Source organism: Thalassoroseus sp., assembly GCF_984380535.1.
The window spans coordinates 461,371-519,041 of record NZ_CFHRBF010000002.1 but is presented as its reverse complement, the minus strand read 5'-3'; the positions used below and the strand labels follow the sequence as shown (position 1 = coordinate 519,041).

The window sequence follows — 57,671 nt, the reverse complement described above, 5'->3', positions numbered from 1 at the left end:
CCAGTTGGTAACTGAATTCCAATCCGCGTTTGATGCCGCCGATCCGAGCGTCGAGATGGTCCGGATCCAGCAGATACGATCGCAACGGAAACGTGGTGGCAGCGACGGTCAATCCATGCTCGCTAAGGAAGTGCAAGAGGTGGCGACGTCCGGTTTCCGACAATTCCGACTCGACTGCCTCATTGCGGATATCGAGTTCCACACCGGTTGCGCCAGACTCCGCGGCGGTCTGCATCGCACGTTTCAATGGTTGGCGAAAACATCGGGTCGCCACAGCAAAGCGTAACGGTCGCATCAACAAGGTCCAGGTTTGAATTCGCGGTCATCACGGCCGCATTGTAACGACCAACCCACAACCGCGCGAAGCGAGGTCCTTGTTCAATTTGACACATCTGACTCGTCCGGCTTCGCGATCGCTTCACCTTCTTCAAGTTCCTCGACGTCTACCTTCAACTGACCATCTGATCCCGACGTAACGATGATTTTGGTCTGCGTTTTGAGTTTGATCTTCGAAACCGGCTGGGCGGCTTCGTTCGATTCCGATGCCGACAGAAATTCGATTTGACCAGGCAGACATTGCTGGTGAGACCGCGTGAATCGCGAAGGCAGGCTGAATTCACGCTCATTGCTCCGATACCGAATGTCCTGTTCTGTTCGGTTTGTCACTTGGAAAACGATCGCTTCGGACTTGGGGCGTCCGAACAATTGAACCGCGAAGTACACGCCCGTCGTCTCACTTTGGACGACCGCGACCCCGGTTTCGGTGACCGAATCTCGCAGCATATTTTTGCGATGGCCAGGTGATTCTTTCCAACCGGTCACAAAGCGTTTCGCCAACGGCTCCGTTTTGAAGCCTGTTGTTCGAAACTGATAGGCAATGTTCTCTGCGATCAGACACAACTCATAATCTTCCGCTTTAGCACGTTCGGCAGGAGTTTGTTCATCGGCGTTATGCCCGTATCGCCCCGTCCGAGCCATGTAGCTCGCAAACTCCTTGGCGGTTTGAGTCAGTGTCTTGTCGATGGAGAGGGCGGCCAATTCCTTTGATTCCCGAAATGCATTCGTTTGCTCAATGATTTGACTCGCCACTTGTGACAGGTCCGCCTTCGACTTCGGCTCGTACGGTCCCACCTTTTCCACCGTGATCTGCTGCACAGCCGAAGAATTATCGTCTTCCGCGAACGCAACTGATACCTGACTGGTGAGCAATCCGACTAACAAAGCCAAGGTGCTGGTGGGCAATTTCTTCATCGTTTATCCCCAATCAGAGGTTCTCGATTCTTGTTGGTACTCTTAACTATAGACCTGAAGATTTACGACGGACAAGGATTTTCGCATGACGGATTTGCAACCACCTTGGGGGTTTCGACACCAGCCTGCGTACAGATCGCTCCATCGCTGAAAGAATTTCTTCTTGGAACAGGTTTTGCACGGCAAGGGGTCATGCAAGTGTTGCACGCTTGAAGAAAGTCACGCACTTGAGTCGTTATGGAGTATTGAAGACTAGCAAGCAAGAAAGGAATGCAATGAAGTGGAATTGCAAAGTCGCAATATGGACTGGCCTACTATGTTTGGCCACGATGCCAAATGTTAGCCAAGCCCAAGTCGGCGTTGGAACGGGTGGATTTGGTTACAACTATTACGGAGCCGGCGGCCCGCGTTACGGGTTGAACTACGGCCGTTATGGGTTCGGATATGGGTTAAATCCCGGGTACGACAATACCCGGTTACCTTCCGAGTATAATTACAATTACAGCGGTGCGTATCGTCGCGGATTCAATACCGACATCAATCCCTATGCCGGTTATGGTTACAACCCATACGGCTATGGACGCTACAACGATCTCGATCGAAACGATGACTGGTACTATGATTTCTATGATCGAGACTACGGAGTCAGTTACGGTGAAGATCTGCTAGGAAATTATCCGTACGACTATAGCAGTCCGTATGACTACAGTAACTACTTCGATGTCGATGCAGACGACTTGCTCGACTAATGGTTCAGCGCGGTTCGCGTAGTCATCGGTTACATAGAATACTTGAAAGATCCTAGAAGGAACTCCAGTATGAAAATAACATGGAAAACAGCGATCCCAACACTCGGTTTGTTGGTTGCAGCGTCTGGTCAGTTATATAGTCAAGATGGAACAGTTCAACCAAACGGCCAACGACGAGCAATTGATAAGACCGAGAAAGATAGCAACTCAGATCGACAGACCAGACGGTCTCAAACGAGTGCTCGCAATGAACGGAGTGAGTCGGACCGACAAGAGGCTCTGCAACATTTCTTAGCCGGTTACTATGCTGGCTATAACGAGGGCTACTATGATGGGTACGATGATTCGTCGCTCATCATTGTCGAGACAATTGAAAAGCGATCTCAGGAACGCCGGGAACGCGACGCGCAAGCCAATCGGCCGGAGCAAATGCAACAGCAGCGCGAACGGATGCGACAACAACTTCGCAACCAACATCAGTTCCCGGATCGCGCTGGTTTGCAGGAAGTGAGCGGTGAGGTGACCGACCATAAAACGGTACCGATTCACGGGACCGACACCGAACACTTGGTCGTACGACTGAAAACCGATTTTGGCGATCGCAAGATTGTCGATTTGGGACCAAAACAAAATCTCGAATCCTGGGATATCAAAGAAGGTCTGCGATTGTCTGTTCAAGGGCAGAGTGTTCAAACTCAGGACATGCGAGTCATTGCGGCTCGGCGTATCCATGCGGATGGCGAGACGGTCGATGTCAAATACATGCGACCAAAATTTGTCAAAGACGCTGCACAGAAAGCTGATGAAGACCTTGAAGACTCTAAGGACCAAAGTCGGCGACGCAATCGCTAGACGAGTTGTACTGAGACTTCTATAGAAAAACAAAAACGACTTGGCGATTTCTTTGCCAAGTCGTTTTTTACGTAAATGCCGTTATGGAGGCACTTGTAAAATCATAATTGTCACGGCACTGGGGTGCTGTCAATCAATCCTGGAAACGTTGTTCCAGCCACGGGTCGCCGTAGTTACGATGGGGTAGCCATTGGTGCCTTGTCGCTACTCCTGCAAAAAAGCTACTTGGTCGGCCCGTCTGCGGCAAGCTGAATGCGGAAGCGTGTGGCGAAAGCCACCGTGAAAACGCATGTGCGACGCTCTCAGGCTTCCTGTTGAAATTCCTGACTAAAGCCCCCGGCCAGCAAACGCGAAGCCCTGACCGGAAATACGGGTCTCCGTCGCACTCGTGTTGACTAAGCCATTGCCCGGAGTGCAAATTCCCATCCATGGGGGTAGCTATCCCATTTCTCGCCTCGGTCGACCGTGATGCCGTTCCATCACCTCAGTATCACGGATCGGCCGAGCAATTTTTTTAGGTGATGATATGCCGAAAAAACGATCCGCAAGAGCAGAACAACTCGCCGCCACCACTCGAGCCAAAGTGAAATACTTTGTTCACCATGCTTTGTCTCCACCGAATTGGATGATTGTACCGGACCAACCCACACCTGATTGCAACCGGTTATTTCTCATCGGCCGCGTATCCAGAAATGATCAATACGAAAACGGAAACGCTCAGGATCAAGTTGACGACATGAGGGACATTCTACAGACGCGAGGATTCGTGATTGCTGGAGAGTATACGACCCAGGCGTTGGGACATGACCCAGATTGGGTAGAAAAAGTTGTCGATGAAGCGGAGAGGCTTGATGCTTATCCGGTTTTCGAAACACCCGACCGATTGATTCGTCCGCACAGATTCCACCCAGAATTGCGACCTTTTGCCCCACAAACGCAATATGACATCAACACGGCGGAACGATTTGTGAAAGGTAGGAACGTGTATTTCATGGTTCATCCGGATACGACGCCGGAAAACCAAGCGGGCTATCAGAAAAAACGTGGTCAACGAAGAAAAGGCAACAAGGGAGGAAGGCCGTGTAAGTTGACCAAAGACGAAAAAATGGCAATTGTCGTAGGACTGTTCAGAAAAGGTTACTCGGTGGCAGAGATACTTGAACATTTTGCTGCTGAGTACAGGATCAAGCTTTCCAAAAGCACGCTCTACCGATGGCTATCGACGTGAGAAATGATTGAGTTGACGCATCGACAATGTTGGCTTTCCCATTTTTGTTCGAGCATGGAGCCTAAACCATGAATACTAAAGAAGTTCGCTTAATTTCGAACAGGAGGAAACCTCTAATACGGGGGAGGATCCTAAATTCAAGCCATTTTCAACCCTCATCACCAGCGGAATTTACAGCAGATTTGAACCGCCTCTCTCGATGGCTTGAACTTCCAGCATCCAAATCGATTGCCGCTGATTAGTACTCCGAAGGCTTTGAACTACCGCGTGATCGAGAGAAAAAGCAGATACAGGAGCGAATACAACGCAAGCGTTGCGATGTATGGATCGAGCAGCGGTAGAGTGGGATACAGACGGTAACAACCAAAGCACAGTAACCTTCTAGGTCGCCGTGCTTCTTTTCTTCCCATTTTCCAACTCAATCATTTGATGCAACGACACCAGTTCAAACAAACACGGATGCATTCTCTGGTTTAATTCCGTCTCGGGATGCATCGGGTTAAATCCACCGAGAAACCACGTTTTCAGCCTCGAATCCCATCAGTTGCCAACCGGCGACTTACCTCACTCAGCGAAAAATCACTGCAAAATCAACTAATTTGACCAATTCGCGGACGGCAACGGCGATCGGTCATCATGATGCCAGGAATCAACTTGTTGCATCGGCATCAATCGCGACTGGCACCCTAACGATATCACATTTCTAGAAGACCACCACCGACCATCTCGGGCTATCCTAACGCAATCCGACTAATTTTCCCGGTGGAAAACGTTTGACCGCGAGACTTCACTTCAGGGTGCCGAATCGCGATGTTCGTCCACGTCTTGCCGACACAAACCGAATGAGGCTTCTAGTCTCAAACAAAAATCGTGTGACCCAAAAACTAAGTCCGACACTTGAAGGTGTTTTTGCTCTAAGACAGGATGGAGTCGATTCGCACACAACCAGCTATGAATCACTTTCGTTCGTGGTCCGAAAGGGCCACGCCGAGTCGTTATGTCACATATGTGACTTTAAAAATACCACTGCTCAATTTGTTGTGCAGTCCGCAAGCCGGATAGTTCACAAAGCGGGAAAGAATGCGATGGATATTGGGACAAAAAAGCTGATCGGAATTTCCATCGCAGCTGCGATCGGAGCAATATTGCCGACAGCGATGTATCTGCTCGACGCGCCACCAGTCGCAACTGTTCTCGTGACAGTGGGAATTGTAGTCTTCGCGATTGTTGCTTGTTTGATCGTATGGTTTCGCGGAATTGAGGATAGGTTCCGGCGAACTTTATCATGGGCTCTGTTTTCACTTACGTGGCTGATTGTCGCAAAACTGACCTTTGGCTGGAGTGGTCGTGCAGGAGTGGCGGCAGAAACCGAATGGAAACAATCGCGATTTGTCGGATTTCTGGAACTGATGACCCAGCAAAGTCAAATTACGGACGTTGTCTTGGGAATCATTGCGGTTTCTTGCGTGATTTATGCGTGCAAATTAGCGTTGTCACCACATGCTGGGAAACATTCGGAACGGTCCCAGGCGGATGACGTGATGTCGGGAACCCAGGATACATTGCGATCCTGGGTGCGGCACGTACTTTCTGTCAAGTATCCGAAGGCGGAAGTCACGCACTGTACGCTCGGGAAACCGGGGCTCTCGTATTACCGAATTGCAACCACAATGCACGGATTCCCTCATGTTTTTCCAGTCGGCGTATGTGAGTTGGAAATAACTGAAGACACTCTCTCGAATTTCGTGGCGTCGGTAAAGAAGTACCAGATGGGAAATGCAGCGTTCCCGCTGGAAGTCGTCTATTCTGGTGAGCGACCTGACAACAACACGCAGACGCTCGCAGAACGCCACCGAATATCCCTTCGAAGCTTCCCTCAGTTCCAAGGTTTGATCGACTTTTCGGATTACCTTACTGACCAAACCAATAGATTGAATCAAGATCAAATTTATCCACCTTCGCTGTACATTGATCAGCGCATGGCGTTCGATGAACGCGGCCAACGAACACAGACGGAAGACGCGTTGGACGTACTCCAGTCGTGGCTGCAATTGCCGACGGGACGATTCGTAGTAATTCTCGGAAGCTTTGGGACTGGTAAGACGTTTTTGCTTCACGAACTCGCAAGGCGTATGCACGAGAAAGGAGACGGAATAATACCTATCCTCATCGAAATGAGGAATCTGGAAAAAGGACGTACACTTGATCAGCTTGTTGCTCAGCATTTTGCAACGTTCGGTGAAGATGCGTACAACCGAAAGGCTTTCCGCTACATGCTTGAGCATGGTCGCATTGTATTGCTATTCGACGGTTTTGATGAATTAGCACTCCGAGTTTCCTACGAACGCGTTGTCGAGCACTTCGACACTCTATTGGAAGCGGCTATCGGCGACGCAAAAGTTATTGTTACAAGTCGTACGCAACACTTTGTCTCTGATCAGCAGGTTCGCACAGCGATCGGAAAACGAGCCGAAGAACTTCCTTCCAATCGCATTGCTTACTTGCAACCGTTTGACGAAATTCAAATCAGTCACTTTCTTCTTAAGCGGTATGAAGGAGATCGCTCCAAAGCCGATCGACGACTTAAATTGATCCAAAATATTCAGGATCTTATGGGCTTATCGGCTACGCCAAGAATGCTTGTCTTTATTGCGGACCTTCCGGAAGAACGGCTTATGGCTGTTCAAGATGCGTCGGGTGAAATCTCCGCTGCCGACCTATATCAAGAGATTCTTTCGACTTGGATGGAAAACGAGTGGAGCAGGCGGCACCCGAAAGCTGCAATACATGGATTACCGCTTGAGCAAATGTGGTTTGCAGTAACCGATTTGGCGATAAGGCTCTGGGCGAAGACCGACCACGCCGTTCCTCTCGAAGAATTGGAGGAGAGTGTTCAATCCACGTTGGATCAGAATTTGACTGGCAACATTCCCACTGACTTGCAAGTTTCAGTGCACCAGGTTGGATCAGGGACTCTCTTATGCCGCGATGTCGACGGAGATTTCCATTTTGTACATCAATCCGTAATGGAGTGGTTGGTAGCGCGCAGTATAGCCCAAGAAGTTATCCATCAGAGCAGTGAGACTCTGCTTTTGTCGCGTAGGATTTCACCACTGATGGCAAGTTTCTTGCGTGATTTGATTGGTCACGACAAATTACAAGAATGGTTCGATTCTTTGTTGGAAAAGCAAGATGTTCCTGATGTGTTAATAGAGAATATGCGACTAATTTCTTCGCACTTGGCAAATGCTGATCGACCACTGAATCAGGCAAGGCTCGAAGGACGAATTCTGCAAGGTCAAGACTTCTCTAACGAGAAGCTTGCTGGACGAGAATTATCCTGTGGCGACTTCTTCAGCTCGCTTTTCGTGGGAACAGATCTTTCCAACGCCGTTATGGTAAATGCTCGACTAGTCCAATGTAACTTTCGTAGCGCTAATATGAGTGGGGCAGACTTGAGGGAGGCGGTATTCGATCGCGCGAATCTCGATGGCGCAGATATGCGTGGAGCAGATGTTGAGGGCGCTAGCTTTCGGTTAGCCAACTTGCTTCACATAAAAGATCGCAATATTGAATGGAGTAAAGCTGACCTCTTCGGAGCAGCTCTACGACCGCAAAATACGACATTCCAACTACATGCTAGGTCGTCGGCTGTCCATTGTGTGGCGTTCATGCCAGTATCTGCAAGGAGGCCAATACCAGCCGATCGCGAACCTTGGGACGAAGAACTTTGGCCTCCAACAATATTTGCTGTTGGAACGACCTCGGGAGCATCTGTATGTGACGCATTCAACGGTCACGAGTTGTTTCACCTAATCGGCCATAGGGGAGCTGTCTACAGAGTTGCGTTTTCTGCCGATGGGAAAAGCCTCGCGTCCGCCGGTCAGGATGGCACGGCACGACTATGGAACGTTGAAACAGGACAGGAAATTAGCTCATTTGAAGGCCACGAGAGTGCAGTGTCGGGAGTGGCATTTTCGCCAGATGGTCGCCTTCTCGCTACCTCTAGCGAAGATGAGACGGTCCGGCTTTGGGAGATCGAAACTGGAGTTGAGTTACGGCAAATTCATTGTCGGCAGGGTAAAACAATGGATGTAGCGTTCTCTTGTAAAGAAGATATGTTCGCAACTGCCGGTCAGGACGGTTCTATTTGCATGTGGAAAACTGAGACTGGCGAAGAATTGGGACGCTTGAAACGCCACAATAGTGTTGTCAGTCGTATCGCATTCGCACCAGGTACCGGTAACCTTGCAAGTGTAAGTCACGATGGTACGGCACAAATCTGGGATATTCACCGAAGCATTTCTCATCGTAGTTTGGAGGGCCAAATGGGCATCCTTCATGACGTAGCGTTTTCGCCTGATGGAAGTAGCTTTGCGACCGTCGGTCAGAGTGAAGGTGTTAATGTTTGGAAAACAGACAACCTCTCGATCGTTTGCCAATTAGAAGGGCATCGTGGCGCTGTCTTTGGCGTAGCGTTCTCGCCGGACGGCGTTTTGCTGGCGACTGCCGGGATAGACAAAACAACACGGCTGTGGAAGTTGGCCAGCCGGCGTGAGGTCGATCGTCTCGAAGGGCATTCTAGCGTTCAATTGAGTGTTAAGTTTTCACCGGACGGCAGTAGGCTTGTCTCTAGCGGAAATAGTGGTCGGGTAGATATGTGGGATGTTGGCAGCGGACGCCAAGTTCTTAGCTCTTCGGTAAATCAGAACATCGTTATTTGTTCAACATTCTCCCCGGATGGAAAGCTAACTGTTTCAACGGGCGACGATGGGCTTGTTGAGTTGCGAGACGCCGACACCGGCGTTGTTTTGCGTGGAATGCAGTTCGGCAAGTCTAGAATCTATGGCGCAGCGATATCACCTGACGGCAAGTTGCTTGCGGTTGCAGGGGAAAACGGCTTGGTGCAGTTGTTTGTGTTAGAAACTCTACACACCATTCGACATTTTAAGGGCCATAAGGCGACTGTTTTACGAGTCACTTTCTCTCCCGATGGTGCCGTACTTGCTACAACCAGTCAGAATGGAACGGTTCGCTTATGGGATGTTAACAATGGTCAAGAGATACACGGTTGGAAAGGTCACGAAGGGGCGGTCTATGGAGTTGATTTCTCGGCAGACGGTCACACTTTGGCAACTGGTGGTGACGATGGCATTGTAAGGCTTTGGCGCACCGATGATGTTTGCGAGCTCAGTAGTTTCACAGGTCACATTGGTACGGTTTCGGGCGTCGCTTTTTCGCCAATCGATGGTACCATTGCAACATCTGGGCATGACGGCACGATAAGATTCTGGGACTTAGACAAAGGACGAGAAGTTCACCAGCACATTGGGCATCATGACGCGATTCTTAGTCTCGACTATTCACCAGATGGAGAATTGCTTGCAACCGCTAGCGTTGATGGAACCATTCGATTGTGGGAAACCAGCGCCAGTTACGAACCCCAACAGATTGCAGCACATGATTCAGCAGTTAACCAAGTGGAGTTTTCAAGGGAATGGAGAACACTAATCTCTATCAGTGGAGATGGGTCAGCAAAAGTATGGGCGCTTAATGGCGGCAATTTAGTGCACCAATTCAATGGGCATGATGGTGCGATCAACGAAATGGCGTTGTCGCCTGACGGCAAAACACTTGCGACCGTAGGTGTCGACGCGACGACACGACTTTGGGAGATTGCAAGTGGCCATCAGATTCATGTGTGGAATGGTCGAAGTGGTGCTGTCCATAGCGTTGCGTTCTCGTCGGACGGTCGTTTGCTTGCAACTGGAGCTGATGACGGCACGGTCAGCGTCTATGAAGTTGAGGTAGATCAGATTTCGCGAATTCCAACCGTTGATGGACGAATACGAAGTATCGCATTTACTCCGTCCGGAGGGTCGCTCGTTGTTGCGGGTGCCGATGGAACAATAAGAGTATGCGACCTCGCAAGAGGGAGTGTAGTACGGCGATTCGCGGGACATAGTGCCAACAGTCTTTGGAAGGTTTCCATCTCTCCCGACGGACGTTCAATAGCAACGTGCGGGACAGACGGCACAGCGCGAATTTGGGATATTGAGACTGGCCGTCTACTAAATCTCTTGGAGGGACATCAGAAAGCTGTTCTATCCGTAGCATTCTCGCCAGATGGCCGAACGTTGGCGACTGCCGGCGAGGACGAAGTGGTCAAGTTGTGGGACATTGAGAGTGGAAGCGATTTCCGCGAGTTCCATGGTCACGAGGGGCCAGTATTGAGCGTATCCTTCTCACCGGATGGTCGTTCATTGGTTACGGGGGGACGCGATGGCACGGTGAGATTGTGGAGTGTTTCCGCACTTCACTGGATTTTGATCCCAACCGAAGATTCATGGGCGTCCATCCGGAGTGACGGAGCTCACTTCTGGCAGGGCGGACCAGGTGCTCCATTTTGGTATGTCAATGGATTGGTGCGATTCGAGGCTGATGAAATGCCGAGCCTGCGGCTACATAACGAAAATGATAATAATCTGTTGCCGTCCAATCGTCGCAAGCAGCTTGCCAGTCGGTCATGATGATCTCCGAGATCAGAGCCTTTCATCGAAGCGATATTTCCGAACTGAACGCAATCGATGAAGCCTGTCAAAAATGAATCCGGCCCAATTCCGCCGCGATCATGACTGGATTTCTTCGTCTCCACCACTTCCGAAAAATGTTACTCATCAACTTTAATTCATAATTGACACCCAGCTCGCCAGGATGCTATTGTCCAGTTGTTCGATAAAACTACGGAAACGAGAAGGCGAGCGAGCGATGGGAACAACGGCGATCTATGTTCGGGTATCCACGAAAGCCCAGGATACGCGGTCTCAGGAACCGGACTTGAAGAAATGGGCAGAGGCTTTCGGCGGTGGGGAGGTCGAGTGGTATCGCGACAAAGCCAGCGGAAAGACGATGGACCGGCCCGAGTGGAACCGGCTTGAGCAGGATATCCGTACCGGCAAGGTCAGCACGATTGCCATTTGGCGTCTCGATCGCCTCGGACGAACCGCAAGCGGACTCACCTCGCTATTTGACGACCTGCAAGTACGGAAGGTGAACCTCGTTAGTATCCGCGACGGTTTGGACCTCTCTACGTCTGCAGGTCGCCTCATGGCTAACGTGCTGGCTTCCGTCGCACAGTACGAAAACGAAGTCCGCGGGGAGCGGGTTCGGGCTGGACAAGCAAAAGCCAAAGCTCAGGGCAAACGCTGGGGCGGCTCGAAAGCTGGTGTCCGCAAGAAAGTCGACGCCACGAAAGAGCGTCTGATTCTTCAGCTGAAGGAACAAGGTGAATCCGTGAGTTCAATCGCTCGCAATCTTCATCTATCACGTCCGACGATCTACTCCGTTTTGAACGGCAACGCATAGCGTCGGCTCGTTTCAAACTGCTTAAAGCATGAGAGACCCTAATCGAGGTCGCGGAACCCGACTCTCATAGCGGGCAAAATTTTTTGGTAGTAAATCACTCGTCTCACAGACTATACGGTAGGACGAATCATTCTTTAAAAGCTAAAGGTGGACACATGAACTCATCGGGAATGCTCAAACTCGAAGGCAAGGGGGCGGCGTACATCCGTGTAAGTGACGACAGTCAGGATCCCGAGAGACAACGCAAGTCAATCGAAGCCTTCTGCTCGCGATACGACCTGCATATTCTAGCGAGTAATTGGTTTGTGGACGTAGGTTGGAGCCGGGACCGGACGGATCGCCCCGGTTTTACTGAGCTACTTCGTGCTATCGAACTTGGGCAGATTCAATGGGTAGTCGTTGACCAGCCAGACCGTTTTGGAACTGCCACTGTTTTAGAGTACGCATCGTATCTGCATCAACTCAGTATAAGCAATTGCCTGTTGGTGAGCGTTGAAGGGGAAATACTCGGTGGGGAAGAATTCCATCAAGTCCTTCAGGCATTGATTACCGGCGAAAGAAGCATTGGGGAACTCAAACAAAAGTCATGGCGGACACTCTCGAGTCAAACGAATCTTGCGGGAAAAGGGCTTTCGCAAGGTGGTCTTCCGCCGTTCGGCCTAGATAAAGCGTGTGTCGATCCGATAACCGGGGAGGAAAAATGGCGAGTCGTGGTCGAGAGCAGAAACCGTCGGCTAAAGGTTTATCCAGACGGACGCGAATCGGAGCGTTTCGACGGCAAAGACAACTCGCCGCCGAAATCGGGTAATGAAGTCTTCCGCTTGGTTCCGAGTCGTGACGAAGTCAAATTGGATGCAATTCGAGCGGTGTTTCGAATGTATGCCACAGAGTCAATTTCGATGGGCAAACTTGCTCGATTTCTTAACGATTCCGGGTACCGATCGTCGTCGGGAGCGAAGTTTACACAAGCTCAAATCAAGAAGCTTCTTGAGAACCCGGTTTATATCGGTCGTCCTGCGTACAACAAGACGTCAAATGCCAAGTACCACGAGTCTGATGGGCAAACCGTGAAAAAGGTGAGCAGTCGAGATAAAAAGCAGCGAGCTCATTCAAAAGACGAATGGATACAACCAGTTATTGAAATTTTCGAACCCGTTGTGGATCGCAACACCTGGGATGCTGTGCAGAAAAAATTGGAGAAACCACGCGAAACCCGTACAGCAGTAAGGAATCCGAATTTGATTTTTTCTGGTTTGCTCTACTGTGCTGACTGTGGAGCGCGGATGGTTGCACATCGGCAGCAAAACCGAGACGGGAGTCGCACGCAGACGTATTTCTGTGGATCATACAAGAAAGCAAAGGGAGACGGTTCGGAAAGCCCATGCAAACGAAATACGGTGCAGGTTGATGCGATAATGCCTTCCGTCGATAAATACCTAGATGAGTTGAATGAAGACCTTCTTTTGTTGGAGGAGGCACAGAATTCGGAAGATAATGCGCTCGTGGAACGCGCACGTGCTCGATTCGCTTCGGACATCAAAGACATGATGGAAGCGAAAACTCGAATTTGTTTTCTTCTGAGTTACGCCAATCAGCACCTTGGAATTCGTCCCAATCTTCGCATTCCCAGGATTGCTTTCAACAACTCAAAGGTCGAATCAATTGAGGAGATAAATACGAAGCTAAATCAATTGGAAGAAATAATGGCGAGCGTTGATAAGGCTGACGAGTGGAGTCTTGAGCACCGTGCCGCCTTTACGAAGACTTTGAGCGTTATTGACGACGCGTTTACGCAGATATTCCCTCAAGTAAGGGAGAAACTGGAAGTAGAACGTGAAAAACTGCGCCGAGAACTCAGGACGCTTTCGCAAGGAATGATGCAACTTCCAGGAACCGCAAAGCATGCAAGGAGAATGGCTGAGGAAGACATGCTAACGCTTGAACGCAAGTTGGATGCAGTTGAAGAAGCCCTCAAGGACCAATCTGGTAAGCTGCGAAAAGCAAAAGCGTTTGTGAAGGAGTCTCGCAAGAACATCGACCAAGCGAGAACCGTATTCCAGGTACAACTCGACGAAGCCACCAACCGTCGGATGGCTGAGGCACTGAGGAAAGTGATTTTACGAATCGACCTACGTAGTGAACCAACTGGTAAGCGGTCCCCTTCGACTAGATTGCGCGAAATCACAATTACTCCAGTGACGGGAGAACCAAGAAAATTTTCTGTCAGTCCTGAAAGCGCTGTTGTAACCACGGGTCGCCGTAGTTGTGATAGCCGAGTTGTTCCCAGTAGCCGGGTTGGTTCTCGTCGACGAGTTCGACGCGTCGGACCCACTTTGCGCTTTTCCATGCGTAGAGACGAGGCACCACCAATCGCACAGGGCCGCCGTGATCGGCGTTGATCTGGTCTCCGTCGTGGGTATCGACGAACAACACATCGTCGGCGAGAAAGTCTTCCAAGGGAAGATTTGTTGTCCAGCCGTAATCGTAGCCGGTGATGACGACGAACTTCGCTTCCGGCCGAACACCGACACGCTCGAGCAGTTCGCGTGAAGAGACGCCTTCCCATAGGTTACCGAGTCGTGACCACGTCGTCACACAGTGGAAGTCCGAGAAAACTTTCGTGCGGGGCAGTTCACGAAAGGCGTTCCAATCGAGCTTCAGCGGGTTTTCGACCAACCCTTTGATCTCCAATGTCCACGTGTCTGTTGTCACGTTTGGCACATCACTCGCGTGGAGCACCGGCCATTTGCGGGTTCGCGTTTGCCCCGGCGGGACGCGATTCTCTCGATGCGTATCCGGGCTGACGATGATGTCGGCCTCGATGTCGACTGGTCGTGGGGGATCGCCGTTCTGATATTTCGGGTCGGATGTGGTCATACGGAAACTCCGTCCGGCGGGTTATGCGAGTTGATTCGTTCTTGATAACTCACAGGCGGAAAACCCGCAAGATGTGCGACTCCGCGAGATTGGCCCTTGTCGGTCGAGCAGGACGTCCCTTACACTTTTCTGTGTTGTAGCTCACAAGTGGTTCGTGAAATTTGGGAAGGCGGCAAAACTGTGCTTTCGTTCGATTGGGAAGAAAGCGTCGGTTATTGGGTGTGTACGACGTCGCACGCAATTCGCCGCACGTTGGAGGCCGAGCTCGCGAAGGAAAATATTACGCTTCGTCAGTGGGAAGTTTTGGCCTGGATCGCTGTGCACGGAGAACCCTCCCAGACGCAAATTGCTGACTGCTTGGGAATCGAGCCGCCGACTCTTGCGGGAGTTATCTCTCGCATGGAACGCGATGGTTGGTTGGAGCGGAATTGTTGCCCGGATGATCGTCGTCGCAAGCGTCTCAAAGCGACTCCGCAAGCCGAAGCGGTTTGGAATCGCACGGTGGAGTGCTGCCAGCGGGTGCGTCGTCAGGCGACTAACGGTATTAGCCCGGATGACTTGGCAACTTTTCGGCGCGTTTGTCAGCAGGTGCGGACGAATCTCAACGATGATTGCTCGACGGGTTGCAGTGACGACGTGACTTCAAAAGCTGTTCCAGTGGCGAAATCCTCCTGATCGATTCGGATGATTTCGCGTCTTACGCATCTTCGAGCTTAAGTGTCGACCATAAACTGGGATCGTTGTCGTACGGAAATGCTGCGTCTAAATTCCATGACTGTTCGCCGTGATCGACATCAAGCACGTTGCAGTAGAAACCAAGTCGCGGGCTGTGCTCGGGGTCATATCCCTTCAAGCAATTCGCCGGGATTTCTGCCCGTAGCGTGTAGCCATTCTTTCGAACATGGCTTTGAACGGTGAAATCGTTGCTGGTCGCGAGTGGGTGTGATTCCTTCGCCCGTGCGATCGCGACTTCACGACCGCTCGGTTTTTTTGCGTCTTTCCCGCTTCCGGATGGCAGGAAGTTGAATGAATGGCAATAGCGGCTGGCACGGTGGATTGTCTGCGTATCGCGAGTGTCAATCCACACGAACAGTGCATCCGATTGCTCAGGAGCCTTGGGGTTACAGGCCGGGAAATTCGATTTGTTGTCGACTGCCACGGAAATCGCTAGACCGTCCGGATGCCAACCGACACGGACATCGGCCCAAAATTCGCCACCATTGAGTGACGCCGGCCAAGGTAGCGCACAGGTTTCCGGAAGCAGCAGAGATTTGCCTTCGGTTTGATCGAGGGTCTTTAGGCGAGGCACCGAGATTTCATAACGGAATAGAAAACTCGGAGGAATCACAGGCGACATCGGCGGTTCTCGCAAGTGCGTTGGTAGAAAGACGTACTCTTGGTGATAGTCAACGTACTCAGAATTGGCAACGCCAGGCGATATTTTGTCCAGATCGTTGAAATTGTTCCGATAGCCATGCCAGACGTTCTTCGATGATGGCGAGCGTCTGCGATGTGGATTCAGCCGAAGCGAGCACCGTACACACTGGCCATGCAGCGGCGATGGTTGTGTCGGCGTGGGGGATGTCCGCGAAATCCGGCAATTGAAACGCCTGCGATGTCTTTGGCTGCATCACCGATTCTGTCAATGCGTGAGGAACTCGCAGTGACTTGGGTGCATACACAATCAACTTCGCGGCGACAGTTCGCGGATTGTCGTTCCGCTGGTCGATCGGGTTGGCATTGCAGGCCTCAATGTGATCTGCAATGAGGGAACGTCGATGAACCGCGTCCCAAAGTTCTCCGGTGGCTGTGTATCGCGGATTGATTTCCACCGGCCATACCGTTTCACCATCCCAGAGAAAATCGATTCCCCAGCAGCCTACCAGACCGCAGTGGTCGGCTAACAGGCGGGCGATACGAATCAGTTGAGTCTTGGCGGCGTCAGGAATATCAGGCTGTGTGATTCCGCCGCACCAACCGAATTGCGTTGCATGAAGACCCGCATGGTCGGCAAAGTGTCGCACGAGTCCCACCAATTGAACGTCTGGTTTGTGCGATGTGGGAATGGCAAGGAACGTCGCTGAGTAAGAATCTCCTTGGCCATGTTCTTGAAAGAAGAAGTGGCGGGAGGTTGGAAGTTGCTGGTCCCACCTTTGAATTCTCTGTCCTCCCGCGCTGCGGATCGGTTTCCGTAGCCATCTTCCGTTGGGGGCGGGCGGGTGATCGAAACGACTAACAGCCAACGTTGGTAAGCCGGTATCCGCGAGAACTCTCGTCCAGAAAAACGGGTCACGGATGCTTCGTAAGGTTTGAGCGGTATTTCCCAATAGCCGGTGCTTCTCTGCCAGTCCCTGCACCAAACGCGGGCGGTTTTCTAAGCCGCCGGTGAATATCCAAGAGATCGACGGCAAGTCGCGAACAGCCTTTGCGATTCCGCGGGGATAGTTCGGCACGTGCATGACATGTGCAATGCGGGCGAGATCGGCATCCGCAAATGCGTCGATGCAGATCGGCTCCCAGCCACCGCGAATTGCGGACATCGCCGCCGCTCGTGTGCTGGCACCGATAATGAGTAGCGAACGGTCGGAACTTATCACGGGTCACGCGGGGCGTATCATTTCAGATTGCGCGAGCGGACCACGACAAACACTCGACAAACCGGCATCGACCAGGATTGGCACAAACCGGGCATGCATTCGGCGACAGTTTCGCGATAGGTCCGCTTGCATCCGTCCGAATCGCTCGCGGTATCGTTGCACGGTTGCTTCGTCGAGGATCAAGTCGCTTTCCATGCCGGTCTCGACGTCGATCAGTCGGCGTCCACCAAGCGGCGTCGGGTCGGCTTCCCAAGCATGTAGCGTTTGCAAGACCCACAATGCACTGCAACCGGTTGCCAGGCGACGGATCATTGGCTCGGCATCGTGTGGGAAAAGAAAGTCGCTGATGACAATTCGCACTGATTGTTTCGCCGACGGAATCAAGTTCTCAGCGACCGCTTGGGAAAGCGGTCGCGTACCAGAGAATTCTTGATTGCGAAGCTCTTCCAACGATTCGAGTTCCAATCGTCGGAGCGGTGTGTGGTCGTCGATCAACGTCAGTTGCGGTCGTCCACCTAACCGAGCCGCAAGTAGAACGAATAATCCCGCTAATTGTCGAGCGACCACCGACTTGACCGATATCGTCGCTGGCGCGTTTGGCGGAGACGTGAGCATCGAACGGCTGCAATCGAGGAAAATTTCCGTCCGTGGACTGATCTCTTCTCGGTACATTCGCAGCATCAGCGTGTCGGCACGGGCATACGCGGCCCAGTCGAGGTGGCGAATATCGTCACCAGGGAGGTATTCGCGATGCTCTTGAAATTCGAGCGAACTCCCCGTGCCACGTCCCAGCAACTCACCGGCCCGACCGGAGACCGGCACCCGAGGCAAACCGAGTTGCCAAGTGTCGGCCATTCGCTGTACTTCGGGATCGCTTCGCATGGGGCATCGGCTCGGTGAGTGTTTCGAGGGAATCGAATCTACGAAACCCAGACTCGCTTGCCAACTCCACGCGGACGCCGGCCGGCGGTTGCCCGTGCTTTAGTCGATCACGGTGTGTTCGTGCGGGCTCACCGAAACCATATGAGTATGCGGGCCGGTCGGAACATGCCGATGCGAGTAACCCACCGGCACGGGTTCACCATGCTGATGCCAAACGGCTCGTTCGATCAGCGAACCCAACGGTCCAGCCAATAACGCAGGGAGAAGAATCAGGTCCGCCACCAACGCAGCCGTGATGAGAGCCGCCATCAACCAGCCAAATCGGCTTACGATCAACAACTCCGAAGGGTAGAGCATCAACATCCCAATGGCGACTGTGGCGCTGGTTTGCCACAACGCAGGACCGCAATGACCCAAGGCTCGTGCGATGGCATCGTGCCGCGACATGCCATCCAAGATTCCTTTACGGAACCACGACAGCAAGTGCAGCGTACCATCGACCGCAATCCCTAATGCAACCGATGCCGTGACCATCGTGCCGATGTCGACCGGCAAGCCACTCCAGGAAATTAGCCCGAAGACAATTCCCACTGGCAGGACGTTGGGGATCATCGTGATCAGTCCGCTTCGAATGCTTCGCAGCACGAACATCATGACAAGACCGATGATGCAAAACGCGAGGCCGAAACTTCTGATCAAACTCTGCAGCACGGCTTCCTGCGTCTGCAAGAACAACGGAACCATTCCGGTGATGACGTGAAACGTTCCCGCGTGATCTTTCAATTGCGATTGCACGATCACGTTCAAGTCGCCCGGTTGTTTCTCCGGTTGATGCCAACTTCCGACCAGTTCCGCATAGCTGCGTTCCGAGAGGACCGATACCTGAGCGGTAATTCGCCAGATTTCGTCGCCCGGGAAGACTTGCGTTCGCTGTCCGCCGGCTTGTTCCAGGATGAAGGGAGTTTTCGCGACGGTATACAGGGATGATGCCCCAGCCTCGTCACCTTCCCGCAATCGTTTCTGAGTATGATTGACACGCAAGCGGAATTGGAAGTGATCCCGTCCCGATGCCTCTTCGCCGGGCGGATCGAACGCGATAAAGTCGGCCAGTGAAATGGCACCGCTGACTTCCGCATGATTTCGTAAGTCGTTTTCGATCCGGCGAATGAGTTCGGATCGTTCGTAGAAGTTCAGCTCGGTTTGGGCGTCTTTGCTGAAACGAACCAAAATGTCTGCCGGTGTAATTCCCGAGAGTCGGTCTTCCAGGAATTGATAGTCCTGTACAACCGTGGATTTCTGGTCAAAATATCGAATGACTTTGGTCTCTGTGCGGAAGTACCACAACCCTGCGACACACACCGCGAAAAAGACCATTCCACTAATGGAAATTACCCGCCATCGCTTGACTAACACATCGGCCAGTTTCTGCCATTGAGTGTGTTCGATTTCCGCCCGGTGGGGTCGCTTGCACGGCCAATAGACGAGCAAAGCCGGCAAACCGTACAGCACAACGATGAGGGAAACGACGCACCCAATCGCACAGTACAAACCGAAATTCTTGACGGGACTGAGTGAACTGGATGCTAACGAAACCAGCCCGATTGCAGTCGTCAAACTGGCGAGGATGCACGGTTGCCGAGCCATTTTACAGGCCTGCACAATAGCGTGCTCGCGGGAGTAGATCGCGGCATGTTTCCAGTAATTGGCCACATGAATCGCAGCGGAAAGGGTCAGCACCGCCAGCAACGGCGGCATCACGACTAGTACCGTAGAGACGATTCCACCCGTCCACGGGATGACGCTTACGCTCACGACCACAGCGAACATGGTCACGATCAATACCAAGACTGTCAGCCGGACACTTCGGAGCATAAAGAATACCACGAGTCCCGAAACCAACATGGACAACAGCACCGGTGAGCTGCGGTGAATTTGCCACCACGGCACCGATGCATCCCAAATTGTTTCGTTCACTTCGCGATTGAGCTCAGAACCTGCGATGGCTCGTCCGCCCATGTGGACAGTTTCGGGCGGAATTCCCGATGCCTCGGCCGCTTCCCGTATGGATCGAATGACGTCTTGAGTGTGCCCGTGGTGAGCCTGGGATAACACGACACCCAATGCAATCGGATCACCGGCTTCTTGGAAAACCGCCTCGATGGGCTGCGAACCGTCTGCAAGCGTCAGCTTCTCGATCACCGAGCGAACTTCGTCGATGCGTCCGGGTTGCTCGTGCATTCTCGGCCAACGCACCGCGAGATCATACGGTTTGGGTTGGTAGACTGGGGTGTCTGGGGTGTTCTCAGTTTCCGTCTTTACTGTGACGCCGTAGCTTGGCTGTTCGACGACCACTTCAAGACCAAGTTGATTGCGAACTTCGTCGGCAAGTGCGGCTCGAATCGTTTCAGAGGAGGTTTTCGCTGATGGGGCGATTTGAACCTTCAGGGATCCTTCGCCGATCAGCACACCTGTGAGATGTTCGATCGCTTGTTGCTCGGTAACTCCGCCATCCTTCATTCGCTGAATGACATCATGCGGACCGAGTACGCTTTGAATGTAGGGAACGTTTCCCGTCTCTTCGTTGCTTTCGGTCTGCGGTGATGAAAGACGACGTTTGAACTCGGCAAGACGGGGGTCGTTCAGGGAGCTGTGGTCCCAGGAGACCATAATTTGATCGTCACTCGGGAAGACTTCCTGATACCACTCGTAGATCAGAGCTTGCGGATCGTTCTTTGGCAACCATCCGGTAATGTCGTTGTCGATTTCCAGTGAGCGTAACGCCGAAAGGCTCATCGGCAGAATCAACGCCATACCAATCAGCACCCAAAAGGCACTGTGATGTCCCCAATAGTCGCGTCGTTCGAAGAAATGCTTCATTGTCATGCAGAGTACAAAGGCAAAATAGTGCCGATGTCACTTATGTACGGCTAGCGCACTGTGTTCGTCTGTGAACGAAATGCGTTGTGTCCGTGTGGCTCGGCAATGTATTTGGCAAGTTGCGTCCTCTTTTCAATTTGGGAGAGGACGGTTGAGAGCTTCGCATCGGAAGTCTCTCGACATATCAGTGTTTGCCTAGCAATGTTGGTAGGATCGGATCAAACGGCCGCAAGACTTCATCTGTTAATAGAATGATAAAACGGAGCGTTTGTCCGACATGGGTCGGGGGTTTGGCCCGCGCCGATTATACAAGGAGAATCAATTTATGAATGTAACAGAGGCGAGATGTTAAGATAATTTTCAGATCTTTAGTCAATTTCCGACATTTGCCTGGGTGAATACGTAGGCTGTTAGGGATGCTCTCTGATGTTGATAGGTGGAAACACTTATGATTATGTGGTCAGTTAATCTTGTTGGAAGCCTTTGACAAGTTCTTCGTCCCACTCGTCCAGCAGCGGCCAATCAATCGCACAGGTCCCGAAATCGGCCATATGTTGGTAGCCGTCCAGTCGATCGATTGTGGCTTGCAGTTGTTTGTCATCCTTGCGAAACGGCGGGCCATGACTAGGCAGCAGCCATTCGACATCCGAACTCTGGATTCGCTTGAGCGACTCGATAAAGTCTGGAATGTCAGAGCCGTGATGGGCGTCGATATTCCCGACACACCCGTCACGATAGATATTGTCGCCACTAAATAAAAGGTTACCCATGCGGAATGAAAGTTGGCCGTTGGTGTGCCCGGGAGTGTGCCAAACGTCGAGTTTCAGGTTCCCCACGGTCAGCTGATCGCCTTCGTTGATCAGCTGTTGCACTTTGACGGGCGGCATTTCCAAGGAAATATCTTGGGCCGAAATTTCGGCATATGTCGCGATTCGGTCACCTTCCCGGAGTAACTCCGCTGTATCGGGATGGCCGACGATCACCGCTTCGGTCAACAATTCTTGGGCGCGTTTGAGTCCTTGAATATGGTCGACGTCAGCATGTGTCGCCACCAAATACCGACAATTCGCCAGGGGAAAGTCCATGCGCCGGGCCATCTCGACGATTTCATCGACGGTATCGGTATAACCGACGTCGATCAGCATCCAATCGTTGTTTTCGTCGAAGACCAGATACACGCAACAGCCCAAACGCCGGCGGGCTTGGTAGTTCATTTCGATGACGTGTGGAAATAATTCACGTCTCGGTTCCATGCCTGTGTGCTCCGTCTGGGCGAACTGCCCAGTTCTTCATCGCAGTTCCACATGAGTTTGACGGTTCATCCTTCATGACTGCACTTGAAGCGCTCGAAAGGTGAATGAGAACCGCGTGTGAGTGGATTCTGGTCAAATTGACGGCGGAATTCCAGTCCGGAAAAACCGGGATTCTCGGATTTGAGCAAACTCACTGCCGGAACCGAACCTCGTTTCCTTGACGATTGTCTCGCCGAGTGCGATTCTCAAGACGACAACGGGTCCCTCAAAGAACGGCCAATTATGACCAGTCAAAGTACCGCCGACACAACGACTTCCACAAATTCCCCTGCAAAACTCAGCCAGCGTTGGCGATGGGCCAGCAAGGGAATGATTGGGTTTCTGATGCACCAAGGTGTCGAGAATCCCCATGTGATTTCGCTGGCGGCCGGTTTGGTTGATCCGGGAAGTTTGCCGGTATCCACCACGCGAACCGCCGTGCAACGGATGCTGGCAGACGAAAAGTCGGCCCGAACAGCGTTGCAATACGGGACGACATCGGGTGCGTTGCGATTGCGTCGACAATTGGCCAAGCACATTGCGGATCGTGAAGACATCTCGCCGGACGACCCGCGACTCGGCAAGGATCGGTTCGTGCTCACGACCGGTTCGCAGCAGTTGCTCTCCTTGGTGGCGGAGGTGTTGTTTGACCCTGGTGATATCTGTTTGGTCGCATCGCCGACTTATTTTGTGTTTCTCGGGGTGTTGGAGGGTGTAGGAGCACGGGCGATTCCGGTTGCGACCGACGAAAACGGCATGCAACCTGAGGCGCTCGAAGCCGAACTTCAACAGTTGAAAGACGCTGGGGAATTGGGGCGAGTCAAACTGATCTACCTCGTCAGCGATTTCGAAAACCCCAGCGGCTACTGTTTAACAAATGATCGCCGCCGAACGATTCTCGATATGGCTCAACGTTGGTCGCATGATCATCGGCTGTTCGTGTTGGAAGACGCCGCCTATCGGGAGTTGCGGTACGATGGCACTCCGCAAACCAGTTTGCTCACGATGGACAGGCATGGCGACCATGTGATTCATGCGGGAACATTCTCGAAAAGTTTCTCCCCAGGGTTGCGGGTAGGATTTGGTGTGGTGCCCGAAGTGTTGCACGAGGCGATTTGCGTGCGGAAGGGGAATGAAGACTTCGGGTCGGCGAATTTTAATCAGCATTTGCTGGCGACCGTATTCGAACAAGGCTTGTACCAACCGCATGTCGAGTCGGTCCGTAACGCTTACCGCGTCAAAAGAGACGCCATGCTGACCGCGGCCGACAAGTATTTCGCCGATATTCCAGGCGTAAGTTGGATGCATCCCCAGGGCGGGTTGTACGTATGGATGTCTCTGCCGGAGCAAATCGCAACTGGGTTTGATAGCGATCTTTTCCACCACGCCGTCCGGGAGACCGGCATGATGTATGTGCCGGGAGAGATTTGTTTTGCATCCGCGTCAGGGCGAAACGACGATCAGCCGAAAAACCACATGCGACTCAGTTTTGGTGTCCAAGATCCCGCCGGAATTGACGAGGGCATGAAACGCCTGGCGACTTCCGTCCGTGCAGTGCAGTAGACACCAGTCAAACGTGTGTTCCGGTTTGCCGCGGCGTGTTTCTTCATGCAACTCGTGAAACTCGTCACGGCCGATCGAGTCGCAGCACACAAAATTCGAGGGTTCAATAATCGTCGGCTTCGACGGCATCGGTGGCTTTTTGGATGTCGAGCAGTGCGTTGCAGGCGGCTTGTTGCTCGGCTTCTTTTTTGGTCGGTCCCCATGCCGGTGGAAAGACTTGTTCGCCGATAATCGCGGAGACTTCGAAGCACTTCGAGTGGTCGGGGCCTTTTTCGTCGAGCAAGCGATATACGGGAGTTTCGCCGAGATCCTTCTGGGCCAACTGTTGCAACTGGCTTTTGAAATTTCGCGTCCGACTACGTTTAGCGGTATGTTCAATTTGCCGCTTCATGATTCGGGTGACGAGCGACACTGCATCGGGATAGCCACCGTCCAGATACACGCCCGCCACCAGCGATTCCACGACTGCTGCTCGAATCGACGAGGGAACTCGCTGTCCGCCGCTGAGACCTTTTCCGAGAATCAGACACGCTTCCAACCCCAATTCACCACATACGACGGCACAGGTGTGACGGCTGACGACGGCGGATTTGATTCGCGTCAGTTCGCCTTCGGTCGCATCGGGGAACATTTGGAAAAGAAGGTCGCAGACAACGGCACCCAAAATCGCATCGCCGAGGAATTCCAGACGTTCGTTGCATTCCTCACGGGCGTTTGCAGCGGAAGCGTGCGTCAGACACCGTTGGAGTAGGGCGGAGTCACGAAAACGGTAAGCAATTTGTTCTTGGCAGAGTTCCAGACGATCTGCGATGGTTTCGATCCGCGGTGCGTTCGACATGCCGCGACTCTCGTGCTTATTTACGATCCCACCCTGAGCGTGTGGGGTCCTGCGAAATGTGGAATATCTGTCAACAAGCTATCCCTCCCAATGATTTCTGTCAACGGAATGCTGAACTGCCTGTTGACAAGACTTCGGCAAGACCGAACGTTGGTCAATGCCTGGCCACGAAGATATGATGACTTTGCGGCCTCGCGTTCTCCTTCTTTTCGTTCGATTTTTGAAGACGTTTCATCCATGTCTCTGCCGAAGTTCAGCGTTGAAAACCGTGTGTTGGTCAACATGCTGATGATTGTCGTCCTTCTGGGGGGCGGGGTGTTCGCGGTCACATTGGTTCGGGAGATGTTCCCCGAGAGTCGGCCCGACAAGTTATCGATCGCCGTCGTCTACCCGGCCGAATCACCGCAGGAGTTGGAAAAGGCCGTCACGATCAAGATCGAGGAGGCCCTCCGCGAAATCGACGAGATCGAAAAGATCGACTCCACCGTGACCGAAGGGTTCTCGAATACCGTTGTCACGTTGTTCAACGATGTGGACGACATCAATCCGGTGTTGCAGGAAGTCAAGAACCAAGTTGATGCCATCGAAGACCTGCCCGACGAGATCGAGCAAATTACGGTGAGAAAACTCGAGCCGATGCTGCCGGTCATCAGCGTGGCGATTTTCGGCAGCGGCGACGAAGCCGGTCTGAAGCGGGCAGCTCGCGAGATGCGAGACGACTTACTGCTATTACCGGGAATTACGAACGTCAATATCACCGGCACCCGCGACGACGAAATCAGCGTGGAAATCCGCCCGGAACGGTTGTTGGAGTACAACATTACGTTCGACGAAGTCGCCGAGGCGATCCGCCGCACGAATCTGGACGTTTCCGGCGGACGGCTCAAAGGCGATCGGGCGAACATTTCCGTGCGAACGCTCGGAGAGGAAAGCCAAGGGTTCGAATTGGAAGACATCGTCGTCCGCACCACGCCGGATGGTCGCAGCATCACCGTCAACGATTTAGCGGTGATACGCGATGAGTTCATCGAGACCGACTTGGAGAGCTACTTCAACAGTTACCCGGCTGTCGAGTGCACCGTCTTCAAGAACTCCTCCCAAGACGCGATTCAGATCGCCAACTTGGTTCGAGGGTACGTCAAAGGCAAGCAGGGCGTGCCGTTCGATCCGTATGGTTTCGACGAGGCATACGCGGCTCCGTGGTACAGCAAGCCGTTCTTGTTGGTGAAGGCCTCGCTTGGCCGATTCGCGAATCAAATCGGTGGCAAACCCGATCCCGTCGAGTATTACGAACGCAGCAAGCAGAACCCGTTTCGACATTCTTATCAGCTCGCGATGCACAACAACTTGGCTCGCTTTGTGGAAGGCCGGTTGGATTTGATGCTGCGAAACGGTCAAAGCGGGCTGATCCTCGTGTTGATCTCGCTGATGCTTTTTTTGAACTGGCGTGTCGCGTTTTGGGCGGCGGTCGGTTTGCCGGTTTCGTTCCTCGGCACATTTATCGTGATGGGATGGCTCGGCGTTTCGATCAATCTGTTGTCGATGTTCGGTTTGATCATTGTGCTCGGGATTATCGTGGATGATGCGATCGTCATCGGCGAGAACATCTATCGGCATGTCGAAGAGGGCATGCCCGCGATGCGGGCGGCGGTGTACGGCACCGAGGAAGTCATGTGGCCGGTGATTATCGCCGTGACCACCACGATTGCCGCCTTCAGTCCGCTATTGTTCATCAAAGGGCAAATCGGTGACTTCATGGGCGAGTTACCGTTAGTGGTGCTGGCGGCGTTATCAGTTTCGCTGCTCGAAGCGCTCGTCATATTGCCGGCTCACTTGTGCCATCTTCCGTCGCCTCGGAAGAAATCCGCCGAGAACCACGCGAACGCCTCACGCTGGGCGAAGTTTCAACGGAGTCGCGATGTCTTCTTGCATGGCTGGCTGGCCGGGCAATACGAACGGTTGTTGCGATTCACGATGAAATGGCGTTACGTCACATTGGCGACGGCTTTCTCCATGCTGTTGATTGCTCTCGGTTTGGTCTTCGGCAACATCGTGCCGTTCGAGTTCATTCAGAAAATGGACAGTGAAACCCTCATCGCTCAAATGGAAATGCCGGTCGGCACGAATGCCGACGTAGTGAAAGCGCGATTGCAAGCTTTGAGTGACGCCACCGTCGCCTTGCCTGAAGTTGATTCAGTGCAAATGATCGTTGCTCGACAGTACGACTTCGGTGGAGCAGGGGCGATTGGCGTCAGCGATCAATCCCACCTTGGGCAAATCGTGGTCGAACTGAAGCCGTCTGACGAACGTGACAGACTCGGCATGCGGTCGAGCAATGAAATCCTCGTGGAGTTGCGGGCCGTCTCTGCAAAGTTGCCGGGCGTGAACTCGGTGGCCTGGGAAGCGCAAAGCGGCGGGCCCGGCGGGAAAGACTTGGAGATCCGCCTGAGTGGCAGTGATCTTGAAGAACTTGTTGTCGCGGCCGACGAATTGAAGGCGGCGTTGTCGAAGTACGATGGTGTCGAAGACTTGGACGACAACCACGATCGCGGTTTGCGGGAAGTTCGTCTCCGGCTGAAACCGTCTGCGGAACCCACGGGAGTGACCGTCGGGCAACTCGGGATGCATGTGCGGTCGGCTGTTTACGGTCGGGAAGCGCGACGCATCACCCGCAACCGTGAAGATGTGAAAATCATGGTGCGATATCCCGAGCGATTTCGGCAGAGTGTGTACAACATCGAAACTATGTGGATCCCCGTCGGCGCAACACCGCTGGATCGCAAATGGATTCCACTCTCAGAAGTTGCCAACGTCACGGAAGATCAAAGTTATGCCTCGATTAGTCGGGCACAACAACAACGTGCGATTAGTGTGCTCGGCGACGTGAACGCGGCGAAGATCAAATCCCAAGAAGTCCTTGCAGGGCTTCGCGCCGAATTCCTGCCGGAGCTTGCTAAAAGTCATCCGAATGTGCGGGTCGAATTCCTTGGTCAAGCCGAGGAAATGAGCAAATCGTTTTCGAGTTTGCGGATCGCATTTCCCGTGGCGTTACTACTCATCTTTATGTTGCTCGCCGGGTTGTTCCGTTCCTACGCACAGCCGGTTGTCGTAATGAGTGCCATTCCGTTCGGTTTCTTTGGGGCGGTCATCGGTCACTGGGTGACGGGGAACCCGATTACGATTCTCAGTTTGATTGGCATGGTCGCGTTGTCGGGCATCTTGGTGAACGATTCACTTGTGCTCGTGGACTTTATCAATAGTCGAATTCGTAGCGGCACTCCCGAATTTGAGGCGAACGTGCAAGGCGCGAAACTCCGTCTCCGTGCAATCCTACTGACGACAGCCACAACAGTCGCCGGGCTAACGCCACTCATGTTCGAGACGAGTTTTCAAGCGAAATTTCTCATCCCGATGGCTGTGACTCTCACGTTCGGTTTGATGTTCGCGACCGCTCTAACACTCATCATCGTGCCATGCTTGAACATGGTCTTCTTTGATATGCGTTACTTAGTCACAGGGAAACACGAATCCGAAGAAGCCGATGATTCTACAGAACATGAGAAAGAGTATGCGGCTGTTTCCTAAGTATGAAGCGGCAGGTTGCTCGATTGGTGACTTGAGCGTTGAATTATAAACCGCCGAGTTTGCAGTCGATGAAGTCTGTGCACAAATGCCAGAGACAGCCCACGGAAACGGCCCGCCACTTCCACGATGGAATTGCTAGCAAACTGCCATAGGCAATCGCCGCCCATTTTGTGTGAAGCGGGTGGAAACCGAGACTACAGCGATTCGGATCAAAGATCGGGTCGGCTAGCAGGTGATCTAAGTCTATTAGCATCGTGGCTAGCATGATGAGTCCCGCCGTTCGCCAATTCTCCTTCCAGAATAGTTTCGCAAACGCGAACGGGACAATCAGGTGAAACGAGTAGTGGACTAAGTGTCGAAAGATATCACCGCTAACCTCCATCGAACGACTGTTCTCCATTGCCGAAAGTGTTGAGTTTGGGGACTAGTAATCTATTGTCTATTCTGTTTGAGTCGCTCAGCATAGCGGCGGACTTCCTCGGGAACTCTGTGCTGCCTCGTATCGGTAACACCGGGTCTGAGGAAGTCTAGCAAGAGTGTGCTACGAACTTGGTCGGAATCATTCCAAGCTTCGTGTTCGACAGTATCGTCAAAGACTAAACACTTTCCTTCTTGCCAATCACGAGTTTCGTTGGCAACTCGCAACCGACAACCCGGCGGAACAACCAAACCCAGGTGCAACCGATAAACGCTCGCCGCCCAGCCCATGTGCGGTTGAATATGTGTTCCTGGTGCCAGCCGCGAGAATCCTGCTAAAGACACACCCTCAAGACTCTCGATAATCTCTGCCGTCCGCGGACACTTCGCACACGCTCCGTCAATCCGCTGACCATCCGCAAACAAACCATAAACACTCCATCCCTCACCATGCATCTGCCGTTGCACCCAAGGATCAAATAAATCCTCCTGCAGCGAGAGGTACTCATCCCGAATCAGTTGCCAGTTTGATTCGAGAGTGGTGGTCAGTGGGTATAGGTTAGGGTCGATAAACATGGCGCTCACTGTCAGGACGACTAAGGCTAGTAAGACTTAGAAAGGTTTAGTTGATTCCTCAACGCTTTTTGGCTAAGGCTTTTGTGACGTTGTAGAGTGTAGACCATGTCTGTTCGTCGTTAACTGAGAATGACGACCGGCCTCCTGTTACCGGCAATCGGATGGTCATCCCGCGGCCTTGGTCGTGTAGGTAGATATAGTTGCCATCACGGCGGGTTTCTTCGAACGTATATGATGCATCGCTGCCAGTCTTAGTTTCGGTCCATAAGATCGGTTTCTTGCCAGTGTGCTGGTTGAATGCTCCGCCGCGATACTGGTAACTGACGATGACCTTTCCTTTGTCGAAGACGGGGGCATCGTTTTCGTGGTAGAAGAAGGGGCTTCGCATCAGGATTTTTTTGTCGTCCTCTGTTAGGTAAGCCTTGTCAGGATACTTACCGTAGATGCCCGTCCACATGATCGCATCCGCGTGTTTTTTCGTGTCTTTGGGGTGAGGTAACCCAAACGCGTGGCCAAGTTCGTGTCCCAATCCGGCGATCCAGCGAAGTTTGCTTTTTTGGGTTGGATGATTTCCCACAAGCCCTAATAGATCATCTTCGGGAAGACAAGCGACGCCACTTCCCGCACGGCCTCTGTTCCCAGGGCCATCGGAATAAATCACCCACACCGATTCGGGGTCGTTTTTCTTCGTCCCGATGAGGTGGCTTGCTTCGTCGAATGTGTTGTTGTATCCCCAATCGTCTTTGTTTGTTCCATTCGGGTTTGCATAGAACCAATCAGCATTCCTGTTACTCTTGACAACCTCCACAACAGGATCGTGCAGTCGAAACGTTGGCCCGTCGAGCTGTTTTGCGTACCACTTTTGCAGATCGCGAATCGCGTGTGCGATCGCCGCGGTGTACTCGGGTTTTTCCTGTCGGTCGCGTGAAACAAGGTAGACGACCCGAACATCCTTTAGCAAAGGGGCTTTTTCATCCGCATACACAAAGGGGTTGAGGATGGCACCGCAGGCGACTGCTAGGCTCCAATGGAAATGGAAGCTCATGATACGTTCCTATTCTTTCTGCGAGATCGGGACTTCGACCAAGACGACCCGGCTCATTCCGCCTTCGGCAGATGCCCGGCGGAGCTTTGGAAGTAGCGTTGACGTCTGCGGGATGTGTCGTCGTTGGGGTGGACGGCGTTTTCTAGGTCTGTGAGGTTCGCGACGCAGATTCGGCAGCCGACGGTGCGGATGTGGAAATCGATGTAGTCGGCGTGGTCGTCTTCGAGAGAGCCAAGGAGCCAACTACCGAGATCGGTCCGAGTGGGGCAAGTCAGGCGGTTGCGTCGCCAAATCTCCCCGACGGAGTGCACGCCGTCATCGCGTCGCCGGACCAGACCCGCCACCCGATTGCGAAGTTGCTCGGAATCGCGGAGTTGTTTTTCGATTTCCGACATCCGCTCGGGAGCAAGGGCTTCATCCAACCATGCGAGGAGTTGATCGTCCGATGGTTCATGGTCGTGCATGGCGAGGCTCCGAGTACTCGATTGCGGTTGATTCGTTCATCATGCCTGATTCCGGCAATGGTCGGCAAGTGTTGATGCTGGGAATATCGAGTTGGGTCGCCACAAACCCCGGTTGCCCTGCTTGCGAGTCTGCAGCGGTGTCGTTAGCATGTTGAGACGGTCGCGAGAGCAGCGACCCCTGGGGTCCATTCATGTTCAGAAATGGCCCTTGCGATAACCCATTCTGTAGTAGCAGACTCGATCCAGAGGACCGAACGTGGCCGTTACAGCGACACAGCTATCACTTGACGATCTCAAATCCAAAGCATTGGACATCCGGAAAGAAATCATTCGGATGACTACCGCAGCCGGTAGCGGCCACCCCTCGAGCAGCCTGTCGGCGACGGAAGTTGTCACGGCGTTGTATTTCGGCGGTTTCCTCCGGGTTGATCCGGATAACCCAACCGATCCGGCTCGTGACCGGTTCATCATGAGTAAAGGCCACGCTGTACCGGTTTTGTACGCGGCTATGGCAGAGCGGGGGTACTTCCCTGTGGAAGATACCATGACGCTGCGGAAGCTTGGCAGTAAATTCGAAGGGCACCCAAACATGAAGCGGATGCCCGGTATCGAAGCCTCGACCGGTTCGCTCGGGCAGGGGTTGTCGATTGGCCTGGGCGTGGCGCTCGGCTGCAAGATGGACAACCTCGATTCGCACGTCTACGTCATGATCGGTGACGGCGAAATGGGCGAAGGACAGGTCTGGGAAGCCATGGCCGCCGCGACGAAGTACGGCACGGGCAATCTGACGGCAATCATCGATCAAAACGGCTACCAACAAACCGGTGCCACAAAAGACGTACTCGACCAAAAACCGTTTGCTTCCAAAGTCGAAGCGTTTGGTTGGCACGTGCAAACGATCCCCGGCAACGATATGGCTGCCGTCGTCAAGGCGTTGGAAACAGCGAAATCCGTGACCGATCGGCCGACGTGTATCGTTTCCGAGACGAAAAAAGGCTTCGGGATTCTGCCGATTCTTGAAGAGGCCGGCGATAGCAACTTCCATGGCCAACCGTTGCCACCGGAAATGGCTGAAAAAGCATTGGCACTGTTGTCGTCTTAAGGGCGGCTCAACAACACGTAGGGTGCGTCGAGACGCACCGTTGCTGAGAGTTTCTGTTATTGGTGGTGCGTTGCAACGCACCCTACGGTACAAGAATTCAAGAAACAGAGTGAGAATCCACCATGGCGATTGGTGAAATTTGCGGGCTGAAAATGGGGCAGGCCACCCGTGATGCGTTCGGCGAAGCATTGCGAGATTTGGGCGATCAGTTCCCGAACGTTGTAACCGTCGACGGCGACGTCGGGAACTCGACTCGGACCGAATGGTTCGCTAAGAAGTACCCGAATCGGTCGTTCAATGTCGGTATTGCGGAAAGCAATATGGTCAGCGTGGCCGGTGGTTTGGCGGCGCAAGGCAAGACGGCTGTCGTTGCCAGCTTTGCGTGTTTCTTGCTAAACAACGCGTTCGACCAAATTCGGATGTCTGTCGCGTTTCCCGGTTTGAACGTGAAACTCGTTGGGTCGCACGCCGGGATTTCGATCGGTGAAGACGGCCCGTCCCAGATGGGTATCGAAGACGTGGCCTTGGCGTGTTGTTTGCCGGGCGTCACCGTGTGCGTTCCGACCGACGCAGTCAGCACGCAAGCTGCGACGAAAGCCATGCTGGAACACGATGGCCCGGTTTATCTCCGGCTTGGTCGTCCGAAGGCACCTGTGGTTTACCCGGATGGTTGCAACTTCGAATTCGGGAAGTCGATCCAACTCGTCGACGGCGACGACGTAACGATCATCGCCAATGGTTTGATGGTCGGGATGGCAATGGATGCTGCAAAATCCCTGAAAGATAGCGGGATTTCGGCCCGTGTGATCGACATGCACACGGTGAAGCCGATCGATGAAGAAGCCATCATCAAAGCTGCCAAAGAGACCGGCCGCATCGTCGTTGCTGAAGAACATCTCGCTGCAGGCGGGTTGGGTTCGGCTGTCGCGATGGTCGCTGCCCGAACGACTCCCGTCCCCATGAGTTTCGTCAACGTCGGCGATCAATACGCAGAGAGTGGCGATCCTGATGGCTTGCTGGAAAAATACGGCTTGACCGCTGGAAACATTGTCGAAGCTGTGCGGTCAATCGTCTGATTTTGACAGCCGATGATCACATTCCCGTCGTCGATTTCCTGAGCGACATCCGGCGGGAATGGTGTCTTTTTCAAGTCCATTGGTGCAAGACGCACTAGATTTGAACTCGCGGACGAAGTATTCTATCCATAAATGCAGTTCTTCAAATGGGTTTGAAGGGTTCCGAAAGTTGCCTGCGCATCGATTTGCTACAATGAGGCCTCTGTGACCAAACAAGGGGCAACTCGCTTCTTCAACCCACGGTTGGTGATTCATTCAGACGGCGTGTGCACTTTGCGGAAGGCGTCAGCTACGTGATTGAGTATCGAACGTTCAGAAATAGCGACCCGCCACAGGTTGCCGAACTATGGGAAAACTGTGGTTTGGGACGCGGTGCCGCGGGAAATCTGCGGACCGATGCGTTCGAGTACTTGAATTTCGCTCAGCCATACTTTGATCGTCATGGTCTCATTCTGGCATGTCATGAAGACAATGTGATCGGCATGGTTCATGCCGGTTTCGGCGTCAATGAAGAACAAGACAATATCGATCGGCAGACCGGCGTTATCTGCGTGGTGATGGTCCATCCGGACTATCGTCGCCGGGGAATTGGTCGCGAACTCGTGCAGAAGGCTGAGACTTATCTGCGAGACAGCGGGGTCACGACGATTTTCGCAGGTCAGGCCGAACCGCTCGATTCCTTCTACTTTGGAATGTATGGCGGTAGTCAGCCTTCAGGATTTCTGCTTTCCGATACCGCAGCCGATCCTTTCTTTCGAGCCATCGGCTATGCGCCGTTTGAACGTCATGCGGTTTTCCAGCGGGATCTTTGTAACAAGACCGATCCTGTCAACATGCGACTGGCGAGCGTGCGACGAAAAACGCAACTGGCGATCGCCTATCAGCGTCAACCCTTGGCTTGGTGGTGGATCACACGACTTGGCCGGTTAGACACGGTTCGTTTTCACCTGGTGGGCCGGGGAGACAATGTGCCGGTTGCGGAAGTAACCGTGCTCGGGTTGGATCTCTACCTGGATCGCTGGCAGGAACGAGCAATCGGATTGACCAATTTGGAGGTCGCCGATTCCGAACGTCAGCAGGGGTATGGGCAGGCTTTGTTGATCGAAGTTTGTCGGCGGATGCGTGAAGAGATGGTTACACGCGTCGAAGCTCATGCCAGTGAGACGAATGTGGCTGCTATGGCTACGTTAAATTCTGCAGGGTTCGAGCGTGTAGACACCGGAATCGTGTATCGGCTGCTCGAGGAAGGTGAGACCCCGGATGACTTAGGGGCAAGCGAAGAGGCCGACTCTGACAGCGTTCCCTTCGATGATGGGGAAACGGCGGTGCAACCTCCCGTGTTCAAGCAACAAAGCGGTGAGGGCGAAACAACTCTGACGGATATCGGCGACTTGATCGACGACGATCGGCCGACCGAGATCTCCTAATCGATTCTGCGCCACGTTTGTTACTCCGGTGATTCGTCGGAACCCCTAGTCGTTTCTGGATGAACCGGACGTTCGACAACCGGATGATCTGCCGCCGCAACTCCTGCCAGTCGAACCAAGTTGGCATCGTCTTCATCATCCGACGGCATCCAGACTTCCGTCAATTCGTTGGCGTCGGTGCTGTGACGCAACAAGAAAAACATGATGGTACTGCAGGTCCAGAAATAGCTCGGCACAAATCCGGCGACTAATAGTCCGAACGCTCGCAGCCAAACCGTAATCGCAATTAGAGCCGGGTAGTCCGGGTGGTTCACGCCAGGAAATTGGTCCGAGAAAAACAACGCATGGATGCTCTTCCACGGCAGCCATTCGGGATTGCCCATTCCCTGAGCAATCGGCCATGAGGCGAGGTAAACCACCAATGTGGCGCCGATGATCACGACCGTCAATCCCAAGAGGCCTAAGCCGACGGAGATCAAAACGTACCAGGCAAAGTGAATGGGACGGCTGTAAATGTAATCGAATGATCGACTGAACCCGTCGAAACCGTCCGTGCCTTGCGTGCTGACGGTGGCGATCATCAAAGGCCAGCCGACGGCCAACCCGATCAGAAGCAGGGTCATCGCCAGTCCGCATACCAACGCGATGCCCCAAAACACGCCGACCAAGACCGGCCCGACTGCCGGGATGCGACCGACGAGCCCGCCACAGAACAATAGCAACCAGAATCCGAAGAGAAACCCAATCGGTAGCAGTGGCGACGAAAACACTTGCAGGTATCGGGCGATCGCAAACCGGGCTGCTTGGCGGATGGAAATTTTCTCGTCCCGGGCAAACTGAACCGCTGCCATGCGGGTGATCATCGTGGCAAACAGCGACCAAACCACAATGGCCCAAATCAGAAGTGCCGACGCAAGTACGGCATCCGACCAACTGAGGTTGGAGCGGAGCAACAACGTCGCCGGTTCCCAAATCGACTGGAGTGGTGAGACCAGAATGGTCCAATCCGCAACTCGTATTCGCGGGTCTACTCGGCCGAACTCAGCCAGCGAGGAGGTGAGTCCGGTACTAATCAGACGTGGGGCATCTCCCGGTGGACCGATCGGGGTGTGGAGAATGGCTTGTTGCCCGAGCGAAAGGACGATCAGAGCAATGCCACCCAACAGAAGCTTGCGAAAATCGAGAGCAATGCGGAAGGCTCGTGTCAGGTGAATCCACGGGAACAAACGTCGATAACGCAACCGATCGAGTTCCACTGTGGAGGATTCAATGACTCGTTCCATCGCCTTGCCATGCCTGTATTTGGATTCAGAAGTGTTTCCGCGTTGGCTTGGCATTGTAGGGAATCACCGAACGGCGTGCCAACATCCGCGATGAAAGTTGATTGCCCTCGTCCGGCAACCTTCGAGTGAACTTGGTATAATTAACGCACCAGGAAGATCAAACGCGGATTGATCAGGTTTTCCGCAAACAATAGGAGAACATTGTGAGCGAAAAAACAGTTGCCATTTTGGGGGCCAGCCGGCAGCGACACAAGTTCGGGAATAAGGCCGTTCGTGCCCACCAGGCGGAAGGATTTGCCGTTTATCCGGTGAACCCGTCGGCAGAGGAAATCGAAGGGCTCCCGTGTTATGCATCATTGGGCGACATCCCGGTGGAACGGCTCAATCGCGTGAGTGTCTATCTACCGCCCGAGAAAGTCATGGATATGTTGCCGGAAATTGCGGCTGTGCAACCCATGGAAGTGTGGCTGAACCCCGGCAGCGAAAGCGATGAAGTCGTTGCCGAAGCCGAGCGGCTTGGTCTGACGGTGATCCAAGCCTGTAGCATCGTGAGTATCGGACGAATGCCGGCACAATTCTCAAACGATTGAAATGCTCAAATCGTGCGAGACGGTTACCGGAATAGCGCGGTCGTGGAGGTTGGTTTCACCAACTGACGACCTGCTGGGCCTAGAGTGGTTGCGCGATCGTTCAATACTGGGGTTTCGACCTGAAGTTGGATAAGCCGCGGACGAAAACACACAGCAAGCGTCAGCGGCAGGTACCACAGCAGATAGACTCCACCGGCCTGAGGGTACCAAAACTGGGTCCCGACAATGAGTGCCGTCGAAGATGCAAGCAGGTGCTCCAACGATTTTCGACGTGGCCAGACCGTCAACGCGACCAACATCACGACATAGGCGACGAACAATGGCAAGCGGTATGCGTTCATTCCGACTCCGCCAAGTCCGCTATTCCCGGAACGGAAGCTCAATACGCTCCAGTCAATTGCGCCAAACGTTTGGCGGCTGAATGAACTTGGGTCGGCAGAAGTAAGGGCCAAGCTTCCGAGCAAGCAGGTTCCCACAATCAGCAATGCCGTGGCAAAGCGAACAAATTTCACGCGACCGTAAAACGCGGCCCATACTGGGAGTAAGAAAATCGGGAAGAACAGCGTTCCACATGCCAACCCCAGAAGGACGCCGGCAACGATTGGCTTTCTCCAAAAGACAAACGCCCAAACGACTAATCCTGCTGGGAGAACATGAATCACTTCGCTGCATTGATAAAACGTGCAGGGGAGAAGAAGGTACAACAACGCCATCGCATAACCGAGCGAACCATCGCTGAACGTGCGGTGTCCGAGAAAAAGTAGGCCGAGAATGGTTCCCAGGTGTGCCACAATGGCCAACCCGCGAGCCGCAATAACGGCTTTTCGAGACGGGGCCGTGGGCACGGTGGTTGCATTGTTCGGAACGGCTACAGCGTCGGAAATTGCGCCGACCTGAGCCGCAAGGATGGTCGGAGTCGGTCCGGCGGCGGCGGTTTCATTTGACGCATCGACGCGGTTTCGCATCTGTTCGCTGCGTTCGACGGTTTTAAGCGTCGAGTTCGGCACCGGAAGCGTCGCGACGCGAAAAACAAGAAAAACGGTCCCGCAGATCGTCAGAAAGATCAACCCCGCCGAATTCAGGTTCTGGTCCAGTTTGGGGCGGCGGGTAAATAATCCATCGCACAAGAGACGGACCAAGAGCCCAAAGGACAACACAAACAGCCAGGTTTTTGCCACAATGGGGTCGGATCGTAGGAACAACAGCGCCGGTGAGAAACCCGTGAGCAACAGGAGATCGACATTCCGCAGCGACCACAGCCGGTGGAAGCGAAAAAAGATCGCAATGACCAACAAAGACGACAGTGTCAGCCAAGTGGTCGGGTGGGAGTCGAAGGGAGGCAGCACATCTTCCATGGAGCTTCCTCAATGAAGCAAACGCAACTGTTGTGAAACGATGGTGGATTCAGAGAGGAAAATTCCCGGATCATGCATTGATCGTGTGGGGTGGTGATAAACACGAAAACGCGGTTGTCTACCAGTGCCCATAAAACAGCGACCAATATGATCCCAATTAGATTGCTCTGACCCACAGTTTGGAACAAGTTCCGACGCACATCCAGTGCGGTGTTATTCCGTCATGGCTCAATTTTCGGACGTAGTGCGATTGAAATGCACACCAATCTCAAGTCATCTAGAGTAAGCAATTGAAGGAATTCCGCCAAGCAAGCGGCTTGCCGAATCCGAAAATTTGGTGAATTTTGGTACGGGCGGGCAAGTCGGGAAAACTTTGCGGATTTAGTTGTTCTCTTTCGATTCTCGTTCTTTGGCTTGGGCGATCCAGAACTCCGGGTTATCGTTAAATGCCGCTTGGCAGCCACTGCAACACACGTAATAAGTTCGCCCCATGAAGCTCACCGCCGTGGTTCCCAATCCTTGAGACACAATGCATTCTCGTTCGCCATAGTCGGTGTCGGAGATTGCGAACGACGTGTTTTGACGCTGATTGGCCACGGTGTCTTGAACAAGCATTCGCTGGCCGACTCGCCGTTTGACGATCATCAGCATCCGGTTGTTTTCCTGCTGATTGAACGTCACTCCGACTAACTTTCGGGCATCGTCGTTCCCGACTTCAGCCAGTTCGAGTTCGTACGTCCGTTGCAATTTCCCGTTGTCGCCAGGAGCAAGTTCGGGCTGTTTGCTGTATTGCCCTTCATAGATGCGTTCTTGGCCGTCTTGATCGACAGCGAGCATCTGAAAAACTTGTTCCTTCGGTCGGTAAGTGAGCTTGGCCGACTTGAAGTAGGGGTGGTTCTCCGCGGTCATTTCTAACGTTGGTTGTGTGCGGGCGGTTTTGGGGTCGATCCGCCAAGACGCCTCACCCGCTCCCTGATTACGAGTTGTGGTATTCCATCCGCCGATGAGGATGTTCAAGGGTTGAAGTGCGTTGAAGACGTCTTCAATCGACGTCGCCGATGCTTCCGAACCCGTGGCATCTTGGCCGGCAGTTTGATCAGAACCAGACGGTTCACCGCCTAACTGAATTGGCCGAAACTCGCGTCGAGGAGCTTTCGTCTCTGGTTGGTCTTCCGTTGGGGGAGCGGTTTGATTCGGTTCGGTGACCGTATCTGTATTCGACGCTTGGGCTTCGTTCTCATCGACAGAACTTGGCGACGGAGCAGGTGGATCCCCAGCGCAACCTTCGAGTAGCAAGGCGGATAGAAGAGCGATCAAACCGAAACGCAGCATCTTGGGCTTTTCCGTTGGAGATCTTCTCGGTTGCGAAGGATTCGACGAGCCGTTGTTGACCAAACGTCGCAGCAGGATTAACTCTTGATGCATTCGCGAGCGACTTGGCGGGCAAACTTGTACGCGTGACGAATTGTGAACACGCGAGCTTCGATTTGGTCTTCGGTGTAGTATTTGCCGTGATCGCTGGCGGGCAAACCGGCCAGGGACAGCGTCAATGGAAGCAAATCGAGAAATTCTTTATAGCGACGCTGTTGATCACGTTGCGCATCAGTAGGTTCGGGCACAGTTTGTCTCCCGGAAGGAAGCTTACATAGAAGACACAGAATAGTGATACCGTGGATCCTACTGCAAAGCTCATCGCTTCGCCAGACCGTCCTTCGGTCTTTTGTCCTGACGAAGAAGACGTATGCCTAAAGGGCGATATGACGCCCAAAAGACGATCAATATTCGAGCGACAACCACTGAAAGTGGTTTAGCTGCGACGACGCCCTTTTTTCAGCATTTCGGCTGCTAATTCCGCAGGCGTTTTGCCTTCTCGCTGTGGGGGAGGTGCATCGGCGGACTTTTGTTCTTCTTCCACCGCTCCGGTTTCGTCGGGGTCGGGCAGACGAATGTCCAAATCCGGTGCGTCGTCTTCCACTTCTTCAGGTTCTTCGGCGGGCGGTTGTTGCGGGTACCCTTGTTGCGGATACTGCGGGTATTGTTGCGGCGGGTACCCCGGCACTCCTGGGTAACCCCAACCCGGCATCTGCTGTGGGTAACCCCACGGCGGCATTTGTTGCGGATAACCGCCCGGCGGTTGTTGCATCCCATAACCGGGCCAAGGCGCCATCGGTTGGCCTTCTGCCGTCATCGGTACGCCCGGTTGTTGCGGCGGATATTGCCCTGGGGCTTCAGCTGCGGGTTGCTGCGGAATTGGCATTTCCGTTGTTTGATGGCCTGCGTCCGCATCTTGACTAAACTCATCGGAAGGCAGCAAGCTCGTCGATTCGTGCACTTCTTCCGCTTCGACTTCCTTGATGATCACCCAAAAATCAAGTCCGCCGAAACTCACCTTGTCGCCGTGTTCGAGTTTCTTTTCTTCAGCGATTTGTCGGCCGTTGATGAACGTGCCATTTCGACTTCCGAGATCACGCAGCCGAACGCCGTAATCGTCGATGTTGAATACGCAATGATGACGACTGATCAAGTCGGACTTGGGCCGAAGGTGGCAATCTTGCTCACGACCGACGAGAATCTTGTTCTTCTTAGCGGCGATCGTGCGGCCATCATGCTTCCCGCCAATGACTTTGAGGCGGATTGTGTACATCGGCGACGGCTCCGGGACAAGTTTTCAGACGAGAATGCACACCTTGGCTATCCGCGAGGAAGACTGGTGTGATTCGCGGATGTGGCGGGGCGGAACGTAAGTTTCCCCAAATTTACGCTATCACTCCGTTGAAACCCTGTCAACGAGTGGTTGTCAAAGAATGATGAAGATTCGCTGAGTCAACCAATTTCGCCAGTTTCAACGATTAAATGGTATCTCAGGCTGCTCTGCTAGGGATTCCGGTCTGGGCTATGGGTTTTGTCGCCGACCCCATGAGAGCGTGTTGTAGCGATCGCGTTGCAGTTCGCTTGCTCGATCGAGAATGGTTTGCGGCAACGAACCGTCGTTGGCGTGCGGGGGATTGTTGTCCACAAGGACTCCATGCACCGCGTTCGCCAGTTGCACGACAAGTTCATTTTCCGCAGGCACGAAACCTGCTTGCTCACGGAGACCAGGAATCTCGGGCGCGGTTGGTGATGCTTCGAGAATTAAGCTGCCGTGCTGCAAAACGGCCCCGCGTCGACGACGTTGGGCACTTCCGAGGATTTTTGTCCCGTGACAGACAATGTCCCGTGAATCTCCCCGTTGGAAGCACAAAAAGTTTCCCTCGAGTGTTTCGAGAAACTCGCCTCGCAATGCGGCCGGAATATCGAATTCCCGCAGAACATCGATTATGGCGTCGTGCACTTGGTGATAAACTTGCAGCGGAGTTTCTGCTAGCGGATGGGACGGGGGAATCACGCAGGAGTAAGTCCACTCGCGATCATGCAGAATCGCACCGCCTCCTGAGAGTCTTCGAACCTTGGCGAGATCACGGAAACGGTCGTCGATGAGTGGATCGTCCGGCGATTGGAAATATCCCAGTGATAGGGTCGGCTCCGCCCAGCGATACCAGCGTGAGACGATGAGATCCTCAGCGAGTGCCGCTTCGAGCAACGCCTCATCCAAAGCCATGTTCCAGGCTCCGGAGTTTGGTGCGGCTTCCACGATGCAGAATTCTTGGCTCATGACGATTTCACTCGTGTGCCACGGCTTTGTGGGCTGTGTTTATCTGGGAATCTCCCTGGGCACGGCCGATACAGCCGTCGCACACATCTTCACCGACCACTGTTATGTCGGGCTGGAGACCCATTGCAACACGGGGTTACGAGCCGCATGGACTTCGTCCGGACGATTGACCGGTGTCGAATGCGGGGCATTCCGCAGGTATTCCGGGTCTTCGGTGACAATCTTCTTGATCGTATCCGCGAAAGCGTCAAGTGTTTCTTTGGACTCGGTTTCGGTCGGTTCCATCATCATCGCTTCAGCGACTACCAGCGGGAAGTAAACCGTCGGTGCGTGGAAACCATAATCGAGCAGACGTTTCGCGATGTCCATCGCCGACACATTGCGGTCGGTTTTCAATGCCTTCGCTGACGCCACAAACTCGTGCATGCAGAATTCCCCGTAAGGAACTGGAAGCACGTCTTTTAGCAATGCCTTGAGATAATTCGCATTGAGTACTGCGTTCTCGGAGACGGCTCGCACGCCTTCCGGTCCCAAGGTCCGCAGGTAGAAATACCCTCGCAGCAAGATTCCGACGTTCCCGAAGAACGACCGCATTCGGCCAATGGATTTTGGCGGGTTCGACAACTGATACGTGCCGTCGTCGGCCTGCGTAACGATCGGGCCTGGCAGGTAATCGCCGAGAAAATCACGCACGGCAATCGGACCAGCACCAGGGCCACCGGCTCCGTGCGGACCGGTAAAAGTCTTGTGGACGTTATAGTGCATCATGTCGCCACCGAAATCACCCGGGCGGGTGATGCCCAGAATGGCGTTCATGTTGGCACCGTCGATGTAGACCAAACCGCCCACGTCGTGTAGTCGTTGGGAGATCTCTTTGATGTCGCGTTCGAACAAGCCGAGTGTGTTCGGGTTGGTGATCATGAACACGGCGGTTTGTTCGTCGAGGTGAGATTGCAACTCGTCGATTGAAACCAATCCGCCAGGGGACTCTTCCAATTGCACGGTTTCGAATCCAGCGAGTGCCGCACTGGCCGGGTTGGTGCCGTGTGCACTCGACGGAAACAGAACCTTACGACGGTTCTCACCCTTGTCCCGGAAATACGCTGCTGCTGTGAGGAGGGCTGCGAACTCTCCCTGTGCACCCGCGGCCGGTTGCAGCGAGACCGCCGGCAAACCGGCAATTTCACCGAGCATTTGCTGCATCTCGAACAGAATTTGCAACATCCCTTGACTGAGCGACTCCGGCGCGTAGGGATGAAGATCAGCAAGACCCGGCATCCCGGCGAAACGCTCATGACGCTTCGGGTTGTACTTCATCGTGCAACTGCCGAGCGGATAGAAATGCGTGTCCACCGACATGTTGAGCGTGGAGAGATTCACGAAATGCCGCACCACGTCTGGCTCGGTGATCTCCGGCAACTCGGGCGGCGTTTCCGCGAGGCTGTCCGCCGGGAGCAACTCATCCAAGCGACGTGTCGGGACATCACACGCAGGGAGTTCTGTCGCCCGACGTCCGGCATGGGACAATTCGAAAAGGCTTTGAGTTGCGAGTGTATTTCGCATGGTCGCTCGAAGTTTCAATCAAATAGGGAAGTGCGAGCAGGTATAATCGTCGAAAATCTTTAATTCGCGTTCCACGGCTTTATGAACCGTGATTTTTCTACAGTCGTGCTCGGCACGGCTCACAGAACCGCGGCACACGAATTCTGTGGTGAATGAAACCCTAGTCACGGAGAACATTCACAAGGCGATCGATGTCGTCTTTTGTGTGTTTCTCGGTGATTGCCACCAAGAATCCATTGTCAGGGCCGTTGGTCGAGAGTGTCTTGAGATTCGGACCGATATCGATGCCCGCATCCCGAGCCTTTGCCAAGATCGATTCCGGGTCGTGTTCACAACGGACGGCGAATTCCTTGAAGAACGGCCCGTCGAACATCATTTGCAAACCGTCGATTTGCGTGATTTGCTCGGCAGCGTAATGGGCTTTCTGACAGCACAATTCCGCGACTTCACGCAGCCCTTGGGGGCCTAACAGGGAAAGATAAATCGTCGCACGCAGTGCCAATAAACCCTGGTTCGTGCAGATGTTGCTGGTCGCTTTATCCCGTCGAATGTGTTGCTCGCGGGCTTGCAGATTCAGCACGTAACTGGGTTTGCCATCACGATCGATCGTCGTCCCGATCAGTCGGCCGGGCATCTTGCGAATGTACTTCTGCCGACATGCCAGAATGCCCAGGTACGGCCCACCGTACTGCAATGGCACGCCAAGAGATTGCCCTTCAGCAACCGCGATGTCCACGCCATAATCACCGGGTTTGCTAAGCACTCCGAGGCTGATCGGATCAAACGACACGACCGCCAACGCGCCGAACTCGTGAGCGATATCGGTCAGGGCTTTGGCATCTTCGAGACCGCCGAAGAAGTTCGGGTGTTGAATGACCAAGCATGCCGTCGATTCGTCCATCGCCGCCCGAACCGCGTCAGCATCGGCGACGCCATTCGGGGTGGGAACGGTCACAATCTCCGTGGGCAAGTTCAAGCAATAGGTTTCGAGGACCTGCCGATATTCGGGGTGAACCGTGCCCAACATCACGACGCGGTCATAACGGTTCGTCACCCGCATTGCCATGAATGCGGCTTCACTGACGGCAGTCGCGCCTTCGTACAGACTCGCGTTGGAAACATCCATGCCAGTCAGTCGACAAATGAGCGACTGGTACTCGAAGAACGCCTGCAACGTACCTTGGCTGGCTTCCGCTTGGTACGGTGTGTACGCGGTGTAGAACTCGCCCCGAGAAGCAATCTCGTCGATCGCCGATGGGATGAAGTGGTCGTACGCACCGCCGCCCATCATACAGACTCGATTGGCGGTGTTCGCGTTGCGACCAGCCAACTGACGGACTTCGGCTTCCAGCTCGAGTTCACATCGCGGGGCTGGCAAATCGAGCGGGCGATTCAATTGCAGCGAGGCAGGGATTTGCTCGAACAGTTCGTCCACCGATCGAGCACCGATCGTTTCGAGCATCTCGCGTTTTTGATCGGGAGTGTTAAACAAATAGGGCACGGCGGAACGTCTTCCTGTCTTCACCGGTGCAAGGAGCGAGCCCGACCGGGAGGAACTGAACGAAGCAAAAATTTGTGAAGGATCAAAGCGGACCGTCGAACGGCCGTCAGTGCGAGGGCAGAGAATGACTTCATCCGCTCTTGCGGGTGATTTTAGTCAGCTCGGCGAGAAAAAACAGTGTGCATCGCGGTTTTTAGTGAGATTCCGATTCGCAATGTTGTTGATAGGCAGCATGGTCGAGGAGTTGCTCGACTTCGTCCATTGACGAAATCTTCAATTTCAAAATCCAGCCGTCGCCGTACGGGTCATCGGAAAGGGCCGACTGATCTTCTTCCAACGCGGTATTGGCTTCGAGAACTTCGCCGCCGATCGGTGCATACAAATCGCTTGCGGCTTTGACACTTTCCACGACCCCGAACTCGTCACCTTTTTTGAACGTCGTGCCTGGCTCCGGTAGTTCGATGTAGACCAGGTCGGTGAGTTGATCGACGGCAAATTTGGAAATTCCGATGGTCGCCGTATCACCGTCGACGGCGACCCATTCATGTGTCGGTGCGAACCGAAGTGTTTGAGGGTCCATAACGTGTCCTTGGAATCAATAATGCGAATGCATCTGAAGGTGACAGGAGGACTGCTCGATTGCAAGAGACTCAAGCGGGAATTTCAGGGAACCACCGACACTGGCGAACGTGCGAAGCACACAATTCGCCGAGCTTGCTCACTCGGACGACGTTGGTGGATGCGAGTCTTGCAATTCGGCTTCGATTCGTGAAATCTTTTCGACGCGACGAGCGTGTCGTCCGCCTTCGAACTCCGTCTTGAGCCACAGGTCGACGATCCGTGCCACCAGTTGATCGCTGAGCAGATCCCCAGAAAGACACAGGATATTTGCATCGTTGTGGCGACGACTCATTTCAGCGGTGAGTTCGTCGTGACAGTTCACCGCACGTATTTTCGGAAACTTGTTCGCGGTGATACACATGCCGATCCCGGTGCCACAAATGAGGATACCGCGGTCGTAGGTACCGACACTCACTTGTTGTGCGACTTCGGAGGCGAAGTCGGGGTAATCGACGCTGTCATCATCGGCCGGGCCGAAATCGGTCACTTCATGACCAAGTTCCCGAAGTTGGGACGCGGTTTGACTCTTGGCTGAGCGTCCGCGATGGTCACTCGCAATGGCGATTTTCATCATGGACTCACTTCAGAAAGTTGATGGAAAAACAAATGGGCCAAAATCGTCGGTCGGCAACCTACTGTTGAGGAATGGTTTCGACAATGGCCTGCACTTGTCGTTTGATTTCTTGGAAGCAATGTTGATAGTCGTCCTGTGTTCCACCGATCGGGTCGGGGACGTCTTGGTTTTCTTGGGAGAGCATCCGGACTCGTTCGCCTGCATCGGGGCGTGCGATGAGAATGGAATCCAAATGCCCTTGGGTCATTGTGAATACATAGTCGGATTGATCGAGCAATTCCGATGTGAGGGGTTGGCTGGAGTGCGATACCAAATCGACACCCATCCCACGGACGGCCTCCACGGATTCCGGACTCGCCGGACTTCCCCGCTGAGCAGCCAAACCCGCCGAAACCGCTAGCACGCCGCGATCGGCTAATTCCTCTTGGTTACAACCCAATCGGTCGGCGGCCAACTTCCGAAAGATGCCTTCCGCCATCGGACTACGACAGGTGTTACCCGTGCAAACGAACAGGTAGACACGTCCTGTCAAGCGTTTTAGTAATGTTGCTGACACAGCACCCTCATTCAAGACTCGCCACCGTTCGCCATTCATTTCGACGGCAGTGGCCGGTAACCCGTATTGGGTCTCACCGTCATCGATCACCATCGCTAATTCTTCGCCAAACTGCGAGACCAAGTTTTCACAATCTGTGTTCGCAGTCAGAGCATCTTGAGACAGCACCAGTGGCGCCTTCATCAGTGATTGTAGGTCATGGATGAAGGGGTGGTTTGGCATCCGGCACCATAAGTAGGGTGAACCATCGGCCAAGGGGTGAAGAATTGTCTCGCGTGTTTCCTTAGGGAGTTGCCCGAGCAAACCTTCTTTCGAAGAGGTCGGCAACGCCAAAGTGACCGGTCCCGGCCAACAACGCCGCGTCAATCGAGTGCCCACATCGGACAAATCGAGAGCGTAATCTCCTAACTCTTCGCGACTTCGAATTCCCAACTGACCAACCGGGAAATCGCCCGCATCCTCAGAGCCTGCAAACAGTTGCGTCATTTTTTGGACGGCTTCAGGCTGAAGCGCTGATGCGGCAACGGTGTAGACGGTATCAGTTGGCAGAACAATCAGCTGTCCCTGAGCGAGCAATTGAGCCGCACGATGGACAACGTCTCGTGGATCATTGGTTTGCTGATAGGACACGACCTCGGTCATGGTGCAGCGTACTGATAATGAGTTGGAAATTCGAAAATGGGGTCAACCGTGGCTGGTCGACCAAAACCGGATCGCGTAGCCGCCCGTATCATACCGGGTGGAGCAAGATGTTCGCACCGATGGGAAGTTTTGGGGGAGACGTAGGCAGTCCGTTTAAGCCGTTCTGTCCAAGTGGCTATCAAGGGGTGAGGACGTACCACAAGCGACTCGAAGATCATCCGTCAGCAAAAGCTCCAGCATGTATTTATGGAAGCTGTGACTCGGAATAACTGAGACGGACTCATTCGAGAAAATGTTGCGATTCGCCAAACTCACAGAGTATACGGAGATTGACGGACCCGTTCAAGTTGCAAACTAACGGGAACACTTCCACGTGAAAAGACACAAGAACCTTCACGGGAGGTGGACTCGAATCTGGCTAGAAAATCCGGGCGGCTTCGTCAGGTCGCTTGCGACCAACGAAGTAATAATAAGGTGCCCTCAAGAACGGAATATACGGCACTTTTCCACGATTCTCCACCCAGGTGATCGGTTCAAAATACCGATGCAAAGCCGGTAGGTGATCAGGATGGAGAAAGACATCGTCGGTGGCGAACCAAGTCGGCCAAAATGTTCGCGTGCCCCAACCGTGACGTCGACAACCCTCGGGCGGATGTTTCCGAGACACATAGAAATCACAAACCCCAATGATACCACCGGGTTTCAGCAGGCGACGTGCGTTTTCGAGGGCCGCGAACCAGTCGGGAATCATCGTCAGCGAATAGGAGAACGTTACTACATCGGCTCCGCCCTCAGGTGGGGTAAACGCGGTGGCATCTCCATGGGCGATCGTGACGTTGTTCCATTGTCGATCGGCGACTCGTCGTTCGGCAATTTCGAGGAGTGGTCTACACAAGTCGACTAAATAGACAGACTTCAATTTCGCCAGATGATCGGACGCATGCTCCACATTTTCCCCCGTGCCTGCTCCCAGATCGACCCACACTCCGTTCTCTGGGAACGGCAGCGAACGAATCATCTCACTTCGCCCATGCAAGAGACGTTTGCGGAAGGCGTCGTAACCGTCGGCCTGACCCTGGTAGAAGTGTTCGAGTCGTTCCTGGTGTGTTTGTCCCCGTCCCCGTGTGACCACCATATGCCAAAGGATCCGCAGGTCGTTAAACCGGGGCGGTGCTGGTGGCGAGGCTGGTTTCGAAGTTTCGGTCGTCATGAGATGAGCAAAGTCTCAGCGGAAAATGCGGCGGAACGTTCGTCTATAATGACGTTGTACTGGCAATGTAAAAGCTGCCGTAGGTGTGGACGCGATCCTGAGTATGCAAGTTTGTGGCTAACTCAGTGTCATAATTGAGCCAGTCACCAACGCGACTCGATTTGCGGTCGCGTTCGATTTCAATGGAATCAATAAAGTCCGCCGTCAACCCCGCACTCCGCCAGATCAAGCGGGCATTCGGTGTTGCCCGGTTTGCGATCGCTTGCCACTCGTCGGCCAACCATTTTTGACGGTGTCCGACACTCATCCAATCCATATGATCCAGCAGAACGAATCGGGAAACCGGTTCTGCGTGGTGATTTAGAAACTCGGTCACTGTGGTTGTGTGAGTGTGGATGCGATCGACCAAACCAGCTTTGAGTCGGTCGAAGTTTTCCGCTTTCAGATACTCCGGGCAGCAGTCTTTCGTGTAACTTCCAGTGAGGTAGACCCGCCAAAAGTAGTTGTCGTACAACGGTAAACGCGCGAATACAGCTTCGATGCAGTCCATGATGAACTCGGCAACGCCGCCTTTGTGTCCGCGTTCGAGTTGCAGTCGCTGTGCCTTCGGAACACCGAGCATTGAGAGCACGGAATTTCGGCGGACGAGCCAGCGAACATACGGCTTGAATAAACGGGAGCGGAGGCGTTCTCGTTGGTAGATTTCGCACTGTTTGTCGACGGTTTCCGCAGACAGCATTTGTTCGAGCGTTTCCCGAATCTTCACGACACGGTTCATATAGTGGTTGACGAACCACGCAAATGTGCCCGACGAACCGCGGAAGTAAAAGCTCGGTCGCATACGACTCGTAAAGAACGAATTTCCTCGTCGATCCCAGAATTGCTGAGCTTCGCTCGGCAACTGTTCTCGTAAAGTGTCTTGGTACACTTCACGCCATTGGGGTAGCCGTCCTTCCCCGAAGAGCTGGAAAAAGGTGTTGTAATCGAGCGATCGGATGGCAGCTTGCTTCAATTGCAATAACGCATTTTGACGCGGGTTCATGTCGATGGCATCGATCCGCCTGGGCTGGTCCAAGGCGTAGTCGAGGGCATTGCAACCGGCGGATGTGATCATCGCGACGGAATCGTCTGGGCCGATCTTCAAGGCGACTCGGTCGAGTCGTGGGTCTTCCCAGCAGGTGTTGTAAACGAGGTTTCGGGAATGGACCATCCGAAACTGCAATGCAGTCAGCGATTCCAAGAACATTCCAGGTTCTCCAGCGGTCGGTTTCTCTCCGCAGCGGCCACAAATTCCGCCATCACAATCGATTCGCGATGCTGGCACATGGGGATGTTGAAATGACGAAGGGATCACGAATTTATTGCGAATCCGTGTTGTTCTGAAGTTCACAGTCTCGACGATCCGTCACGAACATGCACCCCGGCGAATGCGTGATCACAAATGGCGGACGCGTCTCCATCAGAACGGCTTGAGGAGTCACACCACAGGCCCAAAATACGGGGAGTTCGTCGGAATGCACGGGCACCGCTGTGCCATAATCGGGGCGACTAATGTCCTGAATGCCTAGTAACTCCGGCAAACCAATATGGACCGGGGAACCATGCACCTGCGGAAATTGCGAGGTGATTTCCACGGCTCGAATCGCGTCTGCAGGTCGCAATGGACGCATCGAAACCACAAGCTGACCGCGGAATCGCCCGAAGGGTTCACAGGGTTGATTGGTACGGAACATCGGGACGTTGGTGCCCAATTCGACATGTCGCACCGGCACATCAGCTGCAAGTAACGCGGATTCGAACGTGAACGAACAGCCAATCAAAAAGCTGACGAAGTCATCTTGCCAGAGGTCTGTGATGTTCGTCGGTTCGCTGACGAGTTCGCCGTGCTTCCAAACCCGGTACGCTGGCAAGTCCGTGCGTAGGTCTGCATTTTCGGCCCACCGCTGCGGATGCGGGTCACCTGCAGGCAGGACGTCCAATAGGGGGCATGGTTTCGGATTTCGCCGACAGAACTCATGGAATTCGTCGGCCCAGTCGCGGGGCAGAATGACCAGATTCGCCTGCGTGAACCCGGCCGCAAGTCCCGAGGTTGGTCCCGTGAGTTGCCCATTGCGACAAGCCTGACGAACAGCCTCACTGGATTGCAACAAATCGGGCGAAGGATCACGAATTTCCACAGAACATTTTCCTGTATCAGCGAGGTAGCTAGTTGAACTCGCAACTTTGCGATCTAGCACTAAGTTATACCATTGCCGACAGAAAAAAGCAGTTCCATAGTTGCGTACTGGGTATGAGAGTTCTTCGTTTAATACAAAAAGCAGCGTCGACTTCGTTAGGTACGATGTCGACGCTGCTTGATCGAGAGGTTTGTCGGATCTATTCGATGAGTCTGGGTGTTGTGAGAATTGAGTCAACTTGAATGGTCCCCGGGCCGGGGATGACGTGCGGACTTACAAATTCGCAAGGTTGCACGATCACTCGTTTTTGCTTCGGGCTGCCTGTGAGTTTGACTTCTAAGATACGTACACCGACGAATTTCTCGATCACATAGTTAGCGTTGTTTCCCGGTCCGGAAACAGAACTAAACAGAGGAATCGCACGTGGTTCGCCGATAATCGCTTCAAGCTGCGCTTTGATACCAGCACTAAGACCGGTATCTCCGTTGAGAATACATTGCTGATCGAACCGCAATTCAAAACCTAGTTGATCAAGGTCGTCTTGATTAATGCCATGAAGAATCTGACGCTTTAAATCATTCGTGCTATTGTTGGAACCACCGATATCCACAGTTCCTCGGTTACCTGGCGGAAGAGAACCGTCGCCCGTTGGGTATAAGTTCACTTCAAGAATTCCATCGGTGCCACTCGATACCTGCTTCGTTTGTTCGTTGTAACTGAAGTTGTCACTTCCGACTCCAGCTAACAAGTTCTCCCAGGTTTCAATGTCCAAGGCAATCGGTAACACATGAATGGTCTGGTCAGGGCCTGGTGGCCTGCGAAAACCGACGCCCGGCATCATGGCGGCAGCGGATCGTACTCTGAGGTCAGCACTTCGCGTTCCGAGTGCTGGGGCGAAGAACAGTGGGAGAGACGAGTCCGGACTGCCGGTTCCCGCGGATTCCCCAGGACCAAGCGGTTGGTCTCGGCGTGTTGTGACTTCGACAAAATTAGCCGGCCAAACATCATAGTTTTTGACCATCGCGCCACTGTTTTCGTCTTGATAGTACTGACCGTAACGCACATCACGCGCACGTTCTAAATAGGCTTGTTTATGGTCGCCAGAGCGGTGGTAACTAGCAATGTCTTCAGCAGCTAACCCAGCCTTGTCCTGTGCAACCGCGTAGCTTAGAGTTGCGCCCGGTTTGAAGAGTGGAATCAGTTCTTGAGACGCAGATAAAGCCGCTGCGTCGGAACACCCTTTCATTTGCGCCTTCGTCAAAGCGATGAATCCCACATCGACTGTGAAGGCAAGAAACGCGAGAATCATAATCATCATGGCAGCCGCTAGACAGACGACTGCACCGAGTCTTTTCTGGTGCTTAGATAGTTGGTGGCGTTGAAACAATGTGTTTTTCATCGGTTGGGAATCCTGGGTGAAAGTCGCTCGAAACCAAAAAGCAAGATCGTGATTACGAGGCTTTTATTCGGTGGGATTATATTGATGAATACACCGGTGTGTGGTGTCTGTTTTAATGAGATTGTTACTAGCATCGTAGTAACGAGCCTCATCAAGACAGAAGAGTTTGACTCGATGTGATGCATACCCAATACGTGAGTTTGCGATACTGACTGCGGGGTCGTACTGATTAAGGTTTGATAGAATTGTGAAGTTACTAAACTTCAGAAAACCTTGACCGCCGAAGTTTCCCCAGGTCTGTGATTTGCCATTCAGAACTTCAAACTGAACACTATGGTCGCCGTTATGCTGCATGCTCATCGTCCATGTGATTGTCTCGTCAGGAGTGCTGAGCAATTGAAACTTCGGGAAGTTGCGAATGTTGCCATCCGATTCACCAACCCAACTCTGTAACTGCACACCACCGCTGGCATATTCATCGAGCGTTGCGTTGTTGAGTTCTAACACGGCGTGAATGCCACTAAGGTTGCCACGCGGAGAAATGGAAGCGGTGATCTGAGGGGCTTCCAAAGCCGGGTCGGGGACGCCGATTTGTAGTTCCCAGTCTTCTTCGATGCGAAAGACATCTGGTGGAGGTGACGTCTGAGCGATGAGTTGGGGTGTCAGCAAAGCGACAACCGCAAAACTAAAGATTGCTAGTCGGCAATGCCGCGGTGACGCAACAGACGCGTTTGGAGAGATTCGTTGAGTGATAGCACTCATGTTCGGTCCCTTCTGTACTCGAAATGAAACCTTTTCGGTAGCTTGGCGGTCTTGATATTTGCGATCGCTGCGCTCGGGTTGCAGTGATCGCGTTTTCAAGATCCATAGCTTTGCGGACTCGCCTCGCGACGAGGGTGCCTTTGTCGAAGACCCACGGTTTCAGAAGGTCCTCTAAGGATGCCGCCCAATGCTGCATCCAAAATGTCTCCAAGATGGCCCGTTGAAGTTTTTCGTTAACAATGTCGAGAAGAGGTTCTCTGGGATTCGTCAGGACATGAACCGTCTTAAAGCTAGTACATGTACTGAGAGTGTCCAGCGGAATTTGCAAGTATTTTGGCTTGTATCACTTTCGCTTCACGATGTTGCAAAAAGTGTCGGTGTTGCCAAAAATCAACTTGCTAAACCTTTGTTTGCCGGTATCCGCTTGCGTTTTTCTAATGAGCTTGCCTGATGAAGACGATCGAAGAGTACAAATCGACGCTGCCCCAAGTCGGACGGTTAGACTGGATTGGAGCCGCCCCAGGACGACGCAAGCCGTTGGTGGAACTTCCAGAAGCCGATCTCGAAGTTGGAACGGGAATCGCCGGTGAGCATCACGCGACGGGTGGGCAGTCCAAACGTGAAGTGACGTTGATCCAGGCGGAACATCTTCCCGTGGTCGCTTCGCTAGTGCATCGTGAGTCCGTAGAACCCGGATTATTGCGGCGGAATCTTGTCGTCTCCGGCATCAATCTCTTGGCACTCAAAGATCGAAAATTTCGCATTGGCGATTGTGTTCTCGAAGGCAGCGGCTTGTGTGTGCCGTGTTCGCTGATGGAAGAACAACTCGGTCCCGGCGGTTACAACGCCATGCGTGGCCACGGCGGCATCACCGCTATCGTCATCAAAGCCGGAAAGATCCGCGTGGGGGATTCCATCGTTGTGGAAGGTGCGAACGCTGAATCCTAGCCATGGAGAAGGACAATGGATGATTCGACCGCGTTGTTGTTTTTGCTTCGTTTCCAGTCGTAATTGGCTTAGCAACTTTTGCGATCTACCCATTGATTCGACGTGCGACATCTTTGAAGTGTCCAGCTTGTGAAAAGCGATTTCCACAGACTGACGTTCAACCGATTTTCGTGCGGTGTTGCCACTGCGGTTGGAAATTGGATGTTGTCCATGTCCACAATAGGAACCGATAGATGATGCCATTTAACGCAATGGTATCCATTTCGATCGTCCTAGGAATCGGTGTTGTCTGTGTTCCGCTCTTTTGGGCTTGTCGCACGTTTCGCTGCCCGGTATGGAAAAAAAAGGTTCGACGGTCTGCGCTCACGATTGATCACGTCGCTTGTCCGCATTGCGACTGGCAGGCGGTCCGGTCAGTGGACGCTGATCTTTCCATTCAGTCGATAGCATCAAAACGCGGCCGGGAATGTCTTCGCTGTGGGTGTTCGTCTGGGCATGTCGAACTTTGGCGGCTTTGGGATGGCGGTGATTATTGCAGTGTCTGTCTGAAGACCAATACGACAACTCTCTACCAAGCCGTTCGCTCCGGACAGACACTGAATGAAACCATGCCTTTTAGCACACGGCGAGTGGCCAGCAGAGTCTTCTTGATTCTATGGGTGGGAATGGCCGCCACCTTCGGAACGATTGCGTTCTCGATAGGTTTCGAGAAGGGCGGTTAGTCAATCGGCTTGCAATCTACAGCGTTCGTACAACTCGCGTTTATGCCACTTGTGTTGGTATTCACTGCAGCACATGCTTGGGGTTACCATATGACCCGACCGCACATTGCATTATCTGATGGGCAACTGTTGGTACGGCTTGGGAATACGCGTTCGATTCATACAAAACTTGCCGATGTGGAATGGTTCCAAGGAAGAACCTCGCAATCCTATTACGGGGGCAAAACCATCTATCCAAGTGAGCCAGCTGTTTTGTTCGTGCTGCCGAATGATACCGATCAAGAATACAGAGCCTCGGTGGGGTTCACGCCGGAATCTCGTGAGTTGTGGACGGAGTTTCTCGAGTTCATCGGCTTGCCGCGCAGGACCGCCTATGAGAGACGCTTCGCAGGAAAGTGGATCGCTAATGTGTCCGGGGGATTGATGCTCATTCTAGGCCCGTTGGCATTAGGTTTTTCTGTCAGGCCTTGTATTGAACTCCTCAGGACATTGATCGGAAGAGGGAAACTACCGGAATTATTGAGCTTTCAGTTGTTCGTACCCGGGGCGATTTTGCTCATTATCTATGTCTCAGTGCTTTGGCCTTGGAACGGACATCCGCGTGGACCATCGAGTCGACCGCCAAGCGAACAGCAAGACCGCATGCGAAAAAACCGGTGGGGCTTGGTGTTTAGCTGCTGTGGAGTGATTGGTCTACCGATGCTGTGCTGGCGGGGTGTGCCGATATTCGACCGCCTTGTGGCGATGACGTTTCTGGCAATATTCAGCTGGACGGCTTCCTCGTTAATCGCGAAACGGGAAGCTACGACCGAACCGATCCGCCAAATTGATGATGAGCCCGCCAGTGGAACGGTGAAAGTTGATTCGCTATAGTGTCGGCTGTCGAACGGACCCACACTTAGAGTGAACGTAGGATTATCAAATGAAACAAGCGACAATCGAAACCAACAAAGGCACAATTCGTCTGGAACTCTATGACGACAAGACTCCCAAAACGGTGGCGAATTTCGAGAAACTCGCCAAAGACGGTTTCTATGACGGCTTGAAGTTTCACCGTGTTATTCAGGACTTCATGATTCAAGGCGGCTGCCCGAACGGCACCGGCACCGGCGGTCCGGGGTATAAGTTCGAAGACGAATTCCACCCCGATTTGAAGCACGATTCGCCGGGCATTCTGTCGATGGCCAACGCCGGACCGAACACGAACGGCAGTCAATTCTTCATTACCCACGTGCCGACCCCGCACTTGGATAATCGGCATTCGGTGTTCGGGAAAGTCGTCGATCAAGAAAGCCAAGACGTTGTCGACAGCATCGTCGTCGGCGACAAAATGACCAAAGTCACCGTCGAGTAGGCCGGGAATCAGGGGGCGGAAGTTTCGGAATCACCGGAGCTAGGTTTCTGACTGACTCCTGATGCGTGACTCCTGACTCCTGCCAGCAAGTCACGCTTTCTTAGGATCATCCAATTAAGGGTGCGCTTCGGTGTTCGATGCGTTCCCACATCCGCCTCCGCCAGGGGTTTCGATGGTCAGCACATCGCCTGGTTGAACATCGATTGAGAATTTCCCACCCAGATCTTCGAGATTCGAACCGCCGCCGCGACGCAGTGAATTGCGTCCGGCGGCGGCATTTTTTCCGCCTTTGAGGCCAAATGGGGTGTAGTCTCCGCGACGTTCGGAGAGCATCGAAACTCGCAGCGGCTTGAGGAATTCGATTTCCCGTACGATGCCGTCTCCACCGGTCTTTTCACCGGTTCCACCCGAACCTCGACGCAAGCCGAACGAGTGAATCCGCACGGGATAACGACGCTCGATGACTTCCACGTCTGTCAGTCGCGTGTTCGTCATGTGCGTATGCACGCCATCGGCCCCGTTGGCTTCACGCGTGGCACCGCTGCCGCCACAAATCGTCTCGTAATAGCCAAAGGTGTCGTCACCGAACGTCAGGTTATTCATCGTGCCTTGGCTGGCGGCGGCGAGTTCGAGAGCACCAAGGAGTACATCGACGACACGCTGCGAGGTCTCGACGTTCCCGCCCACCATTGCGGCACACTCTGCGGGATCGTCATGAACGGGGGGATTGAGCAAACACTCTGGTAACACGATTTCCACCGGATCAAGCACACCGCTGTTAAGCGGGATATCTTCATTGATCAGGCAACGGAACACGTACATCACCGCTGCGGTAACAATGGCCCGATTCGCGTTAAGATTCGTCGACAACACATCACCTGTGCCAGTGAAATCGACGCGGGCGGAATCGCCGTCAATGAAAATCGTTACCGTGATCGGCGACCCATCGTCGAGGTGATCGGTGAAGCGATGTTCGCCATCAGCGATATCCCGCAACGCGAGTCGCATTTTCTCCGCTGCCGCCTGTTGGATATGACCCATGTATGCTTGCACCACGGGCAACGAATAATGGGCGATCAATTCCCGGAGTTGACGCACGCCACTCGTGTTGGCCGCAACTTGAGCGGACACATCTGCAAGATTGTCCGCGACCGATCGCGTGGGGTACGGGCCACTTGTTAGCAATGTTTCGAGTTCATTTTCTCGGGATTCGCCCGCGGAGATCAGTTTAAAGTTGCGAATCAATACGCCTTCCTCGGCCAAGTTCTTCGAGAACGGCGGCATGCTGCCAGGCACGATGCCACCGATCTCCGCGTGATGGGCACGACTCGCGGTGAAGAAGAGAAGTTCCCCGCTGGTTTCGTCATACACCGGGGTGACCACGGTTACGTCCGGCAAATGCGAACCGCCGCGGTATGGGTCGTTCGTGACAAAGACGTCGCCCGGTCGCATGTCGTTGCTGCAGTCTCTCAAAATATGCTTGACGGTTTCGCTCATCGCACCAAGATGGACCGGAATATGCGGAGCATTCACGACCAAATCACCCGTTGGGGAGAAAATCGCGCAACTGAAATCGAGACGTTCTTTCACGTTGGTCGAACATGACGTCTGTTGCAGCGTGAGCCCCATTTGCTCGGCGATGGAAGCGAACAGGTTATTGAAGATCTCCAGCAGCACGGGGTCGGCTTTGGAATTCGAGGCGATCCGCAAGGGGCCGGAACCGGAACTTTCGATGCGTGTCAAAACGATTTCGCCACGGGTCTGGATGGTGGCGGAGTAGTCGGGAGTGACGATCACCGTCGAAGTCGGTTCGCAGATAATCGCAGGACCGATGATTTCATCACCCGGATGCAACTCCGATCGCAGGTACACACCGGTCTCGCATTCGCTCTCGCCGAACGTAACGCGTGTGGTCTCCGTGGCGGTCGGTTGTCGCTGGACCAACTCTGCTGTTGGTTCCGGAGGTTCTGGCATCGAACCAATCAGTTCCACACGGGCGGCAGTGATTTCCAAGGCTCGGCTTCGATGTCGATAGCCATAGCGTTGCTCGTGTTGTTCTTCGTACCGGTTGCGAATGACTTCGAAATGATCGCTTGGATCAATCGCAACATTGATCACCGATTCCACACCCGCATACCGCAGATCAAGGGAACGTCGTGGCGGCTGGATGTGGTCTGCAGGAACGCCTTCGGATTCAATTTCCCCTCTTAACCGCTGTTCCATGCGTCCGAATTCGGCCGCGAGGCTGGTTAGTGTTTCGTCGGTCCCGGGTTGCAACACGGAATACTCGGCAAAGCGACGGACATCAGCCAAACCGATTCCATAGGCACTCAGAATTCCTGCGAACGGGTGAATCAGAATGTGCTTGATACCGAGTTGATCAGCGATTTCGCACGCGTGTTGAGCCCCGGCTCCACCGAAAGTTGCCAAGGCATAGTCACCAGGATCGTAACCCTTGGCGACGGAGATTCGGCGAATCGCACGGACCATGTTCGCATTGGCGATCTCGACAAAACCGGCGGCGAGTTTTGTTGGTGTGTACTTGGCTCCCAATGGGGAAGCGGCGATCTGGTCGCATAGGGTTTGCAAGTGTTGTTCGACCGCATCCCGATTGAGTGGAAAGGGGAAACGATCCGAGAGAATTCGGCCGAGATACAAATTCACGTCGGTCACGGTTAGCGGGCCGCCGCGTCCATAAC

The 57,671-nt window shown here is 53.4% G+C and carries 47 protein-coding genes, 1 pseudogene and 1 riboswitch (2 of these 49 only partly in view); of the genes and pseudogenes, 17 read left to right on the top strand and 31 right to left on the bottom strand.

Features of this window, described 5'->3' with window-relative positions:
- Together AC5DDB_RS04400 and AC5DDB_RS04395 are read right to left on the bottom strand one after the other, a co-directional pair.
- On the bottom strand, nucleotides 1–295 hold the 5' portion of the coding sequence (locus AC5DDB_RS04400) for a sugar phosphate isomerase/epimerase family protein (protein WP_491738462.1). The gene continues 494 nt to the left of window position 1, outside the view; only the first 295 of its 789 coding nucleotides appear in the window; its start codon is at nucleotides 293–295; its stop codon lies off the left edge, out of view.
- Nucleotides 296–378: 83 nt separating this feature from the next.
- A complete protein-coding gene (locus AC5DDB_RS04395) occupies nucleotides 379–1,251 on the bottom strand; it encodes a CAP domain-containing protein (RefSeq protein ID WP_491738461.1) in 873 nt (290 codons plus the stop codon).
- Nucleotides 1,252–1,580: 329 nt separating this feature from the next.
- On the opposite strand from AC5DDB_RS04395, the gene AC5DDB_RS04390 reads away from it, so the two are divergent.
- The 6 genes and pseudogenes from AC5DDB_RS04390 to AC5DDB_RS04365 form a co-directional block, all read left to right on the top strand.
- Nucleotides 1,581–2,000 carry a hypothetical protein gene (locus AC5DDB_RS04390; protein ID WP_491738460.1) on the top strand — a complete coding sequence of 140 codons (420 nt, stop codon included), beginning with the start codon at nucleotides 1,581–1,583 and terminating at the stop codon, nucleotides 1,998–2,000.
- Between the two features lie 69 nt (nucleotides 2,001–2,069).
- Entirely contained in the window at nucleotides 2,070–2,852 is a 783-nt protein-coding gene (locus AC5DDB_RS04385; RefSeq protein WP_491738459.1) for a hypothetical protein, read from the top strand.
- Between the two features lie 526 nt (nucleotides 2,853–3,378).
- Nucleotides 3,379–4,080: a hypothetical protein gene (locus AC5DDB_RS04380; protein ID WP_491738458.1), complete on the top strand. Its 702-nt coding sequence runs from the start codon at nucleotides 3,379–3,381 to the stop codon at nucleotides 4,078–4,080.
- 1,085 nt (nucleotides 4,081–5,165) lie between these two features.
- Nucleotides 5,166–10,610: an NACHT and WD40 repeat domain-containing protein gene (locus AC5DDB_RS04375; protein WP_491738457.1), complete on the top strand. Its 5,445-nt coding sequence runs from the start codon at nucleotides 5,166–5,168 to the stop codon at nucleotides 10,608–10,610.
- A 238-nt stretch (nucleotides 10,611–10,848) separates the two neighbouring features.
- A complete protein-coding gene (locus tag AC5DDB_RS04370; protein ID WP_491738456.1) occupies nucleotides 10,849–11,445 on the top strand; it encodes a recombinase family protein in 597 nt (198 codons plus the stop codon).
- A 155-nt stretch (nucleotides 11,446–11,600) separates the two neighbouring features.
- Nucleotides 11,601–12,848, top strand: a pseudogene (locus AC5DDB_RS04365) (recombinase family protein); the annotation flags it as partial.
- Nucleotides 12,849–13,668: 820 nt separating this feature from the next.
- On the opposite strand, the gene AC5DDB_RS04360 reads toward AC5DDB_RS04365, so the two are convergent.
- Nucleotides 13,669–14,322 carry a sulfite oxidase-like oxidoreductase gene (locus AC5DDB_RS04360; RefSeq protein WP_491738455.1) on the bottom strand — a complete coding sequence of 218 codons (654 nt, stop codon included), beginning with the start codon at nucleotides 14,320–14,322 and terminating at the stop codon, nucleotides 13,669–13,671.
- A 96-nt stretch (nucleotides 14,323–14,418) separates the two neighbouring features.
- Here AC5DDB_RS04360 and AC5DDB_RS04355 point away from each other — a divergent pair, with 96 nt between their 5' ends.
- Nucleotides 14,419–14,997, top strand: a complete 579-nt coding sequence (locus tag AC5DDB_RS04355) for a MarR family winged helix-turn-helix transcriptional regulator (protein ID WP_491738454.1) — start codon at nucleotides 14,419–14,421, stop codon at nucleotides 14,995–14,997.
- Nucleotides 14,998–15,019: 22 nt separating this feature from the next.
- Here AC5DDB_RS04355 and AC5DDB_RS04350 read toward each other — a convergent pair whose 3' ends face one another.
- The 5 genes from AC5DDB_RS04350 to AC5DDB_RS04330 all read right to left on the bottom strand — a co-directional run bounded on the left by AC5DDB_RS04350 (nucleotide 15,020) and on the right by AC5DDB_RS04330 (nucleotide 21,931).
- On the bottom strand, nucleotides 15,020–15,679 hold the full coding sequence (locus AC5DDB_RS04350) for a hypothetical protein (RefSeq protein ID WP_491738453.1): 660 nt from the start codon (nucleotides 15,677–15,679) through the stop codon (nucleotides 15,020–15,022).
- A gap of 58 nt (nucleotides 15,680–15,737) precedes the next feature.
- The gene (locus AC5DDB_RS04345; RefSeq protein ID WP_491738452.1) at nucleotides 15,738–16,862 is read right to left on the bottom strand and encodes an ATP-grasp domain-containing protein; all 1,125 of its coding nucleotides are present in this window, start codon (nucleotides 16,860–16,862) and stop codon (nucleotides 15,738–15,740) included.
- A 60-nt stretch (nucleotides 16,863–16,922) separates the two neighbouring features.
- Nucleotides 16,923–17,801: a DUF58 domain-containing protein gene (locus AC5DDB_RS04340; RefSeq protein WP_491738451.1), complete on the bottom strand. Its 879-nt coding sequence runs from the start codon at nucleotides 17,799–17,801 to the stop codon at nucleotides 16,923–16,925.
- Between the two features lie 99 nt (nucleotides 17,802–17,900).
- Entirely contained in the window at nucleotides 17,901–20,684 is a 2,784-nt protein-coding gene (locus tag AC5DDB_RS04335) for an efflux RND transporter permease subunit (RefSeq protein ID WP_491738450.1), read from the bottom strand.
- A 458-nt stretch (nucleotides 20,685–21,142) separates the two neighbouring features.
- Nucleotides 21,143–21,931 carry an MBL fold metallo-hydrolase gene (locus tag AC5DDB_RS04330; RefSeq protein WP_491738449.1) on the bottom strand — a complete coding sequence of 263 codons (789 nt, stop codon included), beginning with the start codon at nucleotides 21,929–21,931 and terminating at the stop codon, nucleotides 21,143–21,145.
- A 282-nt stretch (nucleotides 21,932–22,213) separates the two neighbouring features.
- Between AC5DDB_RS04330 and AC5DDB_RS04325 the strand changes: the two genes are divergently transcribed.
- Complete coding sequence (locus AC5DDB_RS04325; RefSeq protein WP_491738448.1) at nucleotides 22,214–23,533, top strand: aminotransferase-like domain-containing protein; 1,320 nt, start codon at nucleotides 22,214–22,216, stop codon at nucleotides 23,531–23,533.
- A 103-nt stretch (nucleotides 23,534–23,636) separates the two neighbouring features.
- On the opposite strand, the gene rnc is transcribed toward AC5DDB_RS04325, so the two are convergent.
- Nucleotides 23,637–24,371 (bottom strand): ribonuclease III, encoded by a 735-nt coding sequence (gene rnc, locus AC5DDB_RS04320; protein ID WP_491738447.1) that lies wholly within the window; start codon nucleotides 24,369–24,371, stop codon nucleotides 23,637–23,639.
- Between the two features lie 237 nt (nucleotides 24,372–24,608).
- Between rnc and AC5DDB_RS04315 the strand changes: the two genes are divergently transcribed.
- Nucleotides 24,609–27,956, top strand: coding sequence for an efflux RND transporter permease subunit (locus AC5DDB_RS04315; protein ID WP_491738446.1), 3,348 nt, complete (start codon nucleotides 24,609–24,611; stop codon nucleotides 27,954–27,956).
- A gap of 43 nt (nucleotides 27,957–27,999) precedes the next feature.
- Here the strand turns inward: AC5DDB_RS04315 and AC5DDB_RS04310 are convergent, their stop codons facing one another.
- The 5 genes from AC5DDB_RS04310 to AC5DDB_RS04290 are packed head-to-tail and all read right to left on the bottom strand — an operon-like array spanning nucleotide 28,000 to nucleotide 30,651.
- A complete protein-coding gene (locus tag AC5DDB_RS04310) occupies nucleotides 28,000–28,338 on the bottom strand; it encodes a DUF6122 family protein (protein ID WP_491738445.1) in 339 nt (112 codons plus the stop codon).
- Between the two features lie 50 nt (nucleotides 28,339–28,388).
- Entirely contained in the window at nucleotides 28,389–28,949 is a 561-nt protein-coding gene (locus AC5DDB_RS04305) for an aspartyl/asparaginyl beta-hydroxylase domain-containing protein (protein ID WP_491738444.1), read from the bottom strand.
- 58 nt (nucleotides 28,950–29,007) lie between these two features.
- A complete protein-coding gene (locus tag AC5DDB_RS04300; protein WP_491738443.1) occupies nucleotides 29,008–29,994 on the bottom strand; it encodes a zinc metalloprotease in 987 nt (328 codons plus the stop codon).
- A 53-nt stretch (nucleotides 29,995–30,047) separates the two neighbouring features.
- A complete protein-coding gene (locus AC5DDB_RS04295) occupies nucleotides 30,048–30,458 on the bottom strand; it encodes a hypothetical protein (protein WP_491738442.1) in 411 nt (136 codons plus the stop codon).
- A complete protein-coding gene (locus tag AC5DDB_RS04290; RefSeq protein ID WP_491738441.1) occupies nucleotides 30,445–30,651 on the bottom strand; it encodes a hypothetical protein in 207 nt (68 codons plus the stop codon). Before AC5DDB_RS04290 ends, AC5DDB_RS04295 begins: the two co-directional genes overlap by 14 nt.
- 63 nt (nucleotides 30,652–30,714) lie before the next feature.
- Here AC5DDB_RS04290 and AC5DDB_RS04285 point away from each other — a divergent pair, with 63 nt between their 5' ends.
- From AC5DDB_RS04285 to AC5DDB_RS04275, 3 genes are all read left to right on the top strand, one after another.
- Nucleotides 30,715–31,560, top strand: coding sequence for a transketolase (locus tag AC5DDB_RS04285; protein WP_491738440.1), 846 nt, complete (start codon nucleotides 30,715–30,717; stop codon nucleotides 31,558–31,560).
- A 122-nt stretch (nucleotides 31,561–31,682) separates the two neighbouring features.
- On the top strand, nucleotides 31,683–32,636 hold the full coding sequence (locus tag AC5DDB_RS04280; RefSeq protein WP_491738439.1) for a transketolase family protein: 954 nt from the start codon (nucleotides 31,683–31,685) through the stop codon (nucleotides 32,634–32,636).
- A gap of 293 nt (nucleotides 32,637–32,929) precedes the next feature.
- Nucleotides 32,930–34,063, top strand: coding sequence for a GNAT family N-acetyltransferase (locus tag AC5DDB_RS04275; protein ID WP_491738438.1), 1,134 nt, complete (start codon nucleotides 32,930–32,932; stop codon nucleotides 34,061–34,063).
- Nucleotides 34,064–34,083: 20 nt separating this feature from the next.
- Here the strand turns inward: AC5DDB_RS04275 and AC5DDB_RS04270 are convergent, their stop codons facing one another.
- Entirely contained in the window at nucleotides 34,084–35,346 is a 1,263-nt protein-coding gene (locus tag AC5DDB_RS04270) for a hypothetical protein (RefSeq protein WP_491738437.1), read from the bottom strand.
- A gap of 203 nt (nucleotides 35,347–35,549) precedes the next feature.
- Between AC5DDB_RS04270 and AC5DDB_RS04265 the strand changes: the two genes are divergently transcribed.
- Nucleotides 35,550–35,936 (top strand): CoA-binding protein, encoded by a 387-nt coding sequence (locus AC5DDB_RS04265; RefSeq protein ID WP_491738436.1) that lies wholly within the window; start codon nucleotides 35,550–35,552, stop codon nucleotides 35,934–35,936.
- Between the two features lie 23 nt (nucleotides 35,937–35,959).
- Here the strand turns inward: AC5DDB_RS04265 and AC5DDB_RS04260 are convergent, their stop codons facing one another.
- The 15 genes from AC5DDB_RS04260 to AC5DDB_RS04190 all read right to left on the bottom strand — a co-directional run bounded on the left by AC5DDB_RS04260 (nucleotide 35,960) and on the right by AC5DDB_RS04190 (nucleotide 51,948).
- A complete protein-coding gene (locus AC5DDB_RS04260; RefSeq protein ID WP_491738435.1) occupies nucleotides 35,960–37,291 on the bottom strand; it encodes a hypothetical protein in 1,332 nt (443 codons plus the stop codon).
- A 381-nt stretch (nucleotides 37,292–37,672) separates the two neighbouring features.
- A complete protein-coding gene (locus tag AC5DDB_RS04255; protein ID WP_491738434.1) occupies nucleotides 37,673–38,623 on the bottom strand; it encodes a hypothetical protein in 951 nt (316 codons plus the stop codon).
- Nucleotides 38,624–38,700: 77 nt separating this feature from the next.
- Nucleotides 38,701–38,910: a hypothetical protein gene (locus AC5DDB_RS04250; protein WP_491738433.1), complete on the bottom strand. Its 210-nt coding sequence runs from the start codon at nucleotides 38,908–38,910 to the stop codon at nucleotides 38,701–38,703.
- Nucleotides 38,911–39,098: 188 nt separating this feature from the next.
- A complete protein-coding gene (locus AC5DDB_RS04245; protein ID WP_491738432.1) occupies nucleotides 39,099–39,935 on the bottom strand; it encodes an FHA domain-containing protein in 837 nt (278 codons plus the stop codon).
- A gap of 249 nt (nucleotides 39,936–40,184) precedes the next feature.
- Nucleotides 40,185–40,943, bottom strand: a complete 759-nt coding sequence (locus AC5DDB_RS04240) for a lipoate--protein ligase family protein (protein ID WP_491738431.1) — start codon at nucleotides 40,941–40,943, stop codon at nucleotides 40,185–40,187.
- A gap of 102 nt (nucleotides 40,944–41,045) precedes the next feature.
- On the bottom strand, nucleotides 41,046–42,506 hold the full coding sequence (gcvPB, locus tag AC5DDB_RS04235; protein ID WP_491738430.1) for an aminomethyl-transferring glycine dehydrogenase subunit GcvPB: 1,461 nt from the start codon (nucleotides 42,504–42,506) through the stop codon (nucleotides 41,046–41,048).
- A 160-nt stretch (nucleotides 42,507–42,666) separates the two neighbouring features.
- Nucleotides 42,667–44,007: an aminomethyl-transferring glycine dehydrogenase subunit GcvPA gene (gene gcvPA / locus AC5DDB_RS04230; RefSeq protein WP_491738429.1), complete on the bottom strand. Its 1,341-nt coding sequence runs from the start codon at nucleotides 44,005–44,007 to the stop codon at nucleotides 42,667–42,669.
- A gap of 193 nt (nucleotides 44,008–44,200) precedes the next feature.
- The gene (gene gcvH / locus AC5DDB_RS04225) at nucleotides 44,201–44,587 is read right to left on the bottom strand and encodes a glycine cleavage system protein GcvH (protein ID WP_491738428.1); all 387 of its coding nucleotides are present in this window, start codon (nucleotides 44,585–44,587) and stop codon (nucleotides 44,201–44,203) included.
- 138 nt (nucleotides 44,588–44,725) lie between these two features.
- Complete coding sequence (gene rpiB, locus AC5DDB_RS04220; RefSeq protein WP_491738523.1) at nucleotides 44,726–45,199, bottom strand: ribose 5-phosphate isomerase B; 474 nt, start codon at nucleotides 45,197–45,199, stop codon at nucleotides 44,726–44,728.
- Nucleotides 45,200–45,260: 61 nt separating this feature from the next.
- Nucleotides 45,261–46,400, bottom strand: a complete 1,140-nt coding sequence (locus tag AC5DDB_RS04215; RefSeq protein WP_491738427.1) for an arsenate reductase/protein-tyrosine-phosphatase family protein — start codon at nucleotides 46,398–46,400, stop codon at nucleotides 45,261–45,263.
- 418 nt (nucleotides 46,401–46,818) lie between these two features.
- Entirely contained in the window at nucleotides 46,819–47,610 is a 792-nt protein-coding gene (locus AC5DDB_RS04210) for a class I SAM-dependent methyltransferase (protein WP_491738426.1), read from the bottom strand.
- Nucleotides 47,611–47,653: 43 nt separating this feature from the next.
- A complete protein-coding gene (locus AC5DDB_RS04205) occupies nucleotides 47,654–48,856 on the bottom strand; it encodes a BtaA family protein (protein WP_491738425.1) in 1,203 nt (400 codons plus the stop codon).
- A 112-nt stretch (nucleotides 48,857–48,968) separates the two neighbouring features.
- The gene (locus tag AC5DDB_RS04200) at nucleotides 48,969–49,787 is read right to left on the bottom strand and encodes a putative hydro-lyase (protein ID WP_491738424.1); all 819 of its coding nucleotides are present in this window, start codon (nucleotides 49,785–49,787) and stop codon (nucleotides 48,969–48,971) included.
- 199 nt (nucleotides 49,788–49,986) lie between these two features.
- Nucleotides 49,987–51,186 carry a pilus assembly protein TadG-related protein gene (locus AC5DDB_RS04195; protein WP_491738423.1) on the bottom strand — a complete coding sequence of 400 codons (1,200 nt, stop codon included), beginning with the start codon at nucleotides 51,184–51,186 and terminating at the stop codon, nucleotides 49,987–49,989.
- A gap of 63 nt (nucleotides 51,187–51,249) precedes the next feature.
- On the bottom strand, nucleotides 51,250–51,948 hold the full coding sequence (locus AC5DDB_RS04190; RefSeq protein ID WP_491738422.1) for a hypothetical protein: 699 nt from the start codon (nucleotides 51,946–51,948) through the stop codon (nucleotides 51,250–51,252).
- A 33-nt stretch (nucleotides 51,949–51,981) separates the two neighbouring features.
- Nucleotides 51,982–52,097: riboswitch (cyclic di-GMP riboswitch) on the bottom strand.
- 38 nt (nucleotides 52,098–52,135) lie between these two features.
- Between AC5DDB_RS04190 and AC5DDB_RS04185 the strand changes: the two genes are divergently transcribed.
- From AC5DDB_RS04185 to AC5DDB_RS04170, 4 genes are all read left to right on the top strand, one after another.
- Nucleotides 52,136–52,399: a hypothetical protein gene (locus tag AC5DDB_RS04185; RefSeq protein WP_491738421.1), complete on the top strand. Its 264-nt coding sequence runs from the start codon at nucleotides 52,136–52,138 to the stop codon at nucleotides 52,397–52,399.
- Nucleotides 52,399–52,896 carry an MOSC domain-containing protein gene (locus tag AC5DDB_RS04180; RefSeq protein ID WP_491738420.1) on the top strand — a complete coding sequence of 166 codons (498 nt, stop codon included), beginning with the start codon at nucleotides 52,399–52,401 and terminating at the stop codon, nucleotides 52,894–52,896. Before AC5DDB_RS04185 ends, AC5DDB_RS04180 begins: the two co-directional genes overlap by 1 nt.
- An 812-nt stretch (nucleotides 52,897–53,708) precedes the next feature.
- Nucleotides 53,709–54,491, top strand: a complete 783-nt coding sequence (locus tag AC5DDB_RS04175) for a hypothetical protein (protein WP_491738419.1) — start codon at nucleotides 53,709–53,711, stop codon at nucleotides 54,489–54,491.
- 49 nt (nucleotides 54,492–54,540) lie between these two features.
- Nucleotides 54,541–54,972, top strand: coding sequence for a peptidylprolyl isomerase (locus tag AC5DDB_RS04170; RefSeq protein WP_491738418.1), 432 nt, complete (start codon nucleotides 54,541–54,543; stop codon nucleotides 54,970–54,972).
- 114 nt (nucleotides 54,973–55,086) lie between these two features.
- Here AC5DDB_RS04170 and AC5DDB_RS04165 read toward each other — a convergent pair whose 3' ends face one another.
- Nucleotides 55,087–57,671, bottom strand: partial view of a hydantoinase B/oxoprolinase family protein gene (locus AC5DDB_RS04165; RefSeq protein ID WP_491738417.1) — the 3' portion only. Its footprint extends 1,300 nt past the window's final position; 2,585 of the gene's 3,885 nt are visible here — the last part of the coding sequence; the start codon falls outside the window, past its right edge; the stop codon is at nucleotides 55,087–55,089.

Bases quoted from the DNA above. Each gene is read 5' to 3' on its own strand.
- AC5DDB_RS04385 (WP_491738459.1), top strand. From the start codon at position 2,070: ATGAAAATAACATGGAAAACAGCGATCCCAACACTCGGTTTGTTGGTT.
- rnc (WP_491738447.1), bottom strand. From the start codon at position 24,371: ATGTCGAACGCACCGCGGATCGAAACCATCGCAGATCGTCTGGAACTC.
- AC5DDB_RS04310 (WP_491738445.1), bottom strand. From the start codon at position 28,338: ATGGAGGTTAGCGGTGATATCTTTCGACACTTAGTCCACTACTCGTTT.
- AC5DDB_RS04380 (WP_491738458.1), top strand. From the start codon at position 3,379: ATGCCGAAAAAACGATCCGCAAGAGCAGAACAACTCGCCGCCACCACT.
- AC5DDB_RS04350 (WP_491738453.1), bottom strand. From the start codon at position 15,679: ATGTCGCCTGTGATTCCTCCGAGTTTTCTATTCCGTTATGAAATCTCG.
- AC5DDB_RS04345 (WP_491738452.1), bottom strand. From the start codon at position 16,862: ATGTCCGCAATTCGCGGTGGCTGGGAGCCGATCTGCATCGACGCATTT.
- AC5DDB_RS04240 (WP_491738431.1), bottom strand. From the start codon at position 40,943: ATGAGCCAAGAATTCTGCATCGTGGAAGCCGCACCAAACTCCGGAGCC.
- AC5DDB_RS04325 (WP_491738448.1), top strand. From the start codon at position 22,214: ATGACCAGTCAAAGTACCGCCGACACAACGACTTCCACAAATTCCCCT.
- AC5DDB_RS04210 (WP_491738426.1), bottom strand. From the start codon at position 47,610: ATGACGACCGAAACTTCGAAACCAGCCTCGCCACCAGCACCGCCCCGG.
- AC5DDB_RS04340 (WP_491738451.1), bottom strand. From the start codon at position 17,801: ATGCGAAGCGATCCCGAAGTACAGCGAATGGCCGACACTTGGCAACTC.
- gcvPB (WP_491738430.1), bottom strand. From the start codon at position 42,506: ATGCGAAATACACTCGCAACTCAAAGCCTTTTCGAATTGTCCCATGCC.
- AC5DDB_RS04215 (WP_491738427.1), bottom strand. From the start codon at position 46,400: ATGACCGAGGTCGTGTCCTATCAGCAAACCAATGATCCACGAGACGTT.
- AC5DDB_RS04280 (WP_491738439.1), top strand. From the start codon at position 31,683: ATGGCGATTGGTGAAATTTGCGGGCTGAAAATGGGGCAGGCCACCCGT.
- AC5DDB_RS04330 (WP_491738449.1), bottom strand. From the start codon at position 21,931: ATGGAACCGAGACGTGAATTATTTCCACACGTCATCGAAATGAACTAC.
- AC5DDB_RS04395 (WP_491738461.1), bottom strand. From the start codon at position 1,251: ATGAAGAAATTGCCCACCAGCACCTTGGCTTTGTTAGTCGGATTGCTC.
- AC5DDB_RS04260 (WP_491738435.1), bottom strand. From the start codon at position 37,291: ATGGAAGATGTGCTGCCTCCCTTCGACTCCCACCCGACCACTTGGCTG.
- AC5DDB_RS04370 (WP_491738456.1), top strand. From the start codon at position 10,849: ATGGGAACAACGGCGATCTATGTTCGGGTATCCACGAAAGCCCAGGAT.
- AC5DDB_RS04180 (WP_491738420.1), top strand. From the start codon at position 52,399: ATGAAGACGATCGAAGAGTACAAATCGACGCTGCCCCAAGTCGGACGG.
- AC5DDB_RS04295 (WP_491738442.1), bottom strand. From the start codon at position 30,458: ATGCACGACCATGAACCATCGGACGATCAACTCCTCGCATGGTTGGAT.
- AC5DDB_RS04175 (WP_491738419.1), top strand. From the start codon at position 53,709: ATGACCCGACCGCACATTGCATTATCTGATGGGCAACTGTTGGTACGG.
- AC5DDB_RS04190 (WP_491738422.1), bottom strand. From the start codon at position 51,948: ATGAGTGCTATCACTCAACGAATCTCTCCAAACGCGTCTGTTGCGTCA.
- AC5DDB_RS04360 (WP_491738455.1), bottom strand. From the start codon at position 14,322: ATGACCACATCCGACCCGAAATATCAGAACGGCGATCCCCCACGACCA.
- gcvH (WP_491738428.1), bottom strand. From the start codon at position 44,587: ATGGACCCTCAAACACTTCGGTTCGCACCGACACATGAATGGGTCGCC.
- AC5DDB_RS04375 (WP_491738457.1), top strand. From the start codon at position 5,166: ATGGATATTGGGACAAAAAAGCTGATCGGAATTTCCATCGCAGCTGCG.
- AC5DDB_RS04290 (WP_491738441.1), bottom strand. From the start codon at position 30,651: ATGAATGGACCCCAGGGGTCGCTGCTCTCGCGACCGTCTCAACATGCT.
- AC5DDB_RS04255 (WP_491738434.1), bottom strand. From the start codon at position 38,623: ATGCTGCGTTTCGGTTTGATCGCTCTTCTATCCGCCTTGCTACTCGAA.
- AC5DDB_RS04170 (WP_491738418.1), top strand. From the start codon at position 54,541: ATGAAACAAGCGACAATCGAAACCAACAAAGGCACAATTCGTCTGGAA.
- AC5DDB_RS04270 (WP_491738437.1), bottom strand. From the start codon at position 35,346: ATGGAACGAGTCATTGAATCCTCCACAGTGGAACTCGATCGGTTGCGT.
- AC5DDB_RS04245 (WP_491738432.1), bottom strand. From the start codon at position 39,935: ATGTACACAATCCGCCTCAAAGTCATTGGCGGGAAGCATGATGGCCGC.
- AC5DDB_RS04205 (WP_491738425.1), bottom strand. From the start codon at position 48,856: ATGTTCTTGGAATCGCTGACTGCATTGCAGTTTCGGATGGTCCATTCC.
- AC5DDB_RS04305 (WP_491738444.1), bottom strand. From the start codon at position 28,949: ATGTTTATCGACCCTAACCTATACCCACTGACCACCACTCTCGAATCA.
- AC5DDB_RS04185 (WP_491738421.1), top strand. From the start codon at position 52,136: ATGCTGCATCCAAAATGTCTCCAAGATGGCCCGTTGAAGTTTTTCGTT.
- AC5DDB_RS04315 (WP_491738446.1), top strand. From the start codon at position 24,609: ATGTCTCTGCCGAAGTTCAGCGTTGAAAACCGTGTGTTGGTCAACATG.
- AC5DDB_RS04335 (WP_491738450.1), bottom strand. From the start codon at position 20,684: ATGACAATGAAGCATTTCTTCGAACGACGCGACTATTGGGGACATCAC.
- AC5DDB_RS04390 (WP_491738460.1), top strand. From the start codon at position 1,581: ATGCCAAATGTTAGCCAAGCCCAAGTCGGCGTTGGAACGGGTGGATTT.
- AC5DDB_RS04195 (WP_491738423.1), bottom strand. From the start codon at position 51,186: ATGAAAAACACATTGTTTCAACGCCACCAACTATCTAAGCACCAGAAA.
- rpiB (WP_491738523.1), bottom strand. From the start codon at position 45,199: ATGAAAATCGCCATTGCGAGTGACCATCGCGGACGCTCAGCCAAGAGT.
- AC5DDB_RS04300 (WP_491738443.1), bottom strand. From the start codon at position 29,994: ATGAGCTTCCATTTCCATTGGAGCCTAGCAGTCGCCTGCGGTGCCATC.